The organism is Enterobacter sp. CP102, from assembly GCF_025152625.1.
GTDB lineage: Bacteria > Pseudomonadota > Gammaproteobacteria > Enterobacterales > Enterobacteriaceae > Enterobacter > Enterobacter soli.
On record NZ_CP104014.1, the window covers coordinates 3,503,295 to 3,560,965 of the forward strand.

The 57,671-nt window shown below is 45.0% G+C and carries 57 protein-coding genes, 1 other RNA gene and 1 pseudogene (2 of these 59 cut by a window edge); 29 read left to right on the plus strand and 30 right to left on the minus strand.

Going from position 1 to position 57,671, the window contains the following annotated elements:
• The 3 genes in view from N1249_RS16460 to aroF are tightly spaced (at most 59 nt apart) and all read right to left on the minus strand, a layout consistent with a single transcriptional unit that may run on beyond the window.
• Nucleotides 1–781, minus strand: partial view of an SMP-30/gluconolactonase/LRE family protein gene (locus N1249_RS16460; protein WP_259831192.1) — the 5' portion only. It extends 92 nt beyond the left edge of the window; the window shows 781 of its 873 coding nt (coding positions 1–781); its start codon is at nucleotides 779–781; the stop codon falls past the left edge of the window.
• Between the two features lie 59 nt (nucleotides 782–840).
• On the minus strand, nucleotides 841–1,962 hold the full coding sequence (tyrA, locus tag N1249_RS16465) for a bifunctional chorismate mutase/prephenate dehydrogenase (RefSeq protein ID WP_259831194.1): 1,122 nt from the start codon (nucleotides 1,960–1,962) through the stop codon (nucleotides 841–843).
• 10 nt (nucleotides 1,963–1,972) lie between these two features.
• Nucleotides 1,973–3,043 (minus strand): 3-deoxy-7-phosphoheptulonate synthase AroF, encoded by a 1,071-nt coding sequence (gene aroF, locus N1249_RS16470; protein ID WP_014071401.1) that lies wholly within the window; start codon nucleotides 3,041–3,043, stop codon nucleotides 1,973–1,975.
• Nucleotides 3,044–3,257: 214 nt separating this feature from the next.
• On the opposite strand from aroF, the gene N1249_RS16475 reads away from it, so the two are divergent.
• The 4 genes from N1249_RS16475 to N1249_RS16490 all read left to right on the plus strand — a co-directional run bounded on the left by N1249_RS16475 (nucleotide 3,258) and on the right by N1249_RS16490 (nucleotide 6,035).
• Nucleotides 3,258–3,632 carry a DUF2799 domain-containing protein gene (locus tag N1249_RS16475; protein ID WP_259831196.1) on the plus strand — a complete coding sequence of 125 codons (375 nt, stop codon included), beginning with the start codon at nucleotides 3,258–3,260 and terminating at the stop codon, nucleotides 3,630–3,632.
• A 154-nt stretch (nucleotides 3,633–3,786) separates the two neighbouring features.
• On the plus strand, nucleotides 3,787–4,323 hold the full coding sequence (locus N1249_RS16480) for a YfiR family protein (RefSeq protein WP_259831198.1): 537 nt from the start codon (nucleotides 3,787–3,789) through the stop codon (nucleotides 4,321–4,323).
• The gene (dgcN, locus tag N1249_RS16485; protein ID WP_259831200.1) at nucleotides 4,316–5,536 is read left to right on the plus strand and encodes a diguanylate cyclase DgcN; all 1,221 of its coding nucleotides are present in this window, start codon (nucleotides 4,316–4,318) and stop codon (nucleotides 5,534–5,536) included. Before N1249_RS16480 ends, dgcN begins: the two co-directional genes overlap by 8 nt.
• Before the next feature lie 13 nt (nucleotides 5,537–5,549).
• Entirely contained in the window at nucleotides 5,550–6,035 is a 486-nt protein-coding gene (locus tag N1249_RS16490) for an OmpA family protein (RefSeq protein ID WP_259831202.1), read from the plus strand.
• Nucleotides 6,036–6,038: 3 nt separating this feature from the next.
• Here the strand turns inward: N1249_RS16490 and N1249_RS16495 are convergent, their stop codons facing one another.
• The 7 genes from N1249_RS16495 to ffh all read right to left on the minus strand — a co-directional run bounded on the left by N1249_RS16495 (nucleotide 6,039) and on the right by ffh (nucleotide 11,481).
• Nucleotides 6,039–7,409: a PepSY domain-containing protein gene (locus tag N1249_RS16495; RefSeq protein ID WP_259831204.1), complete on the minus strand. Its 1,371-nt coding sequence runs from the start codon at nucleotides 7,407–7,409 to the stop codon at nucleotides 6,039–6,041.
• Between the two features lie 37 nt (nucleotides 7,410–7,446).
• A complete protein-coding gene (locus tag N1249_RS16500; protein WP_259831205.1) occupies nucleotides 7,447–7,851 on the minus strand; it encodes a DUF2946 domain-containing protein in 405 nt (134 codons plus the stop codon).
• Between the two features lie 132 nt (nucleotides 7,852–7,983).
• Nucleotides 7,984–8,331: a 50S ribosomal protein L19 gene (rplS, locus tag N1249_RS16505; RefSeq protein WP_002914145.1), complete on the minus strand. Its 348-nt coding sequence runs from the start codon at nucleotides 8,329–8,331 to the stop codon at nucleotides 7,984–7,986.
• Nucleotides 8,332–8,372: 41 nt separating this feature from the next.
• On the minus strand, nucleotides 8,373–9,140 hold the full coding sequence (gene trmD / locus N1249_RS16510) for a tRNA (guanosine(37)-N1)-methyltransferase TrmD (protein WP_259831207.1): 768 nt from the start codon (nucleotides 9,138–9,140) through the stop codon (nucleotides 8,373–8,375).
• Between the two features lie 30 nt (nucleotides 9,141–9,170).
• On the minus strand, nucleotides 9,171–9,716 hold the full coding sequence (gene rimM / locus N1249_RS16515; RefSeq protein ID WP_259838162.1) for a ribosome maturation factor RimM: 546 nt from the start codon (nucleotides 9,714–9,716) through the stop codon (nucleotides 9,171–9,173).
• A gap of 18 nt (nucleotides 9,717–9,734) precedes the next feature.
• The gene (gene rpsP / locus N1249_RS16520) at nucleotides 9,735–9,983 is read right to left on the minus strand and encodes a 30S ribosomal protein S16 (protein ID WP_003863133.1); all 249 of its coding nucleotides are present in this window, start codon (nucleotides 9,981–9,983) and stop codon (nucleotides 9,735–9,737) included.
• Between the two features lie 136 nt (nucleotides 9,984–10,119).
• Entirely contained in the window at nucleotides 10,120–11,481 is a 1,362-nt protein-coding gene (gene ffh / locus N1249_RS16525) for a signal recognition particle protein (protein ID WP_014071410.1), read from the minus strand.
• Between the two features lie 166 nt (nucleotides 11,482–11,647).
• Between ffh and N1249_RS16530 the strand changes: the two genes are divergently transcribed.
• Together N1249_RS16530 and N1249_RS16535 are read left to right on the plus strand one after the other, a co-directional pair.
• Nucleotides 11,648–12,439, plus strand: a complete 792-nt coding sequence (locus tag N1249_RS16530; protein WP_003863130.1) for an inner membrane protein YpjD — start codon at nucleotides 11,648–11,650, stop codon at nucleotides 12,437–12,439.
• A gap of 18 nt (nucleotides 12,440–12,457) precedes the next feature.
• Entirely contained in the window at nucleotides 12,458–13,744 is a 1,287-nt protein-coding gene (locus tag N1249_RS16535; protein ID WP_259838163.1) for an HlyC/CorC family transporter, read from the plus strand.
• Between the two features lie 51 nt (nucleotides 13,745–13,795).
• Here N1249_RS16535 and grpE read toward each other — a convergent pair whose 3' ends face one another.
• Nucleotides 13,796–14,389, minus strand: a complete 594-nt coding sequence (gene grpE / locus N1249_RS16540) for a nucleotide exchange factor GrpE (protein WP_259831212.1) — start codon at nucleotides 14,387–14,389, stop codon at nucleotides 13,796–13,798.
• A 122-nt stretch (nucleotides 14,390–14,511) separates the two neighbouring features.
• On the opposite strand from grpE, the gene nadK reads away from it, so the two are divergent.
• From nadK to bamE, 3 genes are all read left to right on the plus strand, one after another.
• Nucleotides 14,512–15,390, plus strand: a complete 879-nt coding sequence (gene nadK, locus N1249_RS16545) for an NAD(+) kinase (protein WP_041162108.1) — start codon at nucleotides 14,512–14,514, stop codon at nucleotides 15,388–15,390.
• A gap of 85 nt (nucleotides 15,391–15,475) precedes the next feature.
• Nucleotides 15,476–17,137 (plus strand): DNA repair protein RecN, encoded by a 1,662-nt coding sequence (recN, locus tag N1249_RS16550; protein ID WP_259831215.1) that lies wholly within the window; start codon nucleotides 15,476–15,478, stop codon nucleotides 17,135–17,137.
• Between the two features lie 138 nt (nucleotides 17,138–17,275).
• Nucleotides 17,276–17,614 carry an outer membrane protein assembly factor BamE gene (bamE, locus tag N1249_RS16555; RefSeq protein ID WP_014071415.1) on the plus strand — a complete coding sequence of 113 codons (339 nt, stop codon included), beginning with the start codon at nucleotides 17,276–17,278 and terminating at the stop codon, nucleotides 17,612–17,614.
• 104 nt (nucleotides 17,615–17,718) lie between these two features.
• On the opposite strand, the gene N1249_RS16560 is transcribed toward bamE, so the two are convergent.
• Complete coding sequence (locus tag N1249_RS16560) at nucleotides 17,719–18,006, minus strand: RnfH family protein (protein WP_014071416.1); 288 nt, start codon at nucleotides 18,004–18,006, stop codon at nucleotides 17,719–17,721.
• Nucleotides 17,996–18,433, minus strand: a complete 438-nt coding sequence (locus N1249_RS16565; RefSeq protein ID WP_041162109.1) for a type II toxin-antitoxin system RatA family toxin — start codon at nucleotides 18,431–18,433, stop codon at nucleotides 17,996–17,998. The genes N1249_RS16560 and N1249_RS16565 overlap by 11 nt, the downstream gene beginning before the upstream one ends.
• A 156-nt stretch (nucleotides 18,434–18,589) precedes the next feature.
• Between N1249_RS16565 and smpB the strand changes: the two genes are divergently transcribed.
• The 7 genes and pseudogenes from smpB to N1249_RS16600 form a co-directional block, all read left to right on the plus strand.
• On the plus strand, nucleotides 18,590–19,072 hold the full coding sequence (gene smpB / locus N1249_RS16570) for an SsrA-binding protein SmpB (RefSeq protein ID WP_014071418.1): 483 nt from the start codon (nucleotides 18,590–18,592) through the stop codon (nucleotides 19,070–19,072).
• Between the two features lie 90 nt (nucleotides 19,073–19,162).
• Nucleotides 19,163–19,525, plus strand: a transfer-messenger RNA (tmRNA) gene (ssrA, locus tag N1249_RS16575).
• 166 nt (nucleotides 19,526–19,691) lie between these two features.
• Nucleotides 19,692–20,921, plus strand: a complete 1,230-nt coding sequence (locus N1249_RS16580) for an integrase domain-containing protein (protein WP_259831234.1) — start codon at nucleotides 19,692–19,694, stop codon at nucleotides 20,919–20,921.
• 281 nt (nucleotides 20,922–21,202) lie between these two features.
• Nucleotides 21,203–22,759: a recombinase family protein gene (locus tag N1249_RS16585; protein WP_096147310.1), complete on the plus strand. Its 1,557-nt coding sequence runs from the start codon at nucleotides 21,203–21,205 to the stop codon at nucleotides 22,757–22,759.
• Nucleotides 22,749–23,645 (plus strand): ParB/RepB/Spo0J family partition protein, encoded by an 897-nt coding sequence (locus tag N1249_RS16590; protein WP_259831244.1) that lies wholly within the window; start codon nucleotides 22,749–22,751, stop codon nucleotides 23,643–23,645. Before N1249_RS16585 ends, N1249_RS16590 begins: the two co-directional genes overlap by 11 nt.
• The gene (locus N1249_RS16595; RefSeq protein WP_259831245.1) at nucleotides 23,642–24,538 is read left to right on the plus strand and encodes a plasmid partitioning protein RepB C-terminal domain-containing protein; all 897 of its coding nucleotides are present in this window, start codon (nucleotides 23,642–23,644) and stop codon (nucleotides 24,536–24,538) included. Before N1249_RS16590 ends, N1249_RS16595 begins: the two co-directional genes overlap by 4 nt.
• Before the next feature lie 115 nt (nucleotides 24,539–24,653).
• Nucleotides 24,654–24,878, plus strand: a pseudogene (locus tag N1249_RS16600) (integrase); the annotation flags it as partial.
• Nucleotides 24,879–25,034: 156 nt separating this feature from the next.
• On the opposite strand, the gene N1249_RS16605 reads toward N1249_RS16600, so the two are convergent.
• Genes N1249_RS16605 through hxsD form a run of 5 tightly spaced genes read right to left on the minus strand, consistent with a single transcriptional unit; the run spans nucleotide 25,035 to nucleotide 30,058 of the window.
• On the minus strand, nucleotides 25,035–26,642 hold the full coding sequence (locus tag N1249_RS16605) for a TIGR04141 family sporadically distributed protein (protein ID WP_200038081.1): 1,608 nt from the start codon (nucleotides 26,640–26,642) through the stop codon (nucleotides 25,035–25,037).
• 18 nt (nucleotides 26,643–26,660) lie between these two features.
• Nucleotides 26,661–27,296 (minus strand): His-Xaa-Ser repeat protein HxsA, encoded by a 636-nt coding sequence (gene hxsA, locus N1249_RS16610; RefSeq protein ID WP_072202756.1) that lies wholly within the window; start codon nucleotides 27,294–27,296, stop codon nucleotides 26,661–26,663.
• Nucleotides 27,293–28,405, minus strand: coding sequence for a His-Xaa-Ser system radical SAM maturase HxsC (gene hxsC, locus N1249_RS16615; protein WP_200038079.1), 1,113 nt, complete (start codon nucleotides 28,403–28,405; stop codon nucleotides 27,293–27,295). The genes hxsA and hxsC overlap by 4 nt, the downstream gene beginning before the upstream one ends.
• Nucleotides 28,398–29,786: a His-Xaa-Ser system radical SAM maturase HxsB gene (gene hxsB / locus N1249_RS16620; RefSeq protein ID WP_058671521.1), complete on the minus strand. Its 1,389-nt coding sequence runs from the start codon at nucleotides 29,784–29,786 to the stop codon at nucleotides 28,398–28,400. Before hxsB ends, hxsC begins: the two co-directional genes overlap by 8 nt.
• Entirely contained in the window at nucleotides 29,786–30,058 is a 273-nt protein-coding gene (hxsD, locus tag N1249_RS16625; protein WP_200038091.1) for a His-Xaa-Ser system protein HxsD, read from the minus strand. The genes hxsB and hxsD overlap by 1 nt, the downstream gene beginning before the upstream one ends.
• A 407-nt stretch (nucleotides 30,059–30,465) precedes the next feature.
• On the opposite strand from hxsD, the gene N1249_RS16630 reads away from it, so the two are divergent.
• The 9 genes from N1249_RS16630 to N1249_RS16670 all read left to right on the plus strand — a co-directional run bounded on the left by N1249_RS16630 (nucleotide 30,466) and on the right by N1249_RS16670 (nucleotide 39,084).
• Nucleotides 30,466–31,650 carry a DUF4297 family anti-phage-associated protein gene (locus N1249_RS16630; RefSeq protein ID WP_200038075.1) on the plus strand — a complete coding sequence of 395 codons (1,185 nt, stop codon included), beginning with the start codon at nucleotides 30,466–30,468 and terminating at the stop codon, nucleotides 31,648–31,650.
• A complete protein-coding gene (gene herA, locus N1249_RS16635) occupies nucleotides 31,650–33,365 on the plus strand; it encodes an anti-phage-associated helicase HerA (protein ID WP_200038073.1) in 1,716 nt (571 codons plus the stop codon). The genes N1249_RS16630 and herA overlap by 1 nt, the downstream gene beginning before the upstream one ends.
• A 49-nt stretch (nucleotides 33,366–33,414) precedes the next feature.
• Complete coding sequence (locus N1249_RS16640; protein WP_200038071.1) at nucleotides 33,415–33,807, plus strand: hypothetical protein; 393 nt, start codon at nucleotides 33,415–33,417, stop codon at nucleotides 33,805–33,807.
• Nucleotides 33,808–33,870: 63 nt separating this feature from the next.
• The gene (locus N1249_RS16645; RefSeq protein ID WP_259831265.1) at nucleotides 33,871–34,587 is read left to right on the plus strand and encodes a hypothetical protein; all 717 of its coding nucleotides are present in this window, start codon (nucleotides 33,871–33,873) and stop codon (nucleotides 34,585–34,587) included.
• Between the two features lie 53 nt (nucleotides 34,588–34,640).
• The gene (locus tag N1249_RS16650; RefSeq protein WP_200038068.1) at nucleotides 34,641–35,972 is read left to right on the plus strand and encodes a PIN domain-containing protein; all 1,332 of its coding nucleotides are present in this window, start codon (nucleotides 34,641–34,643) and stop codon (nucleotides 35,970–35,972) included.
• 190 nt (nucleotides 35,973–36,162) lie between these two features.
• Nucleotides 36,163–36,561 carry a hypothetical protein gene (locus N1249_RS16655; RefSeq protein WP_259831274.1) on the plus strand — a complete coding sequence of 133 codons (399 nt, stop codon included), beginning with the start codon at nucleotides 36,163–36,165 and terminating at the stop codon, nucleotides 36,559–36,561.
• 8 nt (nucleotides 36,562–36,569) lie between these two features.
• Entirely contained in the window at nucleotides 36,570–37,832 is a 1,263-nt protein-coding gene (locus tag N1249_RS16660) for a relaxase/mobilization nuclease domain-containing protein (RefSeq protein WP_259831280.1), read from the plus strand.
• A gap of 531 nt (nucleotides 37,833–38,363) precedes the next feature.
• Complete coding sequence (locus tag N1249_RS16665) at nucleotides 38,364–38,750, plus strand: hypothetical protein (protein WP_259831282.1); 387 nt, start codon at nucleotides 38,364–38,366, stop codon at nucleotides 38,748–38,750.
• Nucleotides 38,751–38,769: 19 nt separating this feature from the next.
• Nucleotides 38,770–39,084, plus strand: coding sequence for a cell wall-binding protein (locus N1249_RS16670; RefSeq protein ID WP_259831284.1), 315 nt, complete (start codon nucleotides 38,770–38,772; stop codon nucleotides 39,082–39,084).
• Between the two features lie 49 nt (nucleotides 39,085–39,133).
• Here the strand turns inward: N1249_RS16670 and N1249_RS16675 are convergent, their stop codons facing one another.
• From N1249_RS16675 to N1249_RS16725, 11 genes are all read right to left on the minus strand, one after another.
• Nucleotides 39,134–39,562, minus strand: coding sequence for a hypothetical protein (locus tag N1249_RS16675; protein ID WP_259831286.1), 429 nt, complete (start codon nucleotides 39,560–39,562; stop codon nucleotides 39,134–39,136).
• A 96-nt stretch (nucleotides 39,563–39,658) separates the two neighbouring features.
• Nucleotides 39,659–40,045 carry a hypothetical protein gene (locus N1249_RS16680; protein ID WP_259831288.1) on the minus strand — a complete coding sequence of 129 codons (387 nt, stop codon included), beginning with the start codon at nucleotides 40,043–40,045 and terminating at the stop codon, nucleotides 39,659–39,661.
• A 14-nt stretch (nucleotides 40,046–40,059) separates the two neighbouring features.
• On the minus strand, nucleotides 40,060–41,934 hold the full coding sequence (locus N1249_RS16685) for a DNA-binding protein (protein ID WP_259831290.1): 1,875 nt from the start codon (nucleotides 41,932–41,934) through the stop codon (nucleotides 40,060–40,062).
• Nucleotides 41,931–43,235 (minus strand): site-specific integrase, encoded by a 1,305-nt coding sequence (locus N1249_RS16690; RefSeq protein ID WP_259831292.1) that lies wholly within the window; start codon nucleotides 43,233–43,235, stop codon nucleotides 41,931–41,933. The genes N1249_RS16685 and N1249_RS16690 overlap by 4 nt, the downstream gene beginning before the upstream one ends.
• Entirely contained in the window at nucleotides 43,228–44,430 is a 1,203-nt protein-coding gene (locus tag N1249_RS16695) for a tyrosine-type recombinase/integrase (protein WP_259831300.1), read from the minus strand. Before N1249_RS16695 ends, N1249_RS16690 begins: the two co-directional genes overlap by 8 nt.
• 295 nt (nucleotides 44,431–44,725) lie before the next feature.
• A complete protein-coding gene (locus N1249_RS16700) occupies nucleotides 44,726–45,025 on the minus strand; it encodes a hypothetical protein (RefSeq protein WP_001019190.1) in 300 nt (99 codons plus the stop codon).
• Between the two features lie 20 nt (nucleotides 45,026–45,045).
• Entirely contained in the window at nucleotides 45,046–45,252 is a 207-nt protein-coding gene (locus N1249_RS16705) for an AlpA family transcriptional regulator (RefSeq protein ID WP_000795663.1), read from the minus strand.
• Nucleotides 45,253–45,532: 280 nt separating this feature from the next.
• On the minus strand, nucleotides 45,533–46,378 hold the full coding sequence (locus tag N1249_RS16710) for a DUF6387 family protein (protein ID WP_259831302.1): 846 nt from the start codon (nucleotides 46,376–46,378) through the stop codon (nucleotides 45,533–45,535).
• Nucleotides 46,379–47,071: 693 nt separating this feature from the next.
• Complete coding sequence (locus N1249_RS16715; protein ID WP_259831304.1) at nucleotides 47,072–47,614, minus strand: hypothetical protein; 543 nt, start codon at nucleotides 47,612–47,614, stop codon at nucleotides 47,072–47,074.
• A gap of 108 nt (nucleotides 47,615–47,722) precedes the next feature.
• Complete coding sequence (locus N1249_RS16720) at nucleotides 47,723–50,416, minus strand: cation-transporting P-type ATPase (protein WP_259831313.1); 2,694 nt, start codon at nucleotides 50,414–50,416, stop codon at nucleotides 47,723–47,725.
• A 47-nt stretch (nucleotides 50,417–50,463) separates the two neighbouring features.
• Nucleotides 50,464–50,895, minus strand: coding sequence for a universal stress protein (locus tag N1249_RS16725; RefSeq protein WP_259831319.1), 432 nt, complete (start codon nucleotides 50,893–50,895; stop codon nucleotides 50,464–50,466).
• A gap of 397 nt (nucleotides 50,896–51,292) precedes the next feature.
• On the opposite strand from N1249_RS16725, the gene N1249_RS16730 reads away from it, so the two are divergent.
• From N1249_RS16730 to N1249_RS16740, 3 genes are read left to right on the plus strand one after another with little or no spacing between them, the layout of a single operon-like run.
• The gene (locus N1249_RS16730; protein WP_259831321.1) at nucleotides 51,293–52,378 is read left to right on the plus strand and encodes an efflux RND transporter periplasmic adaptor subunit; all 1,086 of its coding nucleotides are present in this window, start codon (nucleotides 51,293–51,295) and stop codon (nucleotides 52,376–52,378) included.
• Complete coding sequence (locus N1249_RS16735; RefSeq protein WP_259831323.1) at nucleotides 52,378–55,440, plus strand: efflux RND transporter permease subunit; 3,063 nt, start codon at nucleotides 52,378–52,380, stop codon at nucleotides 55,438–55,440. The genes N1249_RS16730 and N1249_RS16735 overlap by 1 nt, the downstream gene beginning before the upstream one ends.
• A complete protein-coding gene (locus N1249_RS16740) occupies nucleotides 55,437–56,402 on the plus strand; it encodes an acyltransferase (RefSeq protein WP_259831325.1) in 966 nt (321 codons plus the stop codon). The genes N1249_RS16735 and N1249_RS16740 overlap by 4 nt, the downstream gene beginning before the upstream one ends.
• Here N1249_RS16740 and pagP read toward each other — a convergent pair.
• Nucleotides 56,399–56,974: a lipid IV(A) palmitoyltransferase PagP gene (gene pagP / locus N1249_RS16745; RefSeq protein ID WP_182063453.1), complete on the minus strand. Its 576-nt coding sequence runs from the start codon at nucleotides 56,972–56,974 to the stop codon at nucleotides 56,399–56,401. The genes N1249_RS16740 and pagP overlap by 4 nt on opposite strands.
• A 261-nt stretch (nucleotides 56,975–57,235) precedes the next feature.
• Between pagP and rhaD the strand changes: the two genes are divergently transcribed.
• Nucleotides 57,236–57,671, plus strand: partial view of a rhamnulose-1-phosphate aldolase gene (rhaD, locus tag N1249_RS16750; protein WP_014071428.1) — the 5' portion only. Its footprint extends 392 nt past the window's final position; the window shows 436 of its 828 coding nt (coding positions 1–436); it begins with the start codon at nucleotides 57,236–57,238; the stop codon falls past the right edge of the window.

The window sequence follows — 57,671 nt, forward strand, 5'->3', positions numbered from 1 at the left end:
CCCCGTCCATATTTTCCCGGGTAGTCGTGATAAACAATGTTTTCATGTCATCACCGCCGAAGCAGACCATCGTAGGGCAACGAACCGGAAGCCGGTATTCCTCAAGCTGTTCACCCTTGGGTGAAAATCTGGCGATGCGCCAGCCATCAAACAGCGCGCTCCAGTAACAGCCTTCCACGTCCATCGCGGCACCGTCAGGTATCCCCTCGCCTTCCTTAAACCGCCGGAAAACATCTCGTTTGCCAGGCTCACCCTGTTCATCCAGCGGTGTGCGATAGATAACGCCGTTCGGCGTGTCAGAGGTAAACATCCACTGCTGGTCATGACTGAATGCCAGGCCGTTATGCCCGTGGATATCGCACTGAAGCACTTTAGGGGTCAGGTCGTTGTCGATACGCATCAGCATTGCGCCGTTATAGTCCCCAGGTCCCCAGAACGTTCCCGCATAGAAGCGCCCGCGATGATCGGTGCCACCATCATTAAACCGCGCCAGCTGCGGGTTTGAGGGATTGTCGCACACCTTGCGCTGAAGCAGCCCGTGCTTATCCGTCAACCAGATGGCAGTTCGCATTGCGACAATAAAACCGCCGCGCTCCCGCAGAGCAAAACACCCCACCTCCTCATGAAATGACAGGACAGTGTGCTCAGCCGTTGGCAGGTGGTAACGATGGATCTCCCCTTCCAGAATATCAGCCCAGTAGAGCGCATTCTCATCTTCGCTCCACGTCGGGCATTCCGGTAAGTGCCCGGTATAGTTCAATAACAGCTGCGGTTCCATCATGTCATTTCCCCAAAAGAAAAAAGCCAGCATAGCTGGCTTTTAGTATATACATCATCACATTACTGGCGACTGTCATTTGCCTGGCGCAACAGGGTGCGGCTTTCGCTCTGGAAGCGCTGCGCATAATCGCCGAACCAGTGTTCAACCTTACGGAAACTGTCGATAAATGCTTGTTTATCGCCATGCTCCAGCAAGGTGATGGCCTCGCCAAAGCGCTGGTAGTAGCGTTTAATCAGCGCCAGGTTGTTCTCTGACGACATAATAATGTCAGCATACAGCTGCGGATCCTGCGCAAACAGACGCCCAACCATGGCCAGCTCAAGGCGATAGATTGGAGAAGAGAGCGCCAGCAACTGCTCAAGCTGCACGTTTTCTTCCGCCAGATGCAGGCCATAAGCAAAGGTTGCAAAGTGGCGCAGCGCCTGGATGAACGCCATGTTCTGATCGTGTTCAACCGCGCTAATGCGGTGCAAACGCGCACCCCATACCTGAATCTGTTCCAGGAACCACTGATAAGCTTCCGGCTGACGGCCATCACAATAGACCACCACCTGCTTTGCAAGGCTACCGCTATCCGGGCCAAACATCGGATGCAGACCCAGTACCGGGCCAGTGTGTGCAGCCAGCATCGCCTGCAACGGACCATTTTTCACCGACGCCAGATCCACCAGAATGCAATCCTCCGGCAGCGAAGGAAGTTTCTCGATAATCTGTTCCGTTACATGAATCGGCACGCTAACGATCACCATGCCCGCATCTTTCATCAGTTCCGGCGCGCGAGCCCAGTCCTCTTTTTCCAGAATGCGCACCTGATAGCCAGAAAGCGTCAGCATTTTTTCAAACAGACGTCCCATCTGGCCCGCACCGCCCACAATCACCACCGGACGCAGCAATGGACAAAGGGTTTTGAAGCCTTTGTCGTTCTCGCTGGAATAGGACTCACGCATCACGCGACGCAGTACATCTTCAATCAGGTCCGGAGAAACCCCCAGCGCCTGCGCCTCTTTACGGCGGGACGCAAGCATAGAAGCTTCACGCTCTGGTACATAGATAGGCAGGCCATATTTACTCTTAACCTCGCCCACCTCGGCGACCAGAGACATACGGCGCGCCAGCAGGTCCAGCAACGCCTTATCCACTTCATCAATTTGATCGCGTAATGCGGTCAATTCAGCAACCATAACTACCCTCTTATGCCAGACGCGTCGCCAGCTGGCCGTTCAAATCTTTGTGGATCTCACGCAGCAGTGCATCTGTGGTTTCCCAGCTGATGCAGGCATCGGTTACGGACACCCCGTGTTTCATTGCGCTACGCGGTTGTTCAGATGACTGATTGCCTTCATGAATGTTGCTTTCAATCATCAGGCCAATAATAGAACGATTGCCATCTTTGATTTGCGCGACAACGGATTCAGCAACCGCAGGCTGACGACGGTAATCTTTGTTCGAGTTACCATGGCTGCAATCTACCATCAGAGCCGGACGCAGTCCCGCCTGTTCCATCTCTTTTTCACACTGGGCGACATCTGCCGGGCTGTAGTTTGGCGCTTTACCACCGCGCAGGATCACATGGCCATCCGGGTTACCCTGCGTTTGCAGCAGGCAAACTTGCCCCGCCTGGTTGATACCCACAAAGCGGTGCGGCATTGCGGCAGCACGCATTGCGTTAATCGCGGTTGCCAGGCTGCCGTCAGTCCCGTTTTTGAAACCAACAGGCATAGACAGACCAGACGCCATTTCGCGGTGGGTTTGCGACTCAGTGGTACGCGCACCGATAGCAGACCAGCTAAACAGGTCACCCAGGTATTGCGGGCTATTCGGATCCAGTGCTTCGGTTGCCAGAGGCAGCCCCATGCTGACCAGCTCAACCAGCAGGCGACGCGCAATCTTCAGGCCTGCTTCCACATCAAACGAGCCATCCATGTGCGGATCGTTAATCAACCCTTTCCAGCCAACAGTGGTACGTGGCTTTTCAAAATAGACGCGCATCACCAGATAGAGGCTATCGCTGACCTCCTCCGCTAATGTTTTAAATCGACGGGCATATTCAATGGCGGTTTCAGGATCGTGAATGGAGCATGGACCACATACCACCAGCAGACGCGGATCGCGCCCGGCGATGATGTCGGAAATGGTCTGGCGCGAGTGCTCAATTTGCTCCTCTTGCGCAATGCTCAGCGGGAATTCCGCTTTCAGTTGATCCGGGGTAATTAAAATCTGTTCGTCAGTGATATGTACGTTGTTCAGCGCGTCTTTTTGCATGATTGCGATCCTGTAAAGCTCGTTTGCGATAGTTGTTTTCCTCTAAGAGGTGAGACAACGATACCACAACAAGTAAAGATTTCAATCCAAAATACGTACACATTACTTTACAGAAGCCGTTTTATTGCAAAAATCAGCCGATAAAAACGTAAACTTAAAATTACATCCCACTTATCTTCCGCCAGGCTATGCTGAAGAAAAAAGGAGAATGTCTATGCGTTCAATCGCGTTAGCGCTACTGGCCCTGTCTTTATCAGGCTGCCAGATCAATCCCTACACCTTCCAGCCCGACTGGACAAGCCCTGACTGGTTTGGTGCGGGAAAAGAGGACGCCATGAACGGCGTGCCGGTTAAAGATAATCAGACGCTGGCCGATAATTTTAACGATCCGAAAGTTGATCGTAGTGAATATCTCCGCGGTTATGCGGATGGTCAGAAGAAAGTTTGTGAAGAAGGATTTATTCACGCATGGGGTTTAGCAGGAAAATCATTTCCAGCCAGTTGCGATACCGTAGAAAATGCAGCAAAACTTCACGATGCCTGGCAACAAGGGATGGATGAAAGCATGAAGGCCAGCAGGCTTAATTGATTTTTATCTTTTACCACCGGAATAAATGTAACTGTGAGATTTAACCTAAGTCAACGTAGTTGCATTTCTGACATAATGACGGCTTTGACAAACAATGGTATTCTGCCGACAACTCTTAAGGACATCTATTTCCAGAGCGGTATGGCGGTTTCTGGTGAGAATTTCATTCTTGATCTCTTTGTACCGACTGACTCTGGCATTGATGCTGTCTCTTACTGCGGGTGCAACGGTTGCCGGAACGCAAACAGAAACCGATAAATCGGTGCGTTCAATTGTTTCGGGTATTGTGAGTTATACCCGATGGCCAGCGCTTTCCGGCCAGCCGAAACTCTGTATTTACGCCACATCGCGCTACGCGCAGGCACTCAGCCGCGAAGATGGGCATAGTGAGTTACCCTACACTCCTGCTATCGTGCGTAACGATCAGGAAGCACTGGCTGCCATGTGCGACGCTATATATTTCGGGAACGAATCCCCTGCCCAACAACTTGATTTAATAAGTCAGTATCAGGGCCGAGCGTTGCTATTAATCTCAGAACAGAATCCGGAATGTGTTATTGGAAGCGCATTTTGTCTCATTTTAGAAGACGACCGGGTTAGGTTTTCCGTAAATCTGGATGCACTGTCTCGTAGTGGTGTAAGAGTCAGTCCGGATGTATTAATGCTTGCACGGAATTCGAAGCATGAATAAGGATTTCACTTCACCTCCACGCCCTACGTTTAAAAGAACGTTGAGGCGTATCAGCATGATAAGCGTCATAATAACAATGACGTTTATATGGCTGTTGCTTTGTTTTGCCTCCGTGGTGACGTTAAAACAATATGCGCAAAAAAATCTCGAATTAACCGGCGCAACCATGAGCCACAGCCTTGAAGCCTCGCTGGTTTTCAACGACTCCCTGGCCGCGAATGAAACGCTCGCCACCCTGGGCAAACAGGGACAATTTGCGGAAGCAGAAGTCCTCAATATCCATGAAAAACGTTTTGCCTGGTGGTCATGGACCCCTGAAGATAATACCGATACGCTGGGTGCGCTGGTCAGTCGCTGGTTGTTCCCGACCCCCGTTGCGCAGCCGATTATGCATAATGGCAATAAGATTGGTGAGATTCGCCTTACAGCACGCGACAGCCTTATCAGCCACTTTATCTGGATGTCGTTTGCTGTTCTCACCGGCTGCATTCTTTTCGCCTCTCTGGTGGCATTAACCATTACCCGCTCCCTGCACCAGGGCATGGTCACGGCGATGCAAAACATTACCGATGTCGTCCATGACGTGCGCACCAACCGAAATTTCTCACGCCGGGTCAAAGAAGGCAGGATCGAGGAGTTCCACCGTTTTGGCGAGGACTTCAACAGCCTGCTGGACGAGATGGAAGAGTGGCAACTGAAGCTCCAGGCCAAGAATGCACAGTTACTGCGTACCGCGATGCACGACCCGTTAACCGGCCTGGCTAACCGCGCTGCATTTCGCAACAGTATTGCGGCGTTAATGAATGACTCTTCCGCAAAAATGAACTCTGCCCTGCTTTTCCTGGATGGCGATAACTTTAAATTTATCAATGATACATGGGGACATGCCGCAGGCGACTGCGTGCTTATTGAGGTCGCCAGCAGAATGGTGGAGTTCGGCGAAAACCGCCATCAGTCGTACCGTCTTGGCGGTGATGAGTTTGCCATAATCCTGTATGGCGTACATTCAGAACCCGATGTCCAGCATATTTGTGCTGCGCTGTCGCAGCAGTTTATCCGCCCGTTCGATCTGCATAACGGGCACACAGCATCGATGTCACTCAGCATTGGCTTTGCTCTGGCGTGGGAAAATGATTCGGTGGAAGCATTACTGGAGCAAGCCGACCGCAATATGTACCTGGTTAAAAACCAGCGTTCAAAAACAATATCCTAGAAAGGAATACGATATGTTAAAGCGATACCTCGCGCCGGTCCTACTGGCATCAATAGTTCTGACTGGTTGTCAGACCCCGCCACAAGGAAAATTCACCGCAGAGCAAATCGCCGCCATGAAGTCATACGGCTTTAACGAACTTAATGGCGACTGGTCACTGGGACTTTCTGACACCATTCTGTTCGGCAAAAATGAAGCGCAGCTGCGTCCTGAGAGCGAAAAACAGATCCAGACCATGGCAACACGTCTGGCGGCGACCGGCTTAACTCATGCGCGCATGGACGGGCACACCGACAACTACGGCGAAGATAGCTATAACGAAGCGCTATCGTTAAAACGTGCCAATGTCGTTGCCGACACCTGGGCAAAAGGCGCCAGCATCCCACGCAGCAACCTCACTACTCAGGGATTAGGTAAAAAATACCCGGTAGCCAGCAACAGCACATCGAAAGGGCGTGCTGAAAACCGCCGCGTTGCAGTGGTCATCAGCACGCCATAGACGTTATTTAACGGATGATTCGGCGAGCGACACATTTATGGCCGCTCGCCAGCGCAGCCAGTCAAACAAAACAAACAGCACCAGACTGCCTCCCATCACCGGAAGCGCTAACCCCAGTAGCACACTCAAAACCACAGTGACTAACCTTCCCGGAAGCGATAACGCCAGCCAGCTCTGACAGAGTGTCTGAACCGGGTTTGCGTTCGACCGCGCAGGACGACGCATCCACCACAGGCGATATCCCCAAAGGATCATCACGCAGAGCGCCAGGCCAAAAGCGATAAGCAAAAGCTGGTTTGCCAGACCAAACAAAATCCCCATGTGGAAATCCACACCCCAGCGCGTCAGTTTGGCCATCAGCGGGAAATCGTCGAACCGGGTTCTGTCCAGGACCTGCATAGTGTGGGGATCAACCGACACGCTATCTACCTGTGTCGGCCAGCTACGATCGATTTCCGTTACCGTCCAGGCCTGGCTGGCTGCTTTGGCCGGGCGGATCTCCAGTTTGCTGGCGTCGATTCCTGCCTTTCTGGCGACATGTAACACACCGTCAAACTGCGTCAGATCCATGTCCATCTCAGGCATCACCATTCCGCCATGATGACCGTGATGTTCAGCGTGCTCATCCATTTGCTGAGGCGCGCCAGAAAGCTGAGTGTTAACCTGCGGTGTGAGCCAGTTCATTTCAGCGCGCAGTTTATCGACATTTCCTCCCGCCCATTGTGACCAGGTCAGCCCGGTTGCCGAGAACAGCAACATCCCGCCCAGCAAGATCCAGCCGAGCGTGACATGCAGGCGCCGACGGTTCTGGAAACGATTATTGATGCGGCGTTTTGGCCGGGTATAAAACCACAGCGCGATCCCCCCCAGTGCGGCAACCCACATCCATGAAGCAGCCAGCTCGCTGTAAAGCCGCCCGGTATCACCCAGCATCAGCGAGGTATGCAGATAATCAATAGTCTGACGAAGCGGCAGAATTCCGCTGGTGCCGTATACCGTCAGATCGCCACGCACTTCAAGGCTTACAGGATCGATAAAAATCGCCCGATTCTCTGATGGCCCAAGCGAAGGGTCGGCGAACATCACACGCGTCGTTTCACCTTCAGTCAGGCCAGGGCGAACGGCATGTAGCCTCAGTTCCGGGCCTACGGTTTTTTCTGCCACGGCAATTTGTTCTGCCAGCGGCTGCGGTTCCCCTACCGTATCCGTATGAAGCGCGTGCCGGTATAACGCATTTTCCAGCTGCGGCGTTGCCACATACAGCGTACCGGTGAGGGCAGCGAAGAAGATAAACGGGCCGACAAACAGCCCAATATAGAAATGGAGTCGACGCAGCAGGTTTCCCCATGCCGCGCGCGGAGTGCAGGTGGTCATACTTTTCCTTTTTAAGGCAAAAAGTTATCGAATTTTTTTAAAGGGAAAAAGCAGACCAGCGCGGCGGCGCACGGGTATCAGGATAAAGCCAGGGGAAAAAGTGCCAGTGGCTGACCGCCTGACGAGGCGGCTTCACCCGCAGTCTTTGCAGTACCACGCTGAGCAGGACGATCAGCGCCAGCATCATGCCCGGAACATGGGCTAACAGTACGCAGTAACCGCACGCTTCAGCATGATCGACAGGCATGGAGTGCTGCATATCACCATGATGTTCATCCATCGACATCATGCTCATGTCATGATGCATTCCCGGCATCGCATTCATGGGATCTTTTTGCAGCGAGACAGAGATAAGCGGCGCCACCACGATCAGCAGGATCGCAAACAGCGCGATCAATGCCGCTGCGCGTTTCCAGTTATGCTGATACAGTACGTTATCCACTTACCCTCCACGGAAGAGGCAAGCATTGTAAATGATTTATGACGAAAGGGTTAACGCGAGAGATGCGATGAGATAAAAAAAGGGCCAGCCTTTCGGCCAGCCCTTTTTAACAGGATGTCGCTTAAGCGAATCTTAGTTCAGACGCTCTTTAATACGAGCTGACTTACCAGTACGCTCACGCAGGTAGTACAGTTTAGCTTTACGTACAGCACCACGACGTTTAACAGCAATGCTGTCAACTACCGGAGAGTGAGTCTGGAAGACACGCTCAACGCCTTCGCCGTTGGAAATTTTACGAACAGTGAATGCAGAGTGCAGACCGCGGTTACGAATAGCGATAACCACGCCCTCGAATGCCTGCAGACGTTTTTTGGAACCTTCAACAACCCATACTTTCACTTCCACGGTATCACCCGGACGGAAGGAAGGTACGTCCTGCTTCATCTGCTCTTGTTCAAGTTGCTTAATAATGTTGCTCATAATTTAATCTCTTATCCTGGGTAAACTGATATTTGGGGGCCTCAGGCCATCCCATCATGTTCATGCTGCTGGTGCGCGTGTTCAGTTTTGAACTCGGCCAGCAACTTTGCTTGCTCTTCAGTCAGAGCCAGGTTTTCCAGAAGTTCAGGTCTTCTAAGCCAGGTTCGGCCCAGCGACTGCTTCAGACGCCAGCGACGTATCTCGGCATGGTTTCCGGACAGTAATACTGCCGGTACTTCCATCCCTTCTAACACTTCAGGACGAGTATAGTGTGGGCAGTCAAGCAATCCATCCGCAAAGGAATCTTCCGTTGCTGATGCTTCATGGCCCAGTACGCCCGGAATGAACCGGGAAACTGAGTCAATCAGCGTCATTGCTGGTAACTCACCACCGCTGAGTACGTAATCGCCGATAGACCATTCTTCGTCAATCTCGGTTTGAATTACGCGCTCATCTATCCCTTCGTAGCGACCGCACACCAGAATCAGCTTTTGATTCGTTGCCAGTTCGCTCACGCCCGCTTGATCAAGCTTGCGTCCCTGAGGTGACAGATAAATCACCTTTGCGCCTTCACCTGCCGCGGCTCTTGCTGCTGAGATGGCATCCCGTAAAGGTTGCACCATCATTAGCATCCCCGGTCCGCCGCCGTAAGGACGATCGTCCACGGTACGGTGCCGGTCATGAGTGAAATCACGTGGACTCCAGCTCTCGATGCTCAGCAGGCCATTTTTTACTGCCCGGCCAGTTACCCCATAGTCGGTAATCGCGCGGAACATTTCAGGAAACAGGCTAATTATGCCAATCCACATAGCGCCGTCTTTTACCGTTTTCAGGAGAATTTAAAAACCAGGATCCCAATCTACTTCAATGGTATGAGTAGCGAGATCGACTTTCTTGATAACCTGCCCATCGAGGAACGGAACCAACCGCTCCTTGATGCCAAACGCATCTTTCAGGTTTGCCTTGATGACGAGAACGTCATTTGATCCGGTTTCCATCATATCAATGACTTTACCAAGACCATAACCTTCAGTGGTCACTACCTGGCAACCAATAAGGTCTTTCCAGTAGTAGCCATCATCCAGCTTCGGCAACTGCGACGAATCAACGACAATTTCACAATTAGTCAGCAGATTCGCGGCATCGCGATCGTCAACGCCTTTCAGCTTGATAACGATGTCCTGATTGTGGTGACGCCAGCTTTCCAGCTCGACCTCTTCCCACTTACCGCCTTTCTGGATAAACCAGGGCTGGTAATCAAAAATGCTTTCGGCGTCTTCGGTGGAGGAAAACACTCTGAGCCAACCACGGATACCGTAAGTAGAACCCATTTTCCCCAATACGATCGGTTCAACAGGTACTGGTGCGGCGTGTTGCTTGCTCATCATGACCACCGTGACAGATTAAGCTGCTTTGTTTGCTGCTTTGATCAGCGTAGCAACGCGATCGGAAACAGTAGCGCCCTGGCCAACCCAGTGAGCGATACGATCCAGATCCAGACGAGTTTCTTCTTCTGCGCCAGCGGCCAGTGGGTTGAAGAAACCAACGCGCTCGATGAAGCGACCGTTGCGTGCATTACGGCTGTCAGTAACAACAACCTGGTAGAACGGACGCTTTTTAGCGCCGTGACGTGCTAAACGAATAGTTACCATAACATCCTCTTGTGTGAATAAAACAACCGGGCCCCATCGAGGAACGGAGCCCGGGTGTCATATTAAAAGCCCGAAAATTTTACTGATTTCTGCGGAAAATGCAATCAGCATCTTGATACTGAGCATTAAACACGATTTATCTGCCAGGGAATCCTGGCGGCATCATCCCTTTCATTCCGCGCATCATCTTCGCCATACCGCCTTTCTTCATTTTCTTCATCATGCGCTGCATGTCGTCGAACTGTTTCAGAAGACGGTTAACGTCCTGTACCTGCATCCCACAACCGGCTGCGATACGGCGTTTACGGGAACCTTTGATGATGTCCGGGTTAGCGCGCTCTTTGAGGGTCATCGAGTTGATGATGGCCTCCATACGCACCAGCACTTTGTCATCCATCTGCGCTTTAACGTTGTCAGGGATCTGGCCCATGCCCGGCAGTTTGCCCATCAGGCTCGCCATACCGCCCATGTTTTTCATCTGACGCAGCTGTTCCAGGAAGTCGGTCAGATCGAAACCGTCGCCTTTTTTCAGCTTGCTGGCCAGCTTCTCGGCCTGCGCGCGGTCAACTTTGCTCTCGATATCTTCGATAAGCGACAGCACATCGCCCATGCCGAGAATACGAGAAGCAATACGGTCCGGGTGGAACGGCTCCAGGGCTTCAGTTTTCTCACCAACGCCGAGGAACTTAATTGGCTTACCGGTGATATGGCGAATAGAAAGCGCCGCACCACCACGCGCATCACCGTCCACTTTGGTCAGCACCACGCCGGTTAACGGCAGTGCTTCGTTAAAGGCTTTTGCGGTATTCGCCGCATCCTGGCCGGTCATGGCATCGACAACAAACAGGGTTTCTACCGGGTTGATAGAAGCATGAACCTGCTTGATTTCGTCCATCATCGCTTCGTCAACGTGCAGACGACCGGCGGTATCCACCAGCAGCACGTCGTAGAATTTCAGCTTCGCTTCTTTCAGCGCAGCGTTAACGATGTCGACAGGTTTCTGAGCAACGTCAGACGGGAAGAAATCCACGCCAACCTGCTCTGCCAGGGTTTCCAGCTGTTTGATCGCCGCCGGGCGATAGACGTCCGCAGAAACCACCAGCACTTTTTTCTTGTGCTTCTCGCGCAGGAATTTACCCAGCTTACCCACGCTTGTGGTTTTACCCGCACCTTGCAGGCCGGCCATCAGCACCACTGCCGGTGGCTGAGCCGCCAGGTTAAGCACCTGGTTCTCTTCGCCCATCGCCGAAACCAGTTCGGTACGAACGATTTTGACGAACTCCTGACCCGGGGTCAGGCTCTTGTTAACTTCGTGGCCAACCGCTTTTTCTTTAACGCGGTTGATGAAATCACGCACGACAGGTAACGCAACGTCTGCTTCGAGCAGCGCCATACGCACTTCGCGCAGCGTTTCCTTAATATTTTCTTCGGTGAGGCGTCCACGGCCGCTGATGTTGCGCAGCGTGCGCGACAAACGATCGGTTAAATTATCAAACATTGTCTCTCGCCTGAGGTAGAAACGTTGGGTCGCATTAGCGACACATACACAGAATTTTGCCGGAGTATAACATGAAGGCGGCTTTGTTGTTATGCAACGGTTGGAGCACGCGTCACGTAACGTTATACTGCTTCTCTTTCTTATTAAGACGACTGTCGACGCCTATATGCCTGTTTTCGCACTGATCGCCCTTGTTGCCTACTCTGTCAGCCTCGCGCTGATCATTCCTGGCCTGCTGCAAAAAAACAGCGGCTGGCGGCGTATGGCTATTCTTTCGGCGGTCATCGCACTGATAAGCCACGCTTTTGCGCTGGAATCGCGCATTATTCCCGGTGACGGCAGCGTGCAAAACCTGAGCGTGCTTAACGTCGGCTCGCTGGTCAGCCTGATGATCTGTACGGTGATGACCATCGTGGCATCCAAAAACCGTGGCTGGCTGCTGCTGCCGATTGTCTATGCCTTTGCGTTGATCAATCTGGCGTTAGCCACCTTTATGCCGAACGAGTTCATTACCCATCTGGAAGCCACGCCGGGAATGCTGGTGCATATTGGCTTGTCGCTGTTCGCGTATGCCACGCTGATTATTGCCGCGCTGTACGCGATGCAGCTGGCCTGGATTGACTATCAGCTGAAAAACAAAAAGCTGGCCTTTAACCACGAAATGCCGCCGCTGATGGTCATCGAACGTAAAATGTTCCACATCACTCAGGTCGGGGTTGTGCTGTTGACGCTGACGCTCTGTACTGGCCTGTTTTATATGAAAAACCTGTTCAGCGTGGAGAATATCGATAAAGCCGTCCTCTCCATCATTGCGTGGTTTGTCTATATTGTCCTGTTATGGGGCCATTATCATGAAGGCTGGCGCGGTCGCCGCGTGGTCTGGTTCAACGTTGCGGGTGCTGGCATTCTCACTCTTGCCTATTTCGGTAGCCGCTTCATACAGCAATTTGCTGGCTAAGTAACAAAGGAGTTCCCCCTGGAACACATCTCTACCACCACGCTGATCGTCACGCTGATCATCATGGTGGTCATATCTGCCTATTTCTCGGGCTCGGAAACCGGCATGATGACGCTGAACCGCTATCGGCTGCGTCACCGCGCTAAACAAGGTAACCGCGCCGCACGTCGTGTAGAAAAGCTGCTGCGTAAGCCGGACCGCCTGATTAGCCTGGTCCTCATTGGTAACAACCTGGTCAATATCCTCGCCTCGGCACTGGGGACTATCGTCGGGATGCGCCTGTACGGTAACGCCGGCGTTGCCATTGCCACCGGTGTGCTGACGTTTGTGGTACTGGTGTTTGCCGAAGTGCTGCCAAAAACCATCGCCGCGCTTTACCCGGAGAAAGTCGCCTACCCGAGCAGCTTCCTGCTGGCCCCGTTACTGATCCTGATGATGCCGCTGGTCTGGTTGCTGAATATGGTGACGCGCATTCTGATGCGCATGGTCGGCATCAAAGCTGACGTCACCATTAGCAGCGCGCTCAGCAAAGATGAGCTGCGCACCATCGTGAACGAATCCCGCTCGCAAATTTCCCGCCGCAACCAGGACATGCTGCTGTCGGTACTGGACCTGGAAAAAGTCAGCGTTGACGACATCATGGTGCCGCGCAACGAAATCGTTGGTATCGATATTAACGACGACTGGAAAGCGATCGTACGCCAGCTCACGCACTCGCCGCACGGGCGTATCGTGCTGTACCGCGATTCGCTGGACGATGCCATCAGTATGTTGCGTGTACGCGAAGCTTACCGCCTGATGACCGAGAAAAAAGAGTTCACCAAAGAGATACTGCTGCGCGCTGCAGACGAGATTTACTACGTGCCGGAAGGCACGCCGCTCAGCACTCAGCTGGTTAAATTCCAGCGTAATAAGAAGAAAGTCGGGCTGGTTGTTGATGAATATGGCGATATTCAGGGGCTGGTGACGGTAGAGGATATTCTCGAAGAGATTGTCGGGGACTTTACCACCTCAATGTCGCCATCGCTGGCGGAGGAAGTGACCCCGCAGAACGATGGCTCAGTGTTGATTGATGGCAGTGCCAACATCCGTGAGCTGAATAAAGCCTTTAACTGGCACCTGCCAGAAGACGAAGCCCGCACCATGAACGGAATGATTCTGGAAGCACTGGAAGAGATCCCGGCGGCAGGCACGCGGGTACGCATTGAGCAATACGATATTGATATCCTGGACGTGCAGGACAATATGATTAAGCAGGTAAAAGTCCTGCCGGTTAAACCGATTCGGGAAAGTATTTCTGAGTAAAATGTAGGCCGGGTAAGGCGAACGCCGCCACCCGGCACTATCGATGGCAAATTACGCTTTCGCTTTCGCCACGGTCACCATAGCGGCACGAATGGTACGGCCGTTCAGGGTGTAACCTTTCTGCATCACGCCCAGCACTTTACCGGCTTCAACGTCTTCAGATTCCACCATGGCAATCGCCTGGTGAACGTTTGGATCCAGCGGCACGTTGGTATCGGCAATCACTTCAACACCGAACTTACGTACCACATCCAGCATGGATTTCAGCGTCAGCTCGATACCTTCAATCATGGCAGCGTTGTCCGGGTTAGCTTTATCAGCCACTTCCAGCGCGCGATCCAGGCTATCGATAACCGGCAGCAGTTCGTTGATAAACTTCTCCAGCGCAAACTTATGCGCCTTTTCCACGTCCAGCTCGGTACGACGACGCAGGTTTTCCATTTCCGCTTTGATGCGTAACACGCCATCGCGCTCGCGATTCTGTGCTTCTACAACCTGGGCTTCCAGATTCGCAATTTTTTCATCGCGCGGGTCCACCTGCTCAGCAGAAGCTTCTGACTCTACGGCCTCAACTTCATCATGCTGTTCCGTGATAATTTCTTCCGGGGCTTGCCCCTCAGGCGTTTTCTGTTCTTTACTACTCATGAATTTCTCCGCGTTTTTCTGCATTCATCTCGCTAACTTCGCTTATTATGGGGATCAGTTTCCGGGATTCAAGGGAACAAGACAGATTGTCATCATTCATTAGGCACAAGGACCTCCAGAAAATGAATAATCATTTCAAGTGTATTGGGATCGTCGGGCATCCGCGTCACCCTACCGCGTTGACGACACATGAAATGTTGTATCGCTGGCTGTGCGCCAAAGGCTATGACGTGATGGTCGAACAGCAAATTGCGCAGGAGCTGCAGCTCAAGAGCGTCAGAACCGGTACGCTGGCGGAAATTGGCCAGCAGGCGGATCTCGCCGTCGTGGTCGGCGGTGACGGCAACATGCTGGGCGCGGCCCGTACTCTGGCACGCTACGATATCAAAGTAATCGGCATTAACCGTGGCAACCTCGGTTTTCTGACCGATCTCGACCCGGACAACGCCCAGCAACAGCTTGCCGACGTGCTGGAAGGCCACTATATCAGTGAGAAACGTTTTCTGCTCGAGGCGCAGGTGTGCCAGCAGGACTGTCAGAAACGCATCAGCACCGCCATTAACGAAGTGGTTCTCCACCCCGGCAAGGTGGCACATATGATTGAATTCGAAGTGTATATCGACGAGATCTTTGCGTTCTCGCAGCGTTCGGACGGGCTGATTATCTCAACGCCAACGGGTTCTACCGCCTACTCGCTTTCTGCGGGCGGCCCCATTTTAACGCCGTCGCTGGATGCCATCACGCTGGTGCCCATGTTCCCGCATACGCTCTCTGCCCGCCCGCTGGTCATCAACGGCAGCAGCACCATTCGCCTGCGTTTTTCTCACCGCCGCAACGACCTGGAGATCAGCTGTGACAGCCAAATCGCGCTGCCGATTCAGGAAGGTGAAGACGTGTTAATCCGCCGCTGCGATTACCACCTGAATCTGATCCACCCGAAAGATTACAGCTATTTCAATACATTAAGCTCTAAGCTCGGCTGGTCAAAAAAATTGTTCTGATTTTGCATCCAGCACTTTACTGTATATAAAACCAGTTTATACTGTATGAAAACACAGTTATGGTTTTTCATACAGGAAAACAATTATGCTGGCACAACTGACCATCAGCAACTTCGCCATTGTTCGTGAACTTGAAATCGACTTCCACAGTGGCATGACGGCTATTACCGGGGAAACCGGTGCAGGTAAATCCATTGCCATTGATGCTCTCGGCTTGTGCCTGGGCGGGCGTGCAGAAGGCGACATGGTGCGCACTGGCGCAAACCGCGCCGACCTCTGCGCCCGCTTTTCACTGAAAGATACCCCCGCCGCGCTGCGCTGGCTGGAAGAGAACCAGCTTGAAGATGGACGTGAGTGTTTACTTCGCCGCGTGATCAGCAGTGATGGCCGCTCTCGTGGCTTTATCAATGGCACGGCCGTACCGCTTTCCCAGCTTCGCGAGCTTGGCCAGTTACTGATTCAAATCCACGGCCAACACGCTCACCAACAGCTTGTTAAGCCCGAGCAGCAAAAAGCCCTGCTCGATGGCTACGCAGGTGAGTATGCACTTACTCAACTGATGGCAGAACACTACCGCCAGTGGCATCAGAGCTGCCGTGAGCTTGCCCAGCACCAGCAGCTGAGCCAGGAGCGCGCCGCGCGTGCTGAGCTGCTGGAATATCAGCTTAAAGAGCTGAACGAATTTAACCCGCTGCCAGGGGAATTCGAGCAAATCGACGAAGAGTACAAGCGTCTGGCCAACAGCGGCCATTTGCTCTCAACCAGCCAAAACGCCCTGAACCTGCTTGCGGACGGTGAAGACGTTAACCTGCAAAGCCAGCTGTATAACGTACGCCAGTTAGTCACCGAGCTGGCTGGCATGGACAGCAAACTCTCTGGCGTGCTGGATATGCTGGAAGAGGCAGCCATCCAGATTTCTGAGGCGGGCGATGAACTGCGCCACAATTGTGAGCGCCTGGATCTCGACCCTAATCGTTTGTTCGAGTTAGAGCAACGCATCTCTCGCCAGATTTCACTGGCGCGTAAGCATCACGTGTCACCGGAAGAGCTGCCAACCTTTTATCAGAGCCTGCTGGATGAACAGCAGCAGCTTGACGACCAGGCCGACTCGCAGGAAACCTTGACGCTGGCGGTGAATCTGCACCACCAACAGGCACTGGCGACGGCAAAACAGCTGCACGACATCCGTCAGCACTATGCGCAGGAATTAAGCCAGCACATCACCGAGAGTATGCACACGCTGGCAATGCCGCACGGTGTGTTCACGATCGATGTTCGCTTTGAAGAAAACTACCTGACAGCGGAAGGCGCAGACCGCATCGAATTCCGCGTGACCACAAACCCAGGTCAGCCGTTACAGGCCATTTCTAAAGTGGCGTCTGGTGGTGAGCTGTCTCGTATCGCCCTCTCCATCCAGGTGATTACGGCACGTAAAATGGAAACCCCGGCGCTCATTTTCGATGAAGTGGATGTGGGGATCAGCGGCCCAACGGCGGCCGTGGTAGGCAAACTTCTGCGTCAGTTGGGCGAATCCACCCAGGTAATGTGTGTCACCCACCTGCCGCAGGTGGCAGGCTGTGGTCATCACCACTTTATCGTCAGCAAAGAAACTGATGGCGAAATGACCGAAACGCACATGACGCCTTTAGATAAGCGCTCGCGTTTACAGGAGCTGGCGCGCCTGCTGGGGGGAAGTGAAGTGACGCGCAACACCCTCGCGAACGCGAAAGAACTGCTGGCTGCCTAAACTTTTTCGGGATCTCAGAGTCATAGAGAACAACAAAAACGCCGCCAGACCGGTTTCAAAGTGGGGCAAGGTCTATTATCATCGGCATATTACATATGAGCCGCGTACTGCTCGGGCCCGAAAAGGAATCAAATCACTATGCGCTGTAAAACGCTGACCGCTGCCGCAGCGGTTCTTCTGATGTTGACCGCAGGCTGTTCCACTCTGGAGAAAGTGGTTTACCGTCCTGACATCAACCAGGGGAACTACCTTACCCCTAACGATGTGTCCAAAATCCGTGTGGGGATGACACAACAGCAGGTCGCTTATGCACTGGGAACCCCGATGATGTCCGATCCATTCGGCACAAACACCTGGTTCTATGTATTCCGTCAGCAGCCTGGTCATGAAGATGTGACCCAGCAGACCCTGACGCTGACCTTCAACAGCAGCGGCGTGTTGACTAACATCGACAACAAACCTGCTCTGACCAAGTAATCTGGCGTCAGAAATGCAAAAAGGTGCTCAATGAGCACCTTTTTTGTACCTGAATTCTCGCTCAGGACGCGTAGCCCCGGTAAGCGCAGCGCCACCGGGGGGAACTACTTACCCGATTTCTCCGCACGCTGGCGACGAAGCTCTTTCGGGTCGGCAATCAGCGGTCGATAAATCTCGACCCTGTCGCCCTCTTTCAGCACATCCCCCAGTTTTACCGGGCGGCTGTAGATACCGACTTTGTTTTTTGCCAGATCGATATCACTGCGAAGCTCAAGCAAACCCGAGGCACGAATGGCGTCCTCAACCGTTGCATTCTCTTCCAGCGTAACGCGTTGCAGATACTGTTTTTCCGGCAGCGCGTACACCACTTCTACAGCAATCTTATGCGACACTGTAGACCTCTTTGGCGCGAGAGGTGAACGCCTGAACCATGTTTGAGGCCAGCTCTTTGAAGATACGGCCAAACGCCAGCTCTATCAGCTTATTGGTAAATTCAAAATCGAGATGGAATTCAATGCGGCAGGCGTCAGCGCTCAGTGGCGTGAACTTCCAGCCCCCCATCAGGGTTTTAAACGGGCCATCGACCAGATGCATTAAAATACTCTGATTATCGGTCAGCGTATTACGGGTCGTGAACGTCTTACTGATCCCCGCTTTCGAGACATCCACGGCCGCTGTCATCTGCGTCGGGCCAGATTCCAGTACCCGGCTACCGGTACATCCCGGAATAAACTGCGGATAAGACTGAACATCGTTCACTAACTGATACATTTGTTCCACGCTGAAGGGGACAAGCGCAGTACGGCTAATCTGAGGCATAGCATTTTCCATGGTCACACAACGGACAAATAATAACATTTATCACCTGTTAAAAAAACGCTAAGCCTCATCTCGTGCTAATATAGCGCGTTAGACCTCACAGGACGCAATGAGGTGACTTTTTGAAATCAGATTACCGACGGCTTTACGACACCTATGACGAAGAAAAAAGCACATAAACCAGGTTCGGCGACCATTGCGCTTAACAAGCGTGCTCGCCATGAGTATTTCATCGAAGAAGAATTCGAAGCAGGCCTTGCGTTGCAGGGCTGGGAAGTAAAATCACTGCGCGCTGGCAAAGCCAATATTGGTGATAGCTATGTGATCTTCAAAGACGGCGAAGCCTTTTTGTTTGGCGCAAACTTTACGCCGCTGACGGTCGCCTCTTCGCACTACGTGTGCGATCCAACCCGCACCCGTAAGCTGCTACTGAACAAGCGTGAGCTGGATTCCCTTTTCGGGCGTATCAATCGCGAAGGTTATACCGTGCTGGCCCTGTCTCTGTACTGGAAGAACGCATGGTGCAAAGTGAAAATCGGCGTCGCGAAAGGTAAGAAGCAGCACGACAAACGTAACGATGCTAAAGATCGTGAATGGCAGGTCGATAAAGCGCGTATCATGAAGCACGCAGGCCGTTAATTTCAGGATACTTATTGAGCGATTCAATAAGTTAGCGTTCCGGGCTGGTATCCAGGAAGTGAAATCTGGTATACTCAGTTCAACACTATTGGGGCTGATTCTGGATTCGACGGGATTTGCGAAACCCAAGGTGCATGCCGAGGGGCGGTTTGCCTCGTAAAAAGCCGCAAAAAAATAGTCGCAAACGACGAAAACTACGCTTTAGCAGCTTAATAACCTGCTAAGAGCCCTCTCTCCCTAGCTTCCGCTCTTAAGACGGGGATCAAGAGAGGTCAAACCCAAAAGAGATCGCGCGGATGCCCTGCCTGGGGTTGAAGTGCTAAAACTAATCAGGCTAGTTCGTTAGTGGCGTGTCTGTCCGCAGCTGGCGTGCGAATGTAAAGACAAACTAAGCATGTAGTACCGAGGATGTAGAAATTTCGGACGCGGGTTCAACTCCCGCCAGCTCCACCAAATATTGATGCACTGAAGTTCAGTAAAGTCTACTAAGCCCGCACAGCACAAGCTCTGCGGGCTTTTTTACGTCTATTGTAGTCTGGTGAGAATTGCTGAGAACTACGAGTTATGGCACCCTGAATGGGACCCACTAAGAAGGGTCCAAAAATCGAGGGTCCCAAACATGGCAAAAATCGCTAAGAAGCTCACTGACACTGAAATCAAAAGCACCAAACCTGCCGAGAAAGAGGTTAACCTTTTTGACGGCGATGGTTTGCTCTTGCGAATCGCTCCCCTGTCGAAGGGAGGGAAGAAAAATTGGTATTTCAGATATGCAGTGCCTGTGACCAAAAAGCGAACTAAGGTGAGCTTAGGAACCTATCCTCACCTTACACTTGCGAAGGCACGAGCTTTACGTGATGAATACTTGTCGTTGCTTGCAAATGGTATAGACCCACAAGTTCATAACACCCAGAAAGCCAATGCCCTAAAAGATGCAACGGAACATACATTTCAAGCAGTAGCCAAGAAGTGGCTTGATGAGAAAGTCAAAACGTCAGGCATCTCCCAGGATCATGCTAACGACATCTGGCGAAGCCTAGAAAGAAATATCTTTCCAACGTTGGGTGATACCCCCATTAAGGAGATTCGCCCTAAAATGCTTAAACAGCATCTAGACCCCATAGAAAAACGAGGTGTCCTTGAAACACTTCGCCGCATCATATCCCGCCTGAATGAAATTTTCCGCTATGCAGCAACAGAAGAACTCATAGAATTCAATCCGGCTGACAATCTTGCCCAGAGATTTAGTAAGCCGAAGAAACAGAACATGCCAGCCCTGCCCCCAACCGAACTCCCCCGCTTCCTTACAGTGTTAAACAACGCCTCAGTCCGTATGGAGACACGATTGCTGATTGAATGGCAGTTACTAACTTGGGTTCGTCCTGGTGAGGCTGTTCGCACTAGATGGGCCGATATAGATACTGACAACTCAATGTGGAACATCCCGGCGGAGTTCATGAAAATGAAGAAGCCTCATAAAGTTCCACTAAGTAAAGAAGCTTTGCGAGTCTTGGATTCAATGAAAGCCATCAGCGGGCGTAGAGAGTGGGTTTTCCCCAGTATCAAAGCTCCACTCAATCACATGCATGAACAAACAGCCAATGCGGCCATAATCCGTATGGGCTTCGGAGGTGAGCTTGTAGCTCACGGTATGCGATCCATTGCTAGAACGGCTGCTGAGGAGTCTGGCAAGTTTAGAACTGATGTCTTAGAAGCCGCCCTTGCCCACTCGAAGAAAGATGAAATAATTGCAGCCTACAATCGTGCAGAGTATCTCACTGAACGGGTGGTTCTCATGCAATGGTGGAGTGACTATGTTTCGTCTCAAAAATGCAAAGGTATTGCCGCATAACTCTCCCATGATGGGTTAACTATCTTGATTTAGTTAAAGAATTAATAATCACACCATTAACCTATGTGGACTAAGCATAGCCATTTACAAATGGGGACCATGAGTCCACATAACGAAAGCTGTCGGTCATATCAGCTAAATAATCACATCTCTTCTCGATTATCATACACCTCGAAGATTTACCAAATTCGCTCTAATCGATGATAAAAGAGTTGAATTTGGTTAAAAATTGATCAATTTTATCCTCTACATTGTATTGAATCATCCATGAGGTTTCGTGCATGGCTAGCGAAAATGATAAAAATCATAAAGTTAGAGTCGCACAGTACTTGAGGATGTCTACCGACCATCAGCAATATTCTTTACATAATCAGTCCGAATATATCAAAGATTATGCTGAAAAGAACAATATGGAAATCGCTTATACCTACGATGATGCAGGTAAAAGCGGAGTCAGTATCGTAGGCCGGCATTCTTTGCAGCAGTTACTTAGTGATGTAGAACAAAAGAAAATAGATATACAGGCTGTATTATTTTATGATGTGAGCCGTTTTGGTCGTTTTCAAAACAGTGATGAAGCTGCATATTATTCCTTTCTATTTGAGAGAAACGGTGTAGACCTTATATACTGTTCTGAACCTATACCCACTAAAGATTTCCCTTTAGAGTCTTCTGTAATACTGAATATAAAAAGATCTAGTGCTGCATATCACAGCAGGAATTTATCTGAAAAGGTATTTATAGGACAAGTAAATTTAATAAAGCTTGGTTATCATCAAGGCGGCATGGCTGGTTATGGGCTGAGACGTCTTTTAGTTGACGAAAATGGCATAGCCAAAGAAATATTGAGTTTCCGCAAAAGAAAGAGTATTCAAACAGATAGAGTAATATTAATTCCGGGACCAAAAAATGAGATAAAAATTGTAAATAGAATCTATGATCTCTTTATAGATTATAACGTACCAGAATTCATTATTGCTGAGAGATTAAATGAACAGAATATACCTGCAGAAAATGGAACATTATGGACTCGTGCAAAAATACATCAAATCTTGACAAATGAAAAATATATTGGGAACAATATATATAACAAAACCTCATCTAAACTAAAAAGTAGACTTGTAAAAAACCCCAAACATGAATGGGTTAGATGTGACAAAGCATATAAACCCATTATTTCAAAGAAAAAATATAATAAAGCTCAAGATATAATTCAGCTCCGATCCATACATTTGACTAATGAAGAGCTTTTAGAAAAGCTAAAACAAAAATTGGAATCTAAGGGAAAACTATCAGGATTTATCATTGATGAAGATGATACAGGCCCTTCATCTTCTGTTTACAGAACCCGATTTGGTGGTCTTTTAAGAGCATATACTTTGATTGGTTATAAGCCAGAACATGATTACAGCTATCTCCAAATAAATGAAGCACTAAGATCATTTTACTCAGGTATAATTGAGGATTTTAAGGGGAGAATTTTAAAAAGTAACTGCTATATAGACGAATATAAATATGCCCCAATGCTTTACATCAATGATGAGCTTTTAATTTCCGTCCTTATTACTAAATGCATACATATGAAATCAGGTAAACTTAGATGGAAGGTCCGGTTTGATAACTCACAAAAAGCAGACATAACAATTGTTATACGAATGGATTCACAAAATATTTCGCCTCTTGATTTTTATATCATACCAAAGATAGAAAACGAATATAGTAAAATGTGCATGACGGAAACAAACAACATTCGATTAGATCTCTATAGATTTGATAATCTGGATAAACTTCTACAAATTATTACTCGCATGAAAGTGAGGGAACTATATGCTGCCTGAAACAAATGTTTTCCCAATAATTCAAATTGAGATTGCAAAAATAAAATTCCTTAACCCACGAACTAGAAATAAGGTAGTTCATGAAGAAATTAAGGAAAGCATAAAAAAAAGAGGATTAAGCAAGCCTATAAGCGTAAGAGCGATTGATGAAGACGATTTCAAATATGCTTTAATTTGTGGTCAAGGGAGAATAGAGGCTCTCGTTGCATTAGGTGAAACCATTATTCCAGCAATTATAAGAGATGTATCAGAAGAAGATGCTTACGTTATGAGTTTGGTTGAAAACATTGCAAGGAGGAGACCACGTTCCAATGAGTTATTACAGGTAATAAAAGATATGAAACACAGAGGACTTTCAGACTCCGAAATAAGTGAGATTACTGGGTATTCATCAAACTGGGTGAGCAGTATAAATATGCTTCTTGATAAGGGAGAGCATAAACTTCTCTCTGCAGTCGAACGGGGGAATTTGCCTCTGTATCTCGCAGTGCAATTTGCAAGATGTGAAACTGAAGAAGCACAAGATATTCTTACCGAAGCATATGATAAAAAATTAATAAAAAGCCGAGACATTATAAAGATAAAACACATTCTAAATCAGCGAACAATTGGGAATAAAGGTGCAAAAGCAGCCGGGTTTTATTATCACAAACCATCAAAAAGAATGACTGCTGAGGAGTTAATTGAGCTTTATGAAAATAGTATCGCTGAACATAAATCTGTTTATAACAACTCTAAATTTATAAAAACTAATTTGCTGATTGTAAATGAGATATTTAACATCATAATGATGAATAAAAGCTTTCAAAATATACTTGAACAAGAGAATCTTTCAGAACTGCCATCTCAGATCCTAAATCCAATAAACAAAGAGGCATCAAAATGATTCAGATACGTTTTGGCGACAACTTTATTTATTTAGAAACAAACAAGTTAGTTCCCTCTAAGGAATTGTTAGAAAATGTAAAGCTAAGTCATAAATATCATCAAATAGTTACCTCTATTGAAAGCTTAGGTATTATTGAACCAATAATAGTGTTCTATGACAAAGATAAAGATGCCATTAAGATACTCGATGGCCATTTGAGGGTTGAGGCTTTAAAAGACTTAGGCATAGAAAAAGCTCCATGTATACTTTCGAGCATAGATGATGCGTTCACTCCTAACAAACAAGTCAATCATATAAATGTAGTTGAAGAACATAGAATGATAATCAAGTCCTTAGCAAAAGTTTCAATTGAAAAACTTAGTGCTGCTTTGGGAATATCTATTGATGCTATAAAAGATAAAGCTAATGTGATGAACGGTATAGATCCAAGTATAATTGCGAAACTTTCTGATAAACCTATACCTAAGGCTACATTTGATGTTTTGAGGAAAATGAAGCCAATTCGTCAAATTGAAGCTGTAGGTACAATGATTAATTTTGATAATTATAGTAAAAAATTTGCAATGAGCATCTTGGATGCTACACCGGCATCGATGATAGTAAATAAAGGGAAAAACACTCCCTATAAAAAGGACATAAAAAAAACCATACTTCGTCTGGAACAGGAAATGGCAACAACTTCGGAAGAAACAAAAAAGCTTCAAACCGAGTATGGTTCAGATATGTTGAAATTCGTGATAATCCAGTCATATATTAATAAATTACTTGGTAACTCTAAAGTTCTTCATTGGTTCTTGGAAAACGAAGTTGATTATCTTAATGAGTTAAAAAGAATTTCGAAAATAAATTCTTTAGATGATAAGACTCTTGCTGAAAACAGCCAGTCATAGGTATGGTTTTATATATCCGAAATAAACCAAGAAGTATACTTACACAACCATAATGGCTTCTCTTAGATATTAGCATAAGTAGGCAGTATAAGCCGTAATCATTCAAACGATTTAAGGAGGTGAACTTATGGTTAACAGAATGAGATCTATTGCGAGAACGGCGACAGACGAATCTGGTAAGTCCAGGACTGGTGTCTTAGAAGCGGCCCTTGCCCACTCAAAGAAAGATGAAATAATTGCAGCTTACAATCGAGCAGAATATCTGGCAGAACGAGTGATTCTCATGCAGTGGTGGAGTGATTATGTCATTGCTCAAAAATTTAAAGCTATTGCGGCATAACAACTCTATGAGGGGTTAAATCTCCTAGCCCCTTATCCACCAAGACATAAACCTTTTTTGACACCACTTTGTTCTAAACCAAGATACATGGGCTGTAACTTACAAAAGCGATTTTCTGCATGAACTGGCAAACATCTCTGGCATTGAAAAATTTATTTAAAGCTTGTTCTTTTGTGGTTTACATAGCTTCTTTTTATAAATATCTTGGTCCACAGCAATTTTGCAGATCCTGACCTCATACCCAAAATTGGTAATACTCTTGTGGAAATTTTTTAAGTTTATTTTAGAAAACAAAGGTAAATCTTCGGGAAGATTTTTATTAGAAGCTATGGCGAAAACTAGTTTATATTTTTTAGCATCTGGTCTATTCATATGATCGGCTAATTTTATATGAGCAGGTAGTTTCTCATTAAGTTTGCCTCGAAATTCAGAGTCACTTATAAAAAGTTCAGCACCTACAAATCCTTGTGAAAAAAGATGGCTCATACTTTGCGAACCAGTATAATATTTTACATGGATAAAATCTGATTGACCTCTGATAAGATCACAAAATTCAATCTTACTTTTGCCACCACCATGATGAATGAATTTCTGATCCATGTGTGTAAAGGAATTATCATCGTGGCAAAGTTTTTTATTATAATCCTCCTCTCGTTTATATGAATATACAGGGAATTTATCCGACTCCTCATAATGAATTATTTTTTTCATTTCATCATCAATAGTCGATACAAAATTCCTATCTGCAACATACCATATAGAGTCTCGAAGAATATAGTTCTGATCACCTTCTTTTATCTCGGCATAGAGGCACCTATATAAAGACCATTTTTTTATCGATTCAAAATCGGCATTCAAAACATGCAGGTAACTTTTTTTGAGTTCATCAACAGTTACATCAGTTTTCTTACCATCAAAATAATCACAAACATGGTATATTGATAAGGTTTCATGAATGAACCTTTGTCTCTTATCAAAGCAATAGCCTATTTGATTTTCCCAGTCTACTATTTCTGGCTCTCCAAGCCATAAATCATTGAAGTCTTTTTCCTTTATCCGATCAATCAAAAGCGAATCCAATATCTCAACTTCTTGTTCATCAGCCTCCTTGATATTGTTAACCCATTCGAATTCTTCAGGAAGAGGTAATAAGTAAATAGAGTCTATTTTGGTCAACAGTGCTGGAATAGCCTTCAATTCAATATCCGGCATGATAACAAACGCATCTTTGCCAGTAATTTTACTTCCTAAAATATCTTCTGTCGAAGTGCCTGTGAGAGTTGTGAGAATATCCATCTCAGAATCTATTTTTAGGTTGTATATATCGACTTCTTTACTGCTCTGACTGCGAGTTAACAGGTTCGTATCGTTGTGACTGCCTTTATCTAAACTGCGAATTTTTTTATGTTCTATACTATTAAGAGTTGTTTTAAGCCCAAAACCTTTGACAATGCTGCCATCATTGATTAAGTGATGACCGGTTCCAAAGGGAATAAGATATCTGGAATTGTTAGCTTCAATAACTAATACTGCTCCTGTGCTACTATTCATACCAAAGAAATCAGGTTCTATGCCAGGATTTTGGCCCATAAAAAAGGTGCTCCATTCAGGAGGTTTTGGGTCCATATACTCCTTTACATATAGATATGCTCGTGCATCCTCCATCTCGAATTCAACAGGTCTTTTGACCCTTTCCAAATTCAAAACCTGATCAATATCATCGCTAAACCTTTTTGTTTTATAAATAGAGAGTTTTATCTTCATTCTATTTATCCTAATATTTTAACGAGCCAGTATGTTCAAAGAGTTCAATAACTGAGAATCTAATGTTTCTCTTACTGGAGTAGGAAGCCCATATGCAACTCTGTAATTTTTGATAGCAGTTCGTGTCGCAGGCCCCATACTTCCGTCTATATTGCCGTTATAAAACCCTTTATCCAGTAATGCGAACTGCACTCGCATGATCAAACGCTTACGCTTCTCAGTATCAGAAGCCAGCCCACTACTTGCACGAGTAGTTCCATTCATCCCAGCAGAGTTTGTGGTCGTAGAGGCATCGGTGTCATTAGAGCGAAGCGAACGAACAGATGAAGAAGACGATGACGAATTTGTACCTGAAGTGGATGAGCCTAATGAGCTTGGTGAACTGTATGTTTTAGGATAATAAGGAGTGCTTCCACCATAGTACCCACCACCAGACGAAGATCTATGAGAACTATGGCTTCGATGGGAGCTATGACTACGATGCCCTGCAATGTAGAAAGGTACTTCCGTGTTAAGTGGAGCTATAACTAAATCATGCTCATTAAGAGTCATACCGGGCAAATCATTTGCACCAGTAGAGGAATCACTTGCCCATACAGAATTATTGAGTGCTAAAAATCCCGGAAGCAGAGCAGCGAAATTAAATTTTTTCATAAAATTGGTCTCGGTGGTTGATGAAAACGGCCTTTTGATGAACTGAAATAACCAGCACAGGAAGGCTTCTGAATACATTCATCACATTCTTTGGGGTAGTAATTTTTCCAGTCAGAAATTGACTGAGTAGCAAATCCCCAAGCTCTTTCAGGAAGATGGCACAATGGGTAATTGAAGATTGTTAGGGTGATGCCTGACCTTTGTGCTGTTCCTATGGCAGAGAGAATTTTCTCACTATAGCTATCATGCTCAATGAAGATTGATGACCAGTTTTTACGTGCCCAGCCGATAGATTCTAACCCCATAAGAGAAATCTGGTTGATATTGGAAAACACGCGACCAGCGAACTCTATGATTTTGTCCAGTTCCATATAGTTAGCCAGTGTAGGAATGATTCTTAACTCAATGTTGATTCCTGAGTTACCGGCATTGATAAGCCCCCTAACTGTCTCATCAAATGCCCCCTCGCTTCCAACCAGATAGTCATGAACTGACGACCTTGAAGAATAAAGCGGAATACCGAAAGTTATTTTGAGCTTTTCGCTTCGCTCTTTCATCTGTTGAGTAAAACTGACATCTGCAAACTTTCGTCCATTGGTCAAAACATGCAAAGCTGTCTCAGGTGAGTTTTCGATTATGAAGTCCAGAAATTGCAGGAAATCTTCGCCATACAGTAGAGGTTCTCCCCCACTCACTCCCACTACACCATTCAGGGAGAAAGAGGCAATGGCAAGTGCTGACTGGTTAAGAAGCCAGCCATCGTTTCCTGTCTTAGGAGGCTGAGAACAAAAAAGGCAACTGTTATTGCACCTTTCAGTTACCAGAACAGTGTTATGGTTTGCTCTCCGTGACAAAATCACCCTAATCATGTTTCCGTTGTTAACAATCCCTATATCACCATCTTCTATGGAATTGAAAAGATTAGTGCTCACAACGTAGTCTGCAAAATATGCAGGAAGTCTGGAATCGAGTTCAGTTTCACTGACCAGTAAATTTGGCAGATAGAATTGAGGATTTTCGGGCTTAGATTTGCACAAGCGATAGAAACCTTGCTTAACTGGCAGATCTGCCGTAAATCTGAAAATGTCGTTTCTCAGCACCTCAGACATAAGCCCACCCTTTAAGCATCTTCGCAATCGGTCCATCCTGAGAGATTTCATTCAGAAGGTAGCGGAACATGCCTTTGTGATACTGGCAGAAAGTAGAACGACTCTTGTCACCAACAGGTTCGCCATGAACACTAATGTTCTGGCAAGGATCTGCTCCACAGAAAGGCTGGTATGCACAGGTGTCACAACCTGGCATGGCGAAGTTAAATGAAGATGAGAGAGCGGAACGGTAGTATTCGTTGCTACTGAATGAGAGTGAGGCAAACTCTCCTGCACTGAAATCTGCTTCCGGGTTTACTTTCTGAAGCATACGACTTTCATCACTACCGTAGACTTTACCGTCATAATTGAACAGGATGCAGTTCAGCACGACTCCGCTTGGCGATTTTAGATCTGCATAACCACTGAAGCCTGGATTGAAAATTCGCTTGAGATGAATAGCAGCCGAGTGCTCAATGACAGGTATTCCCTTTTCATTCTGAATCAACACTTCCTGCATCAACTCTTTATAAAAAGCAAAATACTCTGGCATTGAAAAAGTGAAGCTCTGCTTCTGAGCAAACCCATAAGGACTAACAGGCCTGATAAACATGTCTGTAAGACCCAGAGACAGATGAGCATCTACTATGGAAGCCGGCTCCTTTGTCAGTTCCTTAGTAACAGTGGTTACAGTTGCTACCCGGTTTGTCCCAAGTTCTTCTGTGATTTTCCGAATACCTGTTACTGCTTTGTTGTGAGCCTGAAAGTCAGTAAGGATGCGATTCTTGTTATGGACGGCTTCATTCCCATCAAGCGAGACAGAGAAGGTGATATTCCGCCCTTTAACCCACGAGAGGATGCTTTCATCGAGTAATGACAGACTTGTAGCAATCACCATTTCGAAAGCATCCCTACCCAATGAAATCTCGCACTCGTGATAGATTGACTGGACAAGATCGAACCGGAGAAGTGGTTCACCGCCCTGTACTTCTATTTTATAGGGAGGTGTACCCAGTTTTTTTATAGTGCTGACAATTTGCGGTATCAGTTCAGGATTGAGGTCATAACCATCAGCGGTGACCGATGCCCTACTGACCTGGCAATATTTGCAAGTATGATCACAGCGAAGAGTAGGTACAATCATGAAGATTGGCCTGACCGCTAATTCATTCATGAGTCGTTTGGCAAAAGCCGAACTTAGTGCATGAGGGGTAACGGATGAAGATTCTTCTCCACAAACGAAAAGTTTGCTTTCAAGCGATGAGAACTGCTCCAGGCTTACATGACCGTTTACGAGATCGAAAAATTCTTGCTCACCTACAAAATGATGAAAGCCAGCGAGGTTACTGATGAATACCCGGCCGTCAGGCATCCTGTCGAAGTTAAAAGGCATCAGTCTCATTATGCAAGCCTGTCATCTATGCTTCGGAGAACCTTACTGATAATGGCATCACGCAACTGACCAGTTTGATGGTGAAGTTTCTCACGGAGGCTAAAATCGTTTAACAGCCTTCCGAATTCGAACTCACATTCAGGACCACCTATCTCAAAAAAGATAATCCACAAGGATGTGTTTTCTTCAAGTGTCCATGGACTTACAGGAGTCATCCAGTATAGGGTGTTTCGGATAACCCATTCAGAATAAAGATTTTTTTGTAATATCTTTTCCCACATCGCCATTACCTTCCAAAATAAATAATAACGGAAAGAAACCTATTCCATTTAGGGATTTTTCTTATAGATTAATGATATAACATTTTCCAAAACATGTTACTGAGTATGTCAAAATTCTGAGATTCAGTTCAACTAGAAGTTAATCGAATCACGTGCTCACATGATGCAGCAATAGGTTACATATAGGCTACTTTTTGAGATAACAGGCAAAGAATTTGAAAGTTATTACCGCTATCACATTATTTACAACATAATAATTAGCATGTTAATCAAATGCTTTTGGTTCTTTTTGCATGTCAATGGATTAGCTTTGTGGCAAAATCATGAAGCTATGCAATCATTGCATTGTTATTAACACAGCATATTTTTATAAACTTTTAACACCTTATCTCAAAAAGGATAACAAAGTGGACAGAAGTGCAGTTGATACAATTCGTGGGTATTGTTATCAAGTTGATAAAACGATTATTGAAATTTTTTCGTTACCACAAATGGATGACTCGATTGATATAGAATGCATTGAAGATATTGATGTCTACAACGATGGGCACTTAACTGCGATCCAATGCAAATACTATGAGAGTACAGATTATAACCACTCCGTCATATCAAAGCCCATAAGACTAATGTTGTCACACTTTAAGGACAATAAAGAAAAAGGGGCGAATTATTATCTATTCGGGCACTATAAATCAGGACAAAACAAATTAACACTTCCATTAAAAGTTGACTTCTTTAAATCTAACTTCCTCACATACACTGAAAAACAAATCAAACATGAGTACCATATAGAAAATGGGCTTACCGAAGAGGATCTACAAGCCTTTTTGGATAGATTAGTTATAAATATCAATGCAAAATCATTTACTGATCAAAAAAAACAAACTATACAAATAATAAAAAACCATTTTCAATGTGAAGATTATGAGGCAGAGCATCATTTTTATTCTAATGCTTTCAGAAAAACTTATGATATCTCTTGTAATAAAAAAGAGCGAAGGATAAAAAAATCAGATTTTATTGAAAGTATCAACAAATCCAGAGTCTTATTTAACATATGGTTTTATCAATATGAAGGAAGAAAAGAATATTTAAGAAAACTAAAAGAATCTTTCATAAGCAGAAGTTTAAACACCTCTCCTTATGCTCGTTTTTTCATCTTGGAATTTCAAGACAAGACTGATATAAAAACAGTTAAAGACTGTATATATAAAATACAATCAAATTGGTCTAATTTATCTAAAAGAGCAGATCGACCATATTCTCCTTTTTTACTTGTTCATGGCATCAGCGAAGATAAGTTATACGAATTGAAGAATCAATTATACAATGAAAATCTAATTTTCGCTGATGGATACCCTTTTAAAGGAAGTGTATTTACTCCAAAAATATTAGTCGAAGGTTTTTCAAATAAAGAAATCCACTTCCAATTTATCAATGACATAGATGATTTCAATGAAATACTGAACAGTATTCATATAAGAAAAGAAGTATATCAGTTCTATACGAAAAACTGCCTTGATATCCAATCCCAACTACCCCAGGTAAACATACAAGTTAAAGACTTTGCCGATATAAAGGAGATAGTGTAATGAGCAGGAATAATGATATTAATGCAGAAGTAGTATCAGTTTCGCCAAATAAACTAAAAATTTCCGTAGACGACCTTGAAGAGTTTAAGATAGCAGAAGAAAAATTAGGTGTAGGATCTTATTTAAGGGTTTCAGATAATCAAGATGTTGCTCTTCTGGCCATCATAGATAATTTTTCTATTGAGGTTAAGGAAAGCCAAAAACAAAAATACATGATAGAAGCAAGCCCAATAGGTCTTGTTAAAAATGGAAAGTTCTATCGCGGGGGTGATTCACTTGCACTTCCACCTAAAAAAGTTGAACCAGCTAAGTTAGACGAAATAATATCTATATATACAGACAGCATAGACATAAAAGATCGATTTACTTTTTCAAGCCTATCACTTAATACAAAAGTATCTGTACCTGTAAATGGAAATAGATTTTTCAATAAACATATTGCTATCGTAGGTTCAACGGGGTCAGGTAAGTCTCACACTGTTGCCAAAATACTTCAAAAAGCCATAGATGTAAAGCAAGAAGGTTATAAAGGGTTAAACAATTCTCATATAATTATTTTTGACATACATTCTGAATATGAAAATGCATTCCCTAATTCCAATATATTGAATGTGGATACATTAACCCTTCCATATTGGCTATTAAATGGCGATGAGTTAGAAGAACTTTTTCTTGATACAGAAGCAAATGATCACAACCAAAGAAACGTATTCCGACAGGCAATTACCTTAAATAAAAAGAAACATTTTCAAGGTGATCCAGCCACAAAGGAAATAATAAGCTTTCATTCGCCATATTATTTCGATATTAATGAAGTTATCAACTACATTAACAACAGAAATAATGAAAGAAAAAATAAAGACAATGAGCATATTTGGTCAGATGAGGAAGGAAATTTCAAGTTTGACAATAAAAATGCACATAGGTTATTCAAAGAGAATTTAACACCTGATGGAAGTTCAGCCGGTGCTTTAAATGGAAAACTTCTCAATTTTGTTGATCGATTACAAAGTAAATTATTTGATAAGAGATTAGACTTTATTTTGGGTGAAGGTAGCAAATCCGTAACGTTTAAAGAGACATTACAAGCCTTAATAAGCTATGGAAAAGATAAATCAAACATTACAATACTTGATGTAAGCGGTGTTCCTTTTGAAGTGCTTAGCATTTGTGTATCATTGATATCTCGGTTAATTTTTGAATTTGGTTATCATTCAAAAAAAAGCAAAAGAAAAACGAATGAGAATCAAGATATCCCAATCTTGATTGTTTACGAAGAAGCACATAAATATGCTCCTAAAAGTGATCTGAGCAAATATAGAACATCCAAAGAGGCAATTGAAAGGATTGCCAAAGAGGGAAGAAAATACGGCGTGACCCTTCTCCTTGCAAGTCAAAGACCTTCTGAAATTTCAGAAACAATATTTTCTCAGTGTAATACTTTTATCTCAATGCGGTTAACGAACCCAGACGATCAAAATTATATTAAACGTTTACTGCCGGATACAGTTGGTGATATTACAAACCTCCTACCTTCGCTCAAAGAAGGCGAGGCTTTAATCATGGGGGATTCAATATCAATACCTTCCATTGTAAAAATAGAACAATGTACAATGCCACCATCGTCAATTGATATCAAATACCTTGATGAATGGAGAAAAGAGTGGGTAGATTCGAAGTTTGATAAGATAATTGAGCAATGGAGCAAGAATTAAAAATTCTTGCTCGCTTATACTTACTTAAATGAACATAAAGAGATGTATTATGAAAAACCTGAGAATACAAGAAATAGCTAATACAACTGGAAATGTTACTGGGTATCAGGTAATTGATGATGCTGGGACTGTTGTTGGAAAGACATTGACTTATAATGAAGCATTGACTTTTTTAATAAATCATTTTAAGGGCATTTTAGAAAAGTTAGAAAAATTAAATACTAAAAATGATGATACAACCGAACAGTTAAGCATACACCAAACATTAACATCTGATCAGATTGAAACAATAGAAGGAGTGCTTATTTCTAAGATTCACCAAAATGATATATTAGGAAAAATTCCTACAGCAAGTAATCTTTATAATAAAATATCCCCAAACAGTCCAGAATTGAATCACATGGAGAATAATAAACAGAGTATATCAAAACATAAATCTTAAACACACTAATTGACTTCTTCTGCATTTATATTAAATCTATATTTTAATGTAAAGGAGTCAATTATGTATAACTTATCACCTTCGATATATAGTTTTTTAGACGAAATGGAAAAATGTGGGAACAATATACATTTCATTAATAGTGAAAATAGAAATTTCTTCTTCCATCCCTATACCTGGAAGGATGATTTACTTAAAAAATTATTAGATATTGGTTTAAATATAAATCAAACAGATAATGATGGTAAGACACCAATATTCTATTGTGGTTATTTTAAAGCATTCAAATTATTACTAACCCATGGAGCAGATATTAATTCAGTGGATAAGTATGGCAAGAATCTTTTGTTTTATGATCATCCCCAAAAAATTTTAGAAGAAATTTTAAAATCAGACATTGACTTTAATTTAATAGATAACACAGGTTTATCATTCTTGTCATATGAGTTATTTGCTAAATATCCAAAAATGATAATGAATAGTCGAGATAAAATATCAATAAAGGATGTTATTATACACAAGATTTACCTGAACACTCATAATGGATTAGAATCACTAATTAAACATAGTTTTAACCTCATCTTTCCAAGTAAAGTTGAACTTAAATATGATCCATATCAGAACCTTGAAGAATTGAAGCAAACACTTATCATCTTGAATAATTTATTAAGTAATAAATCGTCCCAAACAAGATTTCACTTCAAAAGAACTGAAAAACAGCTCTACGAGATACATACTATGGCAAGTTTACAGAGAATAATCTCTCTAAATAGTTTATAATTACTATTGATGGATATCATAAATGCTCCGTTAATTCTTAAAAAGGTGACTGTATGAATAAGAAAAGCACTGATCAAGAAACTGACATTATTTTTACCTTAGAGAGGCAGTTCCCTGTTATTGATAATATATTTTCAAGCTACCCACATTTATCGAGTAAAGATGCTAATAACATAATAATTTTAGACACTAATGTTCTTTTGCTACCCTATGTTGCTGATCAATTAGGAAAAAAGGATATTAAAGTAATTGAAGATTTACTGATAAGATTAAAGGATGAGAATCGCATTTTCATTCCTGAAAGAGTAGCAAGGGAGTTTATCAAAAATAGGGATGGTAAAATATCTGATTTGATAAAAGCACTTAATGACAAAAAATCAAGAATATCCCCTCCGGAGCTTGGATTGTCCAAAGCGCTTCAAGACATGAATCAATACAATACATTAGAATCTTTGTCAAAAAACATTAATGAGCTTACGGCAGAATATAAGAAAACTTATACAGCCATGATAAATGATATTAAATCATGGAAAGGGAATGACCCTATCACTATGATTTATAGAAAAGTTTTTGATAAAAGTAACATCCTTCCTTATCCAGGGGAAGAACAGGATGCAATTAAAGAATGGGAGTATAGACGACTAATGAAATGCCCTCCTGGATATAAGGATGGGGGAAAGGATGACACAGGCATTGGTGATTATCTAATATGGAAAACCTTAATACAAACAGGGAAAGAACAGAATAAAAATGTAATATTCGTCACTGGCGATCAAAAGAGTGATTGGTTTATACGGGGAGAAAAAGAACCAATATTCATTCGCCCTGAATTAATTGATGAATTTAGACGAGAGTCAGGAAATCTCACTTTGCGATTGATTAAATTTGATGAATTACTTACAGAATATAATATCTCAGAAGAGATTGTTAAAGAAGTAAAAAGAGCAGAATCCAATGATAATAAAAAATCAAACACCAACTCGAAAAAGATATATTCAAAATACAGTTCAGTCAGAAAGGATGGATTTGATTACTCAACAAACAATGGTGAGATATTATTAACTGAAAATGGTATTTCATTCAAGGTTAAGTTTAGTAAGGCGAGCGATGAAAGTATTTATGTTTATAACTCAAGTGGTTCATATCAGATAGCCAGGGTCAAGAGTTCCACGCCTAATGATATATTAATATTCGATGATTATGATAGCACATCAGACCATTATAACATTCGGAAAGGAGAGGTTTTTCTTTATAAAAATGATAACGGTGATATTTTAGCTGTTCGCATTTTAGAAATAAAAGATGACAGTCGTAAGGATGAAAATGATTTTGTAACTTTTGAATATATAATTGCACCTCGCGGATCATTTGTTTTCGCCCCTTAAATATATATATGCAAGGTATGACTAAGAGAAGCTCCGCTTCTCTTAGTCCCTTGTTTTTCGCCCTTCGGTTGAAAAAGAAAGTCTAAGTCTTACCTAACTCATTGACATAATTTGCATTTATATTATAACTGTAGTAGGTGTGCAAGGATCGCTCACCATAAAGCGAATACACATATGAAAAGGAGTTTATATGAGTAATACAATAACAACCTTATCCTACACAAATAGCTTTCAGCCTATTTCTAATAATCAAACATCATCAAATGAATCATTACGAATACATTGTGTAAGTGTTCGATTTAATAAAGAAGAATTAGAGATCCTTAATTCCAATCGTGGAAACAAAAGTAAAGGCGAATGGCTTCGTTTAACTTCCCTTGATAGGCTCCCTCCTGTCATACCTTCCATTAACCTGGAAGCATGGAAATCCTTATCTGATATATCCCAAAAACTAAACAGGTTAATCCATCATCTTGACACAAAAAGTAGCAATAGTGAGTTAACCAAAACAGAGATCTTCGCTGTAAAAAAACAGATCAATGAACTTCGCTCGTGTCTGACAGCTTCTGGTGATCTACCAGCCAGGTAAGCTGCTATATGAAGGGAATGCAACGGATCAAAAGGCACAAGAGCTTCGTTAATGTCGTGAAGTATGTGTTGAAACCAAGTTCTCACCACAGAAGCGATCCAGTTGTTATTGGCGGGAACATGACAGGTGATTGTGCAAAGGAACTGATAGCAGAGTTTGATACTGCTAGTGAACTACGGAAGGACATAGCTAAACCTGCTTGGCACAATTCGCTTCGTTTACCCAAAGGTGAAGAGCTTACAAACGAACAATGGAAGCTGATAGCTGACGATTACATGGATCAAATGGGGTTCAGTGACACTCATCTTCGTTGTTATGTTTTACATGATGACAGTGTAGGCCAGCACATACACATCATTGCTAACCGAATAGATTCAGTATCACGTAAGGTTAATCTTGGTAGGCATGAGAGCCTCAAGAGTGGTCATATAATTCAGGCAATTGAAATCAAGTACGGTTTGACAGTGACCAAGACTGCGCCTTCTCTCTCAAATATACAACCGAAGCGGAAAAGAATCTCTCGAAACGAACAGATGCTTTCAGAACGGACTGGCCTTCCCTCCGCTAAGGAAGCTCTCCAACAGATACTTGATAAAAGTTTGACAGATACACCTGATCTTTTAACTTTTATCAAGAGGCTGGAAGAAGCAGAAGTCGGCTGGACGGCGAATGTCGCTTCTACCGGGAAAATGAACGGGTTCTCTTTTTCCTACCGCGATATAGCTTTCAAAGCTTCGCAATTGGGCAAGAGCTACAGTTGGGCAAATCTTAGTAACAGGCTCAACTACAACCCAGACCATCTAGAAGCTCTGCGAACCGGCATACCACCAGAAGAACCCCCTGCTCCTGCTCCTGCTCCTGCTCCTGCTCCTGCTCCTGCTCCTGCTCCTGCTCCTGCTCCTGCTCCTGCTCCTGCTCCTGCTCCTGCTCCTGCTCCTGCTCCTGCTCCTGCTCCTGCTCCTGCTCCTGCTCCTGCTCCTGCAACGATTTTAAGGACAACTGAGAGAAGGGAAAGTATCGGTGGAAAAATTGCAGAACTGGAATTACGGCTCAGAGAAGACAAACGGACCGCAATCGTAGAAAAGATTCTTCTAAAGAATACAGTCAAACAGCAAAAGCATCTCAGGCTCAGTAGCTGGTTTCCCTTTTTACAACGGCTCATAGAGCTTCTCCGAAGCTACGGTAAGAGCATTCTTCACAACAACCCTGCAAGATTCTCAAAAGTCTATGCAACTCAGCATCTAAAACCTGCAAGAAAAATTCGTTTATAGACAGTCAATTACAAATACTTTTCGTAACCGCACTCTATCTTTAGTAACAAATTTTCGTTTAGTCAAGAAAATATTGATCGTTATTACAGATCGATAATCTAGTTGTGATAGTCTTTACCTATCAAGAGCTAATCATCGATCGGTACAAGCAATTTTACTAAAGAGAGTCGGTCATCGAGAATCTCTGTAAACGCACCATTTAATCTGCAACCTTGAGGTTGATATGAAAAACGAAACAATAAAGTGCCCGTTCTGCTTCAAAGAGAGCCAGTTTGGAGTTAGCGTCTGCACTGGCTGTCATTCAACCATCAAATATGGAGCCGTTTCATCTTGGTTAGCTTTACTAATAGGAATTGTGCTGTTGGCGATAGCTTTCTTCATATTCGCTGTCAGTAAAAGTTTTATATTTGCTGTCGTTATCTATTTTGCATCAGCAATTTCTTTGAGATTCTATTTACGTAAGAAATTTGCACACAGAGCCGTTTTCACACATAAAAGCTAACCCTAATCAAATATAATAAGGAAGATAAAATGAATAAATTTATTGTAACCTCCTTTTTCATTGCAATATTTTTAATTTCTGGCTGTTCAACATCAGGGAACCAAAAAATCAAAAATGAAACGGCTCAAAGCCTTCAATCGAAAATAATTAAAAACAAAACAACTAAGGCAGAGCTACTTGTTCAACTTGGTGAGCCTGACACAAGAACGACTCTTGACGATGACAACGAGCAATGGAGATATTTCATGTATAACAATCAGTTCAATGCCTCAACTTTTATCCCTGTTGTCGGTTTGCTAACTGGCGGCTCCCAGACTCAGTCTAAAACTCTCGAAATCGACTTCAATGGAGAAACCGTAAGCAAGTGGACATTCTCTACTGATAATAACAATACAAAATCTGGCATTCTTAATTAATCGTTTCCTGGACAAGAAAATGAAAACATACTCAATTCTCGCAGTTATCCTTTCTACTTTTCTATTAACAGCCTGTAATTCCGAACCTTCTGAAAAAGACATATACAATGCTTTCAAAAGTGTTGTAGATAGATCAAATGCAAGTATGAAAGCTCTGAACTCAAGTATTCCCGAAAAAGATCTTTTAAGAATAGATTATGTTAAGAAACTAAGTTGCACAGAAGAAGCAAACAATGTTTACAACTGCATTGTCGATGCTTCTATCAGCCACATGAAACAAACAAAGCCTGTTAAGCTTGTGAAAGCTGATGGTGTCTGGAAAGAAGTTCAGTAGTAGCTATATAAAGAAGTCTTTTTGCCCCTGTTTAGGGGCTTTTTATTACCTATAATCTGACGGTTCTTATGCGAACTGCTTCATGGGTTAGCTCGTTCTCGATAACCTTAACTTCATATTGTGCCCTGACAGTAGCATAGATTTCCTCTGCTTTTTCTTGATTGTTATCTATGTAATTAACAAGCGAGTTTAGTTCCCTAATAACTCCTTCTTTGTTATTTAATCGTTGTAGAAGATTGCTTGTCAGACTTTTGTACACCGAGCTAAACATAGTCATTATGTTATCAATATTACGATTGGATTTGGAATAAATCCTTTTAGGGTAGAAATACTTCAAATGGTATCCCACAAAAATTAAGTAAAGCTGGTATGAGAAACTTTTATCACCTGGCTGGTATCGTTTTGAGATATATTTATCGACGATAATGATAAGTTGCTCTTCCAGAGTAAACTCTGGATAGATAATGTTCTTGTCCATAAAATGCATCCTTGCATTAGTTAAATAGTCTTCCTGACCATATATTTATATTTATCGAATTTATTTAACTTGTCAATAGGTGTAACCTATCAAATATTATTTTTTATTAAATGGCCTATTCAACTGTTCCATAGTAAGACCGTGTCTATAAGCATTGTACTGCCAATAGCTAAATTGCTCTTTGTATCTATTGTTCTGTTTTTTCAACATTTCATTTTCGGCTTTAAGATTTAATATTTGTTGTGCCGCAATTGTTAAGTTGGCTGGTTTCTTTAAGCCTGATTTTTTCAAGTTGAGCAAGTTCTTCTTTGTTCTATATGCATCAACAACTTCATTATGAGCACTTAAAGATTGCCTTGTGATGGTTCTGTTTAGTTGTTTATAAACAGAGTCGCATAAATCACTCCATGTGATTTTGCCGTCCCAAGTCAGTATAATGTGTGTAATTGCCTTTATTTCACTCCTGTTCAAATGTTTTGCCATAAGTATCTCCTGTTTTAATTATTCAAAAGCTTATTAATTCTTTCCAAATTTTTTTCATGGTGTTGCAACCATTTGTCTGCACCATAATCACCATTTTCATAAGCGATCTGAGTTATTCTCTTTAATTGCATTACTTTCTCTCGGACAGATTGCAGTCTAATTCTATCTACTGAGTTAATGTCCGGTGTTTCATTATCACATTCAATAAGATGATTAATTTTTGCACAAGGCTTGATTAAATAGTTATGTACACAGTAACCAAATTCAGTTAAGTGTATTGCACCTTGATTAAGGTTATCAAAATCAATTGTCAATTCATTTGTGGGTATTGACTCCCTTTGACAGTAATTACTCCTATTCAATTTAATAGCTTTGATTTTATCTAACATATCTTCTTCTGACACATGGTTATAAACTCTGTTCTGATTCGCATTGATACGACCAGACCATTTAGCTATATCTAGTTCAGACATTTCACCATAATGGGCTATTGTGTTTAAAAGGTGCCGTGGCTGGTGTGAGCGAATAAGTAGTGGTTTACCTTCATCATCATAATACCCATATCGGGAAAATATATTTTTATAATTCATCTCATAGCTTTTTTTACTTTGTATATCACTGAAAAAGAAACTTTTAGTAGGCTTATAAAATGTGAAAATTGAAGTCATTCTTGATAAAGAAAATTGATCAGTATTGAGCAAGCATAAAGCATTACTAAATTTTATGGATTTTTCTTTATCATACCATGGAAAGTCTCTGCTAAAATTAGAACTAATAATTTCCCACAAATCACTCAATGAATAGTTGTAATCATTGTGGTTTAAGAAGCTTTTCCCACCATCCAAACTCGTTCTTTTAATTTTTAAAACACATGATTTATGATCAAATAAATGATATCCCAGTGCATGGCAAACTTGTACAACGGTCAATTTAGCTTTTTCATCAACTGTTGGGCAAAGCTCATGTCGGTAAAATTTATCCGGGTACTTTTCGCACCAGTGAGCAAGTGCTCTTGCATGTTGTGATAAGGAAAGTAATCTTCTAATCGCTTTCTTTGCAACTGGTATCATAACCCGTGGAATCCATTTGATATTAGGACCATACCCTTTTACCGAATAAAATCTCAACCCATATCTTTCGATACCCTTGCCATCTATTTGTGTAATCTCACAATCAGCAGGTAAGGCTAAAATTTCAGAGATTCTGCTCGGACAACAAAGTAGAAGTGCAAATACTGAACTGGTGAACTTATCCCTTGGACTCAGTAACTCATCATTTTGTGAAAAAATATCAGCAATAGCGAGTAATGCCTCTTCATCTGGTAACTTATCGCTTCGGTGATAATCCTCAATCTCAGGAAGATAATTGTTTTTGACTTTCTGTTTTACATGATTTTTCCATGAGATATATCCTGACTTCACAAGATTATGTTCACATAGAAACTTTGATATTTTTTCAAGCTGTATTCCACATTTAGCTAAAACGTTACCTTCAAAATATTTACTCCCGATCTGCATTGCCTCATCGAAAACAACGGCTGTAACATTATAAATGAGACCAGTGTTCTGAACCTGCAAAAGGGCCTGTTCGAGACATCGCAAGGCCATCATAATAACCCCATAATTTTTCAATGGTTTCAATGAGTGTTGATATCTGATATATGCTTTCACAAAATTGATATAATCTTCATGCATTGCATCAATGGAATCAAAGACTTTATTTCCAACCCCTATTTTTCTAAATGTTACATATCCTTTCCAGGCATACTGCTCCCAATCCTGAGTTTGGGTTAGTCCGGGCAGTTGATAGCGACAAAATTTTATAAACTCATTATAGTTTTCTTCTACAAGAATATGTTTTTTTGATTTGAACAAAATAATATTATTCATAGTTGATTCACCTCACTGCGATCAATCGGAATAAAAAATATACATTGATTGCAAGGGAATCCTGAATTCTGACTCTGGCATCTACTTGAAGAAAAAAATTTGAAATGACAACTCTTTTTCGATTTGATTCCGTTCATAAAAATATCAGCGACAAATGACAATTGTTCTGAAACAGCGGAATCAATCCTTTCAACACTGTCAGCATGATTTTTAATATAAATCCCCGCACTTGAAGTAGAGGAATGATCCAATAATTCAGCTATAGTATTAACATTATGCCCATCTTTAGCCAGCATAGTTGCTATTGTATAACGAAGCCTACGAGGAGTAACATTTAGTATCGAATCGGTACGGTTGGATATTACACCCTCATTATTAACAATACTTTTCAATGCTACATTAGCAATTGCAGGCTTCGCATATAATTTATTATATTCCAGAAGAATTGAACCTGTTATGGATAAATCTGAGAGTTTTTCCTCATTTAAGAAAATAGGAACTTCTCGTTTAGAATAATCATCAAGAGTTTTTCCAAGAGCTTGCTCAACAAGTTTCACTGATTGATTAGCTTGCAATTGAACAATTGATGCAACCTCTGATATTATTGCAAGTTCTCGATATCGTAGTTCTTTACCCCGTTGTTTAACTCGTGGCACTGAAATTACATATTCTACTTTGCCATTATCTAAGTTCTTTTGAAGAAGGTCTTTATATTTCAACATAACTAACTGCTGAGGTCTTCTACCTGTAAGGCTGATCAATAGTGATATTGCATAATGTGGCAGTGACAGTTCACCTTTTCTATATGCATGATTCATAGCCTTAATCAAAGAAGTATGTTCTTCTTTAGTTAGTGGTCCCTCTGTTGGATCATCTTGAAGCACAGACTGACCAGATTTTTTTATCTTTAGGTCCAAATGCTTTAACAGCTCTACCGCACTTTCATCTATTCCTGGATATCCTAACTCAAACCATTTAATCAAAAATGGTCGTAAAACGCGAAATGATGCCGGGGCTTTTGATAATTTCTTATTTTGATATTCAATTAGAACCTTATCATCAATATGAGTAGGAGATAGTTTACGGATAAGACTCTCCATATTTCTAACAATATTTTTCACATACAAATAGCTGTTGCTATTAAAATAATATTGTACTGTATATACAAATCCACAAACCAAATTTTCGTTCATAGCATATATTAAGTTTGTAAGATTGATTCCGTTATTTTCAATCGAACTGACGATTTTATGTTCATGCAAAGACATTTTATCAGAGTTATATTTAATTAAATTATTCATCAAATCCTCCTTTGAATAGTTGCTCTTGTTGTTCAAGTGCAGTTTTTTTCGATAGCTCAAAAATATGCCTGCGATTATAAATTATTGAAGTATCTGAACCAGGTCGCCATCCCATGAGATAAGAACGGATTTGCTGTTCTTTTTCATCGGATATATCTTGGGCATTGTCTATTGTTTTTGAGAACTCATAATTCCATGTGTGTCGTAATTTATGACCTGTTAATCCACTTAGAAGTGAGGATGATTGACGAACAACACTCACTATCTTATGGTATGAGGAAAATGACAGAGGTTGCCCTTGGGTCTTCCCTTCCTTATAGGTAATAAACAGAAAATCATGCTTATTAGCATTTTTAACTTTCCTACGATCATTCAAAATATAATCTGAAATTTCATATATAAGTTTTGTGTCAGCAATTAATTTTCTCTCACACGTCTTCACTAATGGCTGATAAACTCGTGGATCTGTTTTATCATTTGCTCTCCTTCTTATTGCGATTGTTGATTCTGCAAAATCCATATCGCCAATACGCAGATTCAAAAGTTCACCTGCTCTCAAACCAAAGCAATGTAATAGAAGGAATATTAGATTGTTTCTTTGTTGCACTTTTTCCGTAAACGGGTTCAAGTTACTCCCTGGCGAAAGTATGCTGAATAAAGAATCTAATTGTGCTTTGTCTAAGCTTTTTTCGATTTCCATATTATATTTATCATTATTCCTTGGTTTCTTTCTTTTTATGTTATTAATGAAAGCCATTACTTCCTTGAGAGTATTTTTCTGACCTGCATGTGAAAGAAGTATTTTGCACAACCATTCAAGATAGTTAGCGACTGTTGTAATGCGAAAATACTTAGTTGGTTTTTTGACATTTGAAACCATAAAATTACCATCCCCTCCATCTCGGAAATTTAATGAAGTGAATTCAATCAAATCCTCAATTTCATTAGGAGCGAGAAACAGCTTATTCTGGATTCTTTCATCAATATTGATATTTTTTCTCATAAAGAATCGATATAACAATGAAATGCTCCCAGCGATAACCTTCATTGTTGATATAGACTCTGAACGATTCCTGACTTGTGTTGTTATATACAAGTTTGGATAATACAATGGCTCACCAGTATCTTTATTTACAACATGACAATATCTCTCACCATTTTCGAACATAAAAGAATCCACACAAATACTGCACATATTTTCCTCCTAAACTTTACAAAAAGTATAATTCCAATATATTAATAATAAGCATTTCGTAGATTTACAAATTTATTTGGACCGATTAAGATATTTATTTAAATTAAAACAGTGAGATAGACGATTATTCTTGTCAAATTATCATCTGGTAGATCTAGTTTAAATTATGTACACCTAATACTTCGAAAACTATCTCACTGCCTTGCTAATAAACGGCAACCAAAATAATGTAAGTTATTCTGTAAAGTTTTAAGATAAATTATGCAGCCAAACTTTACATTTTCATAAAAAGCTCTTAATCCATTAGATATAAAATTATCCGCTTCGCTAGGAGTTTCAATTCATCAGGACATTTAATTAGAGATAACCAGGTCTCGTAAACATATATCTGTTTGCAAGCATTAAGCTCAGAGATCGAGTCTAAAGGTTCTCTCAGATTTCCTACAAGGTACTGACTGAGCCAGTAAATGATTTCTTTATTAAACTCGTTATTAGGTAAGTCATAAATCACTTCTTGGTCAAAGATCTTGTAAAAAAGATCTCCGCATAAATTGCACATATGGTTTTCTTCGCTTACAAATTCTTCGATATTCATAAAATCACTCCTAAGTTCAATTAAGCAACATTATTTCGACTTGTTTCGATAACAGACTGAATCCAGGTATCAATCTCACTTTCAACGAAAGCTACTGCACGACTTCCAATTTTGACAGGAGCAGGAAACTTACCATCGTTGATCAGACGATATATCCAGGCTTTTCCGTAGCCAGTTCGTTCGAGAACTTCTGGTAATCGTATTAGGCGGGTTGCTTGATTTTTCATTTCGTTATCCCTTGTCGTTGCGGTGAAGTCACTATACGAACAGTTGGGAAAAGAAAAGAGCGAAGCTCCTGAAGCGGAGGTTCTTCGTAGCTATGCAGGATGGTTTTCTCGAAGTTGGTGCCGTGCAGAAAAGGGGAACTTGAGAGTAGCTGAAATTCCCCCGTTTTATAGCAAGTGTCAAAATGCCCGGTTTAAAGTAAAAATCGCAAAAAAAAGCACCATTCACAATGATGCCTTTAGTTAATTTTAACAATTAAAACAAATAGTTATAAATGTAATTCTAATCAGATAGTTTCATTACATCAGAGACTTTCATTTGCTTCAAATGGCTATTTTTGTTCATGAAGTAATGGAATTGTCGGATAAAGTCAGTTGTGCAGGATTTAAGAGCCAAAGGCCTGTCGGTATCTTTGATTTGGCTAGACTGCCTCATTTCGCTTTCTTCGTCATCGTCTGTATATAGCAGTCTGGATAACCTGTCGTCAGAGACACGGATTTTTTTAACGGCTGCCCACACCAGGATATCCAGCATAGGTATAAGACGATAACTGATGAGTTTCTTGATAGTTCCATACCCAAAGCGAACTGATTCTAAAGGATCTGGTTCGATACCTTTGATTTTACGCCACTGCGGTAATGCAGCTTTAAGCGACTCTGCAATCTCTTCGTCTGTGCCACTTGCCAAATCAATCTCGAACATGACTGTTCGTGAAAACTGATCTGGCATAATATCTGAAAGTGATTCTTCCCGAAGATCTCTGTTTATTGAATAATTGTCATCACCATCCCAAACAAAACCTCCGCGTTGCATAGCAATGATGCTCGTTTCAGCAAGGCGATCAAGAGTTGTTAGAAAAAAATGGGGAGGCTGAAAAAGTTTATTGGCAGGAGTCATGTATCCCAGTTGCCCTTCTTCAATTAAAAAAGGATTGCCACTGAAAATTTTTGAGAAGTAACCCATAAGAGTTCTGCTCTCAAACTCTTCCCGATACTCCTTAAAGAACAAGTTACGAGCCCATATCTCATGGTAAAACTGGAGCAATGAGAGGTCTTCAAATTTGCGATATGTATCAATCTTAAACCAACTCTTGATGTCTTTTGTGTGCTCTGGTGACCAGTTGTTCAAAATCCATTCTCCACCTATGCTGGTACTGCCCTACGGATAGAATTCAGTTTCGCTGAAAAACTACCGCATTCACTAATCGGTGAAAAGCAGATCCTGCTTGCGCAGTTCAGCTACTAGCAGGGAGTTGAACTGAAGAATTTGTTTCCTTTTGATACAATTCTCCAATCCGTTAATCGTGATAACCCATACCATTACGATTTATGGTTCCTTTTTAGAACCACACATAAAATTCAAAGTATAAATAACATTAAAAATCAATGGAATGAATGGCTAATTACAGGGACGCCAGCCCAAAATTCTCCATCGGCGATCACCAGAGTCGACCGATGAAGTCCTGAAAACCCGCACGGCGCAAGCCTTGCGGGCTTTTTTGTGCCCTCAATTTATCCCGCAAAGCCTGAACCAACGAATTTAATCCGAACCTTCCAGCTATTCAGAGGAAAATTCCCTCGTCGAAACCGATCGATTAACCTGACATTTAGCATGGCATCAAGTAACGAAATTACTACGCGGTAGCCCTACAGGCATATGTAATGGTCAGAATAGTATCAGAACAAAACTTCCGCCAAGATGAATCAGTAGGTTATCTCCCTTCGGAATCAAGGGGGAGTTATGCGGGGAAATCTGCGCTTTTAGAAGACAACATCATTTTATGCCAAATAAACATACTGCTGAGAGCATTTTCTAAAAATCTTATCTAAAACTCCACTGCACAGTAATAACAAACACCGAGGGTATTATTAAACCAACATCCATACCAAAATATGATGTGAAATTATACTGAAAGCCATGATAAATATAAGGTGAAAAACCAATCCCAGTCACTTTTTTGAAATCATGATAAGAGCCATGGTCACCACAATCGCTAAAGGCATCAAAGAAAAACTCACCTACATACCCGTATATCCCCTTAAAAACCAGTCCATCGCCAAGATTCACCCAGTCTTTTCTGACGCCAGCCGCTAAGCATCTGTCATTAAAGCTATTATTCATAGTACCAAGAATATAACTATAATCTGATTGTTCTGAAAATTTTCGTTCTACCGATATAAATTTGTTGTCAAAATGTTCTGTATATTGCCCATGATTATGCGTCAAATGGTAAACATAAGATCCTGTGTTTATCGAATAAAGATTTATGTCATCTGCCTGACACGTGAATGCCGCGATACATACCGCCCCGCATAAATAATGACGTCTATCTGGTTTGATTTTACTCTCATATTTAGCGTTCATGATTAGGCTCTTAACCAGTAAATGTTTTACATTTTAAAGAACTTTAAAGTCGTTTGTGATAGCAGGTGGATGTAGCATTTCACATCCACCTGCGTGGTGATATCTGTTTTAGCGTTCTACAACTCTCCATCGCTTCGTTAATTGTTTTTCCAGTTCAACAATCAAAAACATAACGAATCCAATACTGAACGTTATAACCCAATACCGGAACGGCAGCGCTTCAGTTCCAAACAGCATCTGCATGAACGGTGCGTAAATGATAAGAAGTTGAAGCGCTAACAGTACGCCGCTCACGATCCAAATCCCTTTATTCTCCAGCAGGCCTTTACTCAGTGAGAAGCCGTCATTCACGCGGCAGTTAAGCATGTAGAACCATTGCGCGGTTACCAGGGTTTGCAGCAGCACGGTACGGATAAATTCAGCTGAGTAACCGCGGGGCTGTAGCCAGGCTTCCAGCACGAAGGCGCTGATGGCAATCAGCAGACCGACAAACACCACGCGCCAGATGGCATAGCCATCCATGACGTGGAGATTCGCCTTGCGCGGTGGGCGGTTCATGATGTCCTTCTCGCCCGCTTCAAACGCCAGGCCAAACGACAGCGTTGCCGACGTCGCCATGTTCATCCACAGGATCAGGACCGGCGTCAGCGGGATCAGGTTCCCCGCCAGCAGCGCAATGATGATCAGCAGAGCCTGTGCGATGTTGCTGGGGATAACAAACAGAATGGTCTTTTTCAGGTTATCGTAAACCCGCCGTCCCTCATGTACCGCGCGGGCAATGGTGGCAAAGTTGTCATCCGTTAACACCATGTCGGCGGCTTCCTTGGTGACTTCCGTCCCCTTAATCCCCATGGCGATACCTACGTCCGCCCGCTTGAGCGCCGGGGCATCATTGACGCCATCCCCGGTCATGCCCACCACTTCCTGTTTACTTTGCAGGGCCTGCACAAGGCGGAATTTATCCTCCGGGCTGGTTCGCGCGAAAATATCGTACTGCTGCGCGGCGTCGCTCAGCTGACGATCGTCCATCGCCTCCAGCTCACGTCCGGTGATGGCGCTTGCGGCGTTACCAATCCCCAACATTTGCCCAATGCTCATTGCCGTTTGCGGGTGGTCGCCGGTGATCATCTTCACGCGGATCCCCGCCTGCAGGCAGTCAGCAATGGCGGTAATGGCCTCCGGACGCGGCGGATCCATCATTCCGGCAACCCCAAGCAGGATCACCCCATCCTGCAGATCCGGATGATCCAGCTCTCGTTGACCGTCGCGGGCAGGTTTCCAGGCCGCGGCCACCATGCGCAGCCCCTCACCGGCATACTCTTCAATCTTCCCTTCCCAGTAAGGAAGATCGAACGGCTGTAGTCCGTCATTCGTCTGCTGGAACTGACAGAGGCGGAACAGGACGTCCGGCGCGCCGGTAATCAGAATCACCTCTTCATCACCAAGACGGTACAACGTGGACATGTATTTATACTGCGAATCAAACGGGATTTTACTTCGCATTTCGGTATCGAGCGGTGGAATCGGGATTTTCGCCGCCAGCACCTTCAGCGCGCCCTCGGTCGGCCCCCCGGTGATTTTCCACAGCCCCTGCTCGTCTTTGATCAACTGACTGTCGTTACAGAGGTCAATGGTGCGCAGATAGCGTTCCAGTAATGACCCCTGCGTGACGCTGACGGGCGTCGGGTCATCAACGGGGTGAATATTCCCCACCGGTTCGTAACTGTCGCCCTCCACGCGATAAGTCGTGTCGGCGGTAATCACCGCTTTGACCGTCATTTCATTCATGGTCAGGGTGCCGGTTTTATCCGAGCAGATGACCGTCATCGCGCCCAGCGTTTCCACCGTAGGCAGCTTACGAATGATGGCCTTGCGGCGCGCCATGGCCTGGACGCCAAGCGAAAGGATGATGGAGATGATGGCCGGCAGGCCTTCCGGCACCGCGGCAACGGCGAGGCTGATGAGCGACAGCACCAGCTCGGAAACCGGCATGTCCCGGAACAGAAGACTGAAGACAAACAGCGCCACCATCATCACCAGGATAGTGATGAAGATGGTTTTACCGAGCTTATCCATCTGCACCATCAGCGGCGTACGGTGTTTTTCGATATCGGACATCATCTGGTTGATATGGCCAAGCTCGGTTTCGCCCCCGGTCGCCACCACCACGCCTTTCCCGCCGCCGGAGCTGACGGTGGTACCGGAATAGAGCAAGTTATACCGGTCGCCTAAAGGCAGTTCCCCGCTTAACGCATCGCTGTTTTTCTCAACCACGGTGGATTCGCCGGTCAGAATGGCCTCCTCCACGCGCAGGTTATGCGCTTCAATCACACGCAGATCCGCAGGAATACGATCCCCGGCACGGATCACGACGATGTCACCCGGGACCAACGTCGTGGTGGGGATCGTTTCATGATTACCTTGTCGAACCACCACGGCTTCGCTGGAGAGCATATTGCGAATACTCTGCAGCGATTTTTCTGCATTGCTCTCCTGAATATGGCCAATCAGCGCGTTAATGATGGCCACCCCGAGGATGACAAGCATATCTACCCACTGGCCCATAAAGAGCTTGAGTAGCGCAGCCACCAGCAGAACATAAATCAGCACATCGTTAAAATGGGCCAGGAAGCGCAGCCAGGCGGGCTTGCCCTTTTTCTGCGGTAACGCATTCTCACCATACTGCTGGAGTCGGGCCGATGCCTCAGTGCTGCTCAGCCCCTCCGCGGTGGAGTTGATATTCGCCAGGGTGTCGTCAACAGTTTGTTGATAATAAGGACGTTCAGGTTTTCCTGTTTTCATCGTTCCTTCCTCAGGTTCTTTTCAGAAATCACCTTGCTTTCATGTAATTAACGAATAACGAAAACAGGAACATGTGCGTAACGCACAATACTTGCCGCCTCTGACCCTAACAGATGGGTTTGAATATTGGGATTTCGGGAGCCGATAATAATTGCCCCGGCTGCAAGTTCATCCGCAAGCTTAATAACCTCATCGCGAACATTCCCACTACGGACATGGAGATGAACACGTTCTTCTGGCAGATTCAGTTTTTTGACCAGGTCAGCCAGTTTTTCTTTCGAATTATTAATCATATATTCATCCATCTTGCGCGCATCTGAAATAAAACCGCGCGTCAGTTCGGCTGAAAACTTTGGCATGACGTGCAGCAAATGAATGTCACCCGATGCGCTTTGCGCCAGAAACTGTGCATGGTGCAACGCTTTATCCGCCAGGCCCGTCTCGTAAACATCCACAGGAACCAGAATATTTTTATACATATCGAGCATCCTTTTTAGAACCAACACGGTAGTGAGAGAAGCAATAAAACGCATTAAATGCAGGGGGTTACCCTTAATGCCAGTTACGGGAAAAAAAGATGAGTGATATTAAACGTAGCACAGGAATATCAGGTTTAACGCTTACCCACTGATATTGGTTATTTAACATTTATCTTTTCTCCAACTATGCTCTTAGAAAGACGCTCCTTACGGCGCATGGAGGAATGAATGTACGGTTTAAGCCTTTTCCGTCTTGGTTTGTTTATCGCGCTTGCCATTATTGCCAGCACGGCAATTGGCCTATTTACCTATATGGTTGTCACTGTTCTGGCAGAATAGTGTCACCCCCTGCCCTTGCTACGGAATAAATAAAACAGTTATTTATTAGGGGAATACAGTGAACCGCTACCTCTCTCTTTTACCATTCGTTATGTTAACGCTCACGGCGTGCGACCCGAAACACGAGCAAGCTTCTCCCCTGCCGCGAATGGTAAAAGTGGCGGAGGTGACTGTCCCCGGTCATGCCCAGCAGCGTGTTTTCCCCGCCCGCATAGAGTCGGGTGATGCAACAGACCTTTCCTTCAAGCGCGCAGGTCAGATTGAAGTGCTCGATATACGTCAGGGCGTAGCCATCAAACAGGGGCAACAGCTCGCCAGACTGAACGCCCGTGAAGCCCAGCAGCGGGTTAACGACAGGCAAACAGCGGCGACGCTGGCCCAGCGGCAGTTCGATCGCTTCCAGACGCTGGCAGGTCGCCAGGCGATTTCGAAGGCCGAAATGGACGTGCAGCGCGCGAACCGCGATTCGGCGAATGCGGCGTTGCAGATTGCCCGTGAAGAGCTGAATCAGATGACGCTCGTCGCCCCCTTCAGCGGAACGGCGGCCAGCGTGCATGTACGGAATCATCAGGTGGTGTCTGCCGGTCAGCCCATTGCGACCCTGACCCGCACCGACCTGCTGGACGTGGTGTTCAGTATTCCGGAGAACCTGTTTAAAACCTTTGATATCCGTAACGCGCAGTATCGTCCCGTGGTGAGAATTAACGCCTTCCCGGATCGGGAGTTTACCGCTGTCTACAAAGAGCACTCGGGCAGCAGCGACAGCAACACCCTGACCTGGCAGGTGATACTCACCATGCCGCGCCCGGATGATTTTCCCGCCGTGGGAGGCGTAAGCGGTACGGTGACGATCAATTTAACCAACCTCCCGGCCGGCGCGGGCGATCAGGCGCTGGTCGTACCGGTTGAGGCAGTCTTTAACCCGGATAACAGCCCGCGCAATGAACCGCACGTCTGGGTCGTGGCCGGGGAAGGTGACGCACTCCATCTTGAAGACCGCAAGGTCAGCGTGGGGCAAGTGACCGCAGAGGGGGTGGTGATCGCCAGCGGGCTTAAGGCCGGTGAGCGCGTAGTGGCAGCAGGTGTTGGTGAGCTTCATGCTAACCAGCCGGTGCGTATCTGGACGCGCGAACGGGGACTGTAATGGATATCTCTCGTCAGTTTATCAATAACCCCATTCGCGTCTGGCTGACGATCCTGCTGCTGGGCGTGGGGGGCATTTTCGCCCTGCTCAATATCGGCAGACTGGAAGATCCCGCCTTTACCATCAAAACTGCCGTGGTCATCACCCACTATCCCGGCGCCTCTGCTCAGCAGGTTGAAGAGGAGGTTACGCTGCCGCTGGAGAATGCGCTTCAGCAGTTGCCTTATCTGGACAATGTCAGCTCCATCTCTTCAAACGGCCTGTCGCAAATCACCGTGAACATTGCCTCACGCTATCATTCGAACGAACTGCCGCAGATCTGGGACGAACTGCGCCGTCGCGTGGGCGATGCGTCGCGTCTGTTCCCGCCCGGCGTCCTGACGCCCTTCGTGAATGATGATTTCGGCGACGTGTTCGGCTTTTTCTTCGCGATTTCCGGGGATGAATTCAGTAATCCTGAACTGGTGAGATATGCCGAACAGCTGCGTCGCGAACTGATTCTGGTCCCCGGCGTCGGTAAGGTTGCCATCGGTGGGGCCATCAGCCAGCAGGTCAACATCGATATCTCCCTGACTAAAATGGCCGCGCGCGGCATTACGCTGAACCAGCTTTCCGCCCTGCTCAGCAGGCTTAACGTCGTTTCCAGCGCCGGAGAAATCAGCTCCGGAACAGAATCCATTCGCCTGCATCCGACCGGTGAGTTCGAAAATCTTGACGAGCTGGCGGATCTCATCATCACCCCTTCCGGCACCGGGGCGGCAACGCGGCTGCGGGATATCGCCACGCTGTCGCGCGGGCTGAACGAATCGCCCGCCAGTATCTATCATGCCAACGGCAGAAAAGCCGTCACCATGGGCGTCTCGTTTATTCCCGGCGTAAACGTGATCGACGTAGGCCACGCCCTGGAGGCGAAGCTAAACCAGATGTCGGCGGAAAAACCGGCAGGGATTCACATCGACCTGTTCTACGATCAGGCCGCCGAAGTGGGCCACTCTGTTAACGGATTTATTATTAACTTCCTGATGGCGCTGGCGATTGTCATCGGCGTGCTGCTGATATTTATGGGCGTGCGCAGCGGGATCATCATCGCCTTTTCCCTCGCGCTTAACGTGCTCGGCACGCTGCTGATCATGTATCTGTGGGGCATTGAACTACAGCGCATCTCGCTCGGCGCCCTGATTATCGCCCTCAGTATGCTGGTGGATAACGCCATCGTGATTGTTGAAGGGGTGCTGATTGCCCGTCAGCAGGGCTCCCCGCTGTTGACCGCCGTTAACTACATCATCCGTCGCTCCGCCCTGCCGCTGCTGGGGGCGACGGTGATCGCCATCCTGGCATTTGCGCCTATCGGGCTGTCGCAGGATTCTACCGGGGAATACTGTAAATCCCTGTTCCAGGTGCTGCTGATTTCCCTGATGCTGAGCTGGTTCTCAGCGCTCACCATCACGCCGGTGCTGATCAAGTGGTGGTTATTTAAAAACGACAGCTCACCGGAAAAAAGTGACGAGTCAGACCCTTACGACAAACGCCTCTACCGTCTTTACCAGCGCCTGCTTAATACGCTACTGCACTGGAAAGCACCGACGCTCATCGTGATGGCGGCGCTGCTGGCCGCGTCAGTCTGGGGTTTCGGTTCCGTGCGGCAAAACTTTTTCCCGTCGTCAAATACGCCGATTTTCTTTGTCGACCTCTGGTTACCCTACGGCACCGATATCAAATGGACCGAGAAAATGACCAGTGATATCGAGAAAACCATTAACGGCCAGCCTGGCGTAGAGACCACCGTATCAACCATTGGCCAGGGCAGTATGCGGTTTATTTTGACTTACAGCGGACAGCGACAGTACAGCAACTACGCGCAGATCATGGTGCGCATGGATGACCAGCGCAACATCTCTGCTTTGACGCGCCACGTCGATGAGTACATCGCCCGAAACTACCCGCAGGTCAACGCCAGTACCAAACGTGTGATGTTTGGTCCCTCCGGCGACAGCGCCATTGAGGTGCGCATCAAAGGCCCCGATCCTGACAGACTACGTCTGATTGCCAGCCAGGTGGACGATATTCTGGCGCGCGACCCGGCCACAGCCAGCGTAAGAAACGACTGGCAAAACCGCAGCAAGGTGATCCGTCCGCAGTATGTCGCCGCGCTGGGACGCGAGCTTGGCGTGGATAAGCAGGACGTCGACAACGCGCTGGAGATGAATTTCTCCGGCAGTCGTGCGGGGCTGTATCGGGAAGGTAGCGACCTGCTCCCGGTCGTGGTACGCCCGCCGGAAAGCGAACGACTGGACGCCAATCACCTGAACAACGTGCTGGTCTGGAGCCAGACCCGACAGCAGTATATCCCGCTGAGTAACGTCGTCAGCCGCTTTTCGCTGGAGTGGGAAGATCCGCTTATTCTGCGCCGCGACCGCTCGCGGGTGCTGACGGTTCAGACCGATCCCGATCCGCTTAGCCAGCAAACGTCAGGTGACATTCTCGCCCGGGTGAAACCACAGATTGATGCTCTCGCCCTGCCCCACGGCTACAGTATCGAGTGGGGAGGCGATGCAGAAAACTCCAGCGAGGCACAGCAGGGGCTCTTCACCACGCTGCCGATCGGGTTCATGGTGATGTTTGTCATCACCGTTTTGATGTTCAGCTCGGTGAAAAACGCCGTCGCCATCTGGCTGACCGTGCCGCTGGCGCTGATTGGCGTCACGCCAGGATTCCTGGTAACCGGTATTCCGTTCGGCTTTATGGCGCTGATTGGTCTGCTGAGCCTGAGCGGGATGCTGATCCGCAACGGCATTGTGCTGGTGGAAGAGATCGAGCAGCAGAAAACGCAAAAAGATCAGCACGAGGCGATCGTGTATGCCGCCACCTCGCGCCTGCGCCCCATCCTGCTCACCGCGTTTACGACAGTTCTTGGTCTGGCGCCGCTACTGCTGGACGTTTTCTTCCAGAGCATGGCCGTTGTGATTATGTTCGGACTTGGGTTTGCTACAATCCTGACGCTGCTGGTACTTCCCGTGATCTATGCGTGTTTCCATCGTAAGGACGAAGCCAAACAACAATGAATGCGACAGGCCTGAACATTATCAAGACGCTGGGCTGTATGACGGCGGTCACCTTCTTCACCATCTACAATACCTGGGATCATTATGATTATGACTATCACTGGATCCTGGGGTTTTTAACCTTTATCTCGACCATCGCCACGCCGCTGTTTTTTGTGGTCGCGGGCTATCTCGACGGCCAGTCCCGGCACGGCACCCGCTGGCAGTTGGGCAAAATTAAAAGCCTGGTGATTGTCTTTCTGTTCTGGATAACGATCTACTATCTGTGGGAGCCGTATCAGCGCGGGTATTTAATCCAGCCGTGGTTCGTGTTTGCGTTTGTCGTGATTTACACCTTCCATCCGGCGGTGGAGTGGCTCAGCCAGCGGCGTGCGCTGTTCTGCGGCGTGATTGCCTGCCTGCTTCTCTTCTCCTACGGGTATGATTTGCTTTCAGCGCTCTATCCGAACGTCCACGTCTTTTCCCTTTCGCCACAGTACCGCCTGTGGACATGGCTACTGTTTTACCTGACGGGGCAACTTTTCTGCGATCCCAGGATCGCCGAGTGGATAAGCCGCAAGAATGTGGTCAGGGCTGCGGTTATCGCCATTCCGTTTATTTATCTCTTCACCTGGTTTTACGAGCGCCACTTCTTTTTTGCCCTGTTCAAGGCTGACAGAAACGCCTTTATTCTCACTGGCTCGCAAATCTACATTCTGATCATTGCGCTGGTGATCGCGGCGAACGGCGTGCGCTTTCGCCGCAATGCAGAATTCAAAGAATCCATTCTGGCCGCCATCAGTAAAACGATGACCGGTGTGTACATTGTGCACTACTCGGTGTTTCATCTGCTGACGGTGCTATTCCCGGTGACATCTCTCGGTATGAAGTTGACCCTGATCGTGCTCACTTTCATCACCTCGGTGCTGTTCTCCATGCTGGTGCTTTCTAACGCCGTAGCCAAAAAGGTGATCACCCTTTAAAAGCCTAAGCGCAGCCAGGCAAAGAGCACGTTACCGTTGTTATAGGTCCCGGGAATATAGGTGAACTGGACGGTAACGCGCTTATACCCGGCAGAGAACAGCGGGAAGATAAAGGGCAGGGGCACATAGTTCGCAAAATCATCGCGCGCCGTGATCCCCGCAGCGGCACCGAGCCCAAGCCGGAAGTCTTTGGCATTATCCAGATACCAGCCCTTCTCCCAGCCATAGCCCATCGCGGGCTGCCATTCGTTGTGCGAGTCTTTAAACATCATCGCGAAAAGCGCGCTCCAGTTGCCCTCTTCGTTATAGCGGGAGACGCCCAGCCCGCCGCCCCACGGCATTTCGTTGTATTTGTCTGTTTTTTCTTTGTCGTACATAAAGCGGGCGTGCCAGCTCAAAAATGGCAGGTAGAGATCGTAACGTTGAGGCTGCTCCCAGGTTTGCGAAATATCATCCGTCAGCGCATTCCACCAGCCGCTGATGCGCTGTTCACCATAGACGCCAGGCTCCGCATGAAGCGGCGCGATGAATAAAAACAGGGCCATCCAGAATGCCGAAAAGGTGCGTTGCATCATTATTCCCTCAGCTTAACTCACGCAGCGGTCACTATTACTGTAAACCATTCAACGCTTAATTATATCGCCGCTGGTGTAGATGAAATTTATCTCTTCAACATCTTCGCAGGTATCCCGCGCACCAGCCCCCCAACGTCTTTAAATTTCTGCCAACCCTCCGCCATTTATGGCAAACAGCCAAAGGCGGCACGACGACCATCTCTATATAGTTGTCCTTAACACAACACTAACACCCGCCCGGGTGCAGTAGAGGTAGTCATGCGTAACGTTGAATTGAACGCGGCCGTTCGTGCTGAAATAGAAAAAGTGATCGAAGTCTCCGCCTACCTGTGGCAACGCGAATGGGCAGAGCGTAATGGTGGCAACATCTCGGTAGATTTGACGGATATCTTCGGTGAAGTCCCCTTCAATCTTGACCAGTTCCCGCACTGCCCGCTGTCGATGGTCGGGGGCAGCAGCGCCTTCCCGGCCGACAGTGCAGGCCATATTTTCTTTGTGAAAGGTACCGGGGAACGCATTCGCGAACTGCGCGACCCGACGCTCGCGGGTTGCGTGTTGCGTATTGATGACAAGGCGCAAGGTTATCACCTGCTGTGGGGCGGTCGCGGTCAGTCTGATTACAAACCCACCAGCGAATTTATCTCCCATGTCGAAATCATCATGGATAAACAGCGCGCTGGCCGTCCTGACCGCT

What these genes read in the sequence shown, in the direction of transcription:
- tyrA (WP_259831194.1), bottom strand. Translation starts at nt 1,962, where the DNA reads ATGGTTGCTGAATTGACCGCATTACGCGATCAAATTGATGAAGTGGAT.
- aroF (WP_014071401.1), bottom strand. Translation starts at nt 3,043, where the DNA reads ATGCAAAAAGACGCGCTGAACAACGTACATATCACTGACGAACAGATT.
- N1249_RS16475 (WP_259831196.1), top strand. Translation starts at nt 3,258, where the DNA reads ATGCGTTCAATCGCGTTAGCGCTACTGGCCCTGTCTTTATCAGGCTGC.
- dgcN (WP_259831200.1), top strand. Translation starts at nt 4,316, where the DNA reads ATGAATAAGGATTTCACTTCACCTCCACGCCCTACGTTTAAAAGAACG.
- N1249_RS16490 (WP_259831202.1), top strand. Translation starts at nt 5,550, where the DNA reads ATGTTAAAGCGATACCTCGCGCCGGTCCTACTGGCATCAATAGTTCTG.
- N1249_RS16495 (WP_259831204.1), bottom strand. Translation starts at nt 7,409, where the DNA reads ATGACCACCTGCACTCCGCGCGCGGCATGGGGAAACCTGCTGCGTCGA.
- rplS (WP_002914145.1), bottom strand. Translation starts at nt 8,331, where the DNA reads ATGAGCAACATTATTAAGCAACTTGAACAAGAGCAGATGAAGCAGGAC.
- trmD (WP_259831207.1), bottom strand. Translation starts at nt 9,140, where the DNA reads ATGTGGATTGGCATAATTAGCCTGTTTCCTGAAATGTTCCGCGCGATT.
- rimM (WP_259838162.1), bottom strand. Translation starts at nt 9,716, where the DNA reads ATGAGCAAGCAACACGCCGCACCAGTACCTGTTGAACCGATCGTATTG.
- rpsP (WP_003863133.1), bottom strand. Translation starts at nt 9,983, where the DNA reads ATGGTAACTATTCGTTTAGCACGTCACGGCGCTAAAAAGCGTCCGTTC.
- ffh (WP_014071410.1), bottom strand. Translation starts at nt 11,481, where the DNA reads ATGTTTGATAATTTAACCGATCGTTTGTCGCGCACGCTGCGCAACATC.
- N1249_RS16530 (WP_003863130.1), top strand. Translation starts at nt 11,648, where the DNA reads ATGCCTGTTTTCGCACTGATCGCCCTTGTTGCCTACTCTGTCAGCCTC.
- grpE (WP_259831212.1), bottom strand. Translation starts at nt 14,389, where the DNA reads ATGAGTAGTAAAGAACAGAAAACGCCTGAGGGGCAAGCCCCGGAAGAA.
- nadK (WP_041162108.1), top strand. Translation starts at nt 14,512, where the DNA reads ATGAATAATCATTTCAAGTGTATTGGGATCGTCGGGCATCCGCGTCAC.
- recN (WP_259831215.1), top strand. Translation starts at nt 15,476, where the DNA reads ATGCTGGCACAACTGACCATCAGCAACTTCGCCATTGTTCGTGAACTT.
- bamE (WP_014071415.1), top strand. Translation starts at nt 17,276, where the DNA reads ATGCGCTGTAAAACGCTGACCGCTGCCGCAGCGGTTCTTCTGATGTTG.
- N1249_RS16565 (WP_041162109.1), bottom strand. Translation starts at nt 18,433, where the DNA reads ATGCCTCAGATTAGCCGTACTGCGCTTGTCCCCTTCAGCGTGGAACAA.
- smpB (WP_014071418.1), top strand. Translation starts at nt 18,590, where the DNA reads ATGACGAAGAAAAAAGCACATAAACCAGGTTCGGCGACCATTGCGCTT.
- N1249_RS16580 (WP_259831234.1), top strand. Translation starts at nt 19,692, where the DNA reads ATGGCAAAAATCGCTAAGAAGCTCACTGACACTGAAATCAAAAGCACC.
- N1249_RS16585 (WP_096147310.1), top strand. Translation starts at nt 21,203, where the DNA reads ATGGCTAGCGAAAATGATAAAAATCATAAAGTTAGAGTCGCACAGTAC.
- N1249_RS16590 (WP_259831244.1), top strand. Translation starts at nt 22,749, where the DNA reads ATGCTGCCTGAAACAAATGTTTTCCCAATAATTCAAATTGAGATTGCA.
- N1249_RS16595 (WP_259831245.1), top strand. Translation starts at nt 23,642, where the DNA reads ATGATTCAGATACGTTTTGGCGACAACTTTATTTATTTAGAAACAAAC.
- N1249_RS16605 (WP_200038081.1), bottom strand. Translation starts at nt 26,642, where the DNA reads ATGAAGATAAAACTCTCTATTTATAAAACAAAAAGGTTTAGCGATGAT.
- hxsA (WP_072202756.1), bottom strand. Translation starts at nt 27,296, where the DNA reads ATGAAAAAATTTAATTTCGCTGCTCTGCTTCCGGGATTTTTAGCACTC.
- hxsC (WP_200038079.1), bottom strand. Translation starts at nt 28,405, where the DNA reads ATGTCTGAGGTGCTGAGAAACGACATTTTCAGATTTACGGCAGATCTG.
- hxsB (WP_058671521.1), bottom strand. Translation starts at nt 29,786, where the DNA reads ATGAGACTGATGCCTTTTAACTTCGACAGGATGCCTGACGGCCGGGTA.
- hxsD (WP_200038091.1), bottom strand. Translation starts at nt 30,058, where the DNA reads ATGTGGGAAAAGATATTACAAAAAAATCTTTATTCTGAATGGGTTATC.
- herA (WP_200038073.1), top strand. Translation starts at nt 31,650, where the DNA reads ATGAGCAGGAATAATGATATTAATGCAGAAGTAGTATCAGTTTCGCCA.
- N1249_RS16640 (WP_200038071.1), top strand. Translation starts at nt 33,415, where the DNA reads ATGAAAAACCTGAGAATACAAGAAATAGCTAATACAACTGGAAATGTT.
- N1249_RS16645 (WP_259831265.1), top strand. Translation starts at nt 33,871, where the DNA reads ATGTATAACTTATCACCTTCGATATATAGTTTTTTAGACGAAATGGAA.
- N1249_RS16650 (WP_200038068.1), top strand. Translation starts at nt 34,641, where the DNA reads ATGAATAAGAAAAGCACTGATCAAGAAACTGACATTATTTTTACCTTA.
- N1249_RS16655 (WP_259831274.1), top strand. Translation starts at nt 36,163, where the DNA reads ATGAGTAATACAATAACAACCTTATCCTACACAAATAGCTTTCAGCCT.
- N1249_RS16660 (WP_259831280.1), top strand. Translation starts at nt 36,570, where the DNA reads ATGAAGGGAATGCAACGGATCAAAAGGCACAAGAGCTTCGTTAATGTC.
- N1249_RS16665 (WP_259831282.1), top strand. Translation starts at nt 38,364, where the DNA reads ATGAATAAATTTATTGTAACCTCCTTTTTCATTGCAATATTTTTAATT.
- N1249_RS16670 (WP_259831284.1), top strand. Translation starts at nt 38,770, where the DNA reads ATGAAAACATACTCAATTCTCGCAGTTATCCTTTCTACTTTTCTATTA.
- N1249_RS16675 (WP_259831286.1), bottom strand. Translation starts at nt 39,562, where the DNA reads ATGGACAAGAACATTATCTATCCAGAGTTTACTCTGGAAGAGCAACTT.
- N1249_RS16680 (WP_259831288.1), bottom strand. Translation starts at nt 40,045, where the DNA reads ATGGCAAAACATTTGAACAGGAGTGAAATAAAGGCAATTACACACATT.
- N1249_RS16685 (WP_259831290.1), bottom strand. Translation starts at nt 41,934, where the DNA reads ATGAATAATATTATTTTGTTCAAATCAAAAAAACATATTCTTGTAGAA.
- N1249_RS16690 (WP_259831292.1), bottom strand. Translation starts at nt 43,235, where the DNA reads ATGAATAATTTAATTAAATATAACTCTGATAAAATGTCTTTGCATGAA.
- N1249_RS16695 (WP_259831300.1), bottom strand. Translation starts at nt 44,430, where the DNA reads ATGTGCAGTATTTGTGTGGATTCTTTTATGTTCGAAAATGGTGAGAGA.
- N1249_RS16700 (WP_001019190.1), bottom strand. Translation starts at nt 45,025, where the DNA reads ATGAATATCGAAGAATTTGTAAGCGAAGAAAACCATATGTGCAATTTA.
- N1249_RS16705 (WP_000795663.1), bottom strand. Translation starts at nt 45,252, where the DNA reads ATGAAAAATCAAGCAACCCGCCTAATACGATTACCAGAAGTTCTCGAA.
- N1249_RS16715 (WP_259831304.1), bottom strand. Translation starts at nt 47,614, where the DNA reads ATGAACGCTAAATATGAGAGTAAAATCAAACCAGATAGACGTCATTAT.
- N1249_RS16720 (WP_259831313.1), bottom strand. Translation starts at nt 50,416, where the DNA reads ATGAAAACAGGAAAACCTGAACGTCCTTATTATCAACAAACTGTTGAC.
- N1249_RS16725 (WP_259831319.1), bottom strand. Translation starts at nt 50,895, where the DNA reads ATGTATAAAAATATTCTGGTTCCTGTGGATGTTTACGAGACGGGCCTG.
- N1249_RS16735 (WP_259831323.1), top strand. Translation starts at nt 52,378, where the DNA reads ATGGATATCTCTCGTCAGTTTATCAATAACCCCATTCGCGTCTGGCTG.
- N1249_RS16740 (WP_259831325.1), top strand. Translation starts at nt 55,437, where the DNA reads ATGAATGCGACAGGCCTGAACATTATCAAGACGCTGGGCTGTATGACG.
- pagP (WP_182063453.1), bottom strand. Translation starts at nt 56,974, where the DNA reads ATGCAACGCACCTTTTCGGCATTCTGGATGGCCCTGTTTTTATTCATC.